35 protein-coding genes (1 of these 35 only partly in view) are annotated in these 48229 nt (G+C 73.0%); 9 read left to right on the forward strand and 26 right to left on the reverse strand.

Annotation, left to right across the window (positions count from 1 at the left end; translation table 11 throughout):
* Positions 1-2306: the 3' portion of a family 78 glycoside hydrolase catalytic domain gene (locus ACZ63E_RS31550; protein ID WP_465339785.1), read on the forward strand. It extends 1342 nt beyond the left edge of the window; 2306 of the gene's 3648 nt are visible here — the last part of the coding sequence; its start codon lies off the left edge, out of view; the stop codon is at positions 2304-2306.
* Between the two features lie 57 nt (positions 2307-2363).
* Here ACZ63E_RS31550 and ACZ63E_RS31555 read toward each other — a convergent pair whose 3' ends face one another.
* Positions 2364-2708, reverse strand: a complete 345-nt coding sequence (locus tag ACZ63E_RS31555; RefSeq protein WP_465305489.1) for a hypothetical protein — start codon at positions 2706-2708, stop codon at positions 2364-2366.
* Positions 2709-2897: 189 nt separating this feature from the next.
* Between ACZ63E_RS31555 and ACZ63E_RS31560 the strand changes: the two genes are divergently transcribed.
* Positions 2898-4157 (forward strand): cation:proton antiporter domain-containing protein, encoded by a 1260-nt coding sequence (locus ACZ63E_RS31560; protein ID WP_465339786.1) that lies wholly within the window; start codon positions 2898-2900, stop codon positions 4155-4157.
* Between the two features lie 133 nt (positions 4158-4290).
* Entirely contained in the window at positions 4291-4473 is a 183-nt protein-coding gene (locus ACZ63E_RS31565) for a CsbD family protein (protein ID WP_465339787.1), read from the forward strand.
* Positions 4474-4531: 58 nt separating this feature from the next.
* Here ACZ63E_RS31565 and ACZ63E_RS31570 read toward each other — a convergent pair whose 3' ends face one another.
* Positions 4532-4813: a hypothetical protein gene (locus ACZ63E_RS31570; protein ID WP_465339788.1), complete on the reverse strand. Its 282-nt coding sequence runs from the start codon at positions 4811-4813 to the stop codon at positions 4532-4534.
* A gap of 53 nt (positions 4814-4866) precedes the next feature.
* Between ACZ63E_RS31570 and ACZ63E_RS31575 the strand changes: the two genes are divergently transcribed.
* Complete coding sequence (locus ACZ63E_RS31575; protein WP_465339789.1) at positions 4867-5433, forward strand: isochorismatase family protein; 567 nt, start codon at positions 4867-4869, stop codon at positions 5431-5433.
* Positions 5434-5941: 508 nt separating this feature from the next.
* Here ACZ63E_RS31575 and ACZ63E_RS31580 read toward each other — a convergent pair.
* Positions 5942-6838, reverse strand: coding sequence for a serine hydrolase (locus ACZ63E_RS31580; RefSeq protein WP_465339790.1), 897 nt, complete (start codon positions 6836-6838; stop codon positions 5942-5944).
* Positions 6835-7713: a LysR family transcriptional regulator gene (locus ACZ63E_RS31585; RefSeq protein ID WP_465339791.1), complete on the reverse strand. Its 879-nt coding sequence runs from the start codon at positions 7711-7713 to the stop codon at positions 6835-6837. The genes ACZ63E_RS31580 and ACZ63E_RS31585 overlap by 4 nt, the downstream gene beginning before the upstream one ends.
* A 107-nt stretch (positions 7714-7820) precedes the next feature.
* On the opposite strand from ACZ63E_RS31585, the gene bla reads away from it, so the two are divergent.
* Positions 7821-8732, forward strand: coding sequence for a class A beta-lactamase (gene bla / locus ACZ63E_RS31590; RefSeq protein ID WP_465339792.1), 912 nt, complete (start codon positions 7821-7823; stop codon positions 8730-8732).
* On the opposite strand, the gene rimO is transcribed toward bla, so the two are convergent.
* The 17 genes from rimO to ACZ63E_RS31675 all read right to left on the reverse strand — a co-directional run bounded on the left by rimO (position 8723) and on the right by ACZ63E_RS31675 (position 40598).
* Positions 8723-10108, reverse strand: a complete 1386-nt coding sequence (gene rimO, locus ACZ63E_RS31595) for a 30S ribosomal protein S12 methylthiotransferase RimO (RefSeq protein ID WP_465339793.1) — start codon at positions 10106-10108, stop codon at positions 8723-8725. The two genes, bla and rimO, sit on opposite strands and share 10 nt — an antisense overlap.
* Positions 10109-10112: 4 nt before the next feature.
* Positions 10113-10430 carry a hypothetical protein gene (locus ACZ63E_RS31600; protein ID WP_465339794.1) on the reverse strand — a complete coding sequence of 106 codons (318 nt, stop codon included), beginning with the start codon at positions 10428-10430 and terminating at the stop codon, positions 10113-10115.
* 95 nt (positions 10431-10525) lie between these two features.
* Complete coding sequence (locus ACZ63E_RS31605; RefSeq protein WP_465339795.1) at positions 10526-11146, reverse strand: NAD(P)H-dependent oxidoreductase; 621 nt, start codon at positions 11144-11146, stop codon at positions 10526-10528.
* Positions 11143-12081: a TauD/TfdA family dioxygenase gene (locus ACZ63E_RS31610; protein WP_465339796.1), complete on the reverse strand. Its 939-nt coding sequence runs from the start codon at positions 12079-12081 to the stop codon at positions 11143-11145. Before ACZ63E_RS31610 ends, ACZ63E_RS31605 begins: the two co-directional genes overlap by 4 nt.
* A complete protein-coding gene (locus ACZ63E_RS31615) occupies positions 12078-13340 on the reverse strand; it encodes an ATP-grasp domain-containing protein (RefSeq protein WP_465339797.1) in 1263 nt (420 codons plus the stop codon). The genes ACZ63E_RS31610 and ACZ63E_RS31615 overlap by 4 nt, the downstream gene beginning before the upstream one ends.
* Positions 13337-14590, reverse strand: a complete 1254-nt coding sequence (locus ACZ63E_RS31620) for an ATP-grasp domain-containing protein (RefSeq protein ID WP_465339798.1) — start codon at positions 14588-14590, stop codon at positions 13337-13339. Before ACZ63E_RS31620 ends, ACZ63E_RS31615 begins: the two co-directional genes overlap by 4 nt.
* Complete coding sequence (locus ACZ63E_RS31625; protein ID WP_465339799.1) at positions 14587-19995, reverse strand: non-ribosomal peptide synthetase/MFS transporter; 5409 nt, start codon at positions 19993-19995, stop codon at positions 14587-14589. Before ACZ63E_RS31625 ends, ACZ63E_RS31620 begins: the two co-directional genes overlap by 4 nt.
* Entirely contained in the window at positions 19992-22976 is a 2985-nt protein-coding gene (locus ACZ63E_RS31630; RefSeq protein WP_465339800.1) for a non-ribosomal peptide synthetase, read from the reverse strand. The genes ACZ63E_RS31625 and ACZ63E_RS31630 overlap by 4 nt, the downstream gene beginning before the upstream one ends.
* A gap of 11 nt (positions 22977-22987) precedes the next feature.
* Positions 22988-28264 (reverse strand): type I polyketide synthase, encoded by a 5277-nt coding sequence (locus ACZ63E_RS31635; RefSeq protein WP_465339802.1) that lies wholly within the window; start codon positions 28262-28264, stop codon positions 22988-22990.
* Positions 28261-31713, reverse strand: coding sequence for an acyl carrier protein (locus ACZ63E_RS31640; RefSeq protein WP_465339803.1), 3453 nt, complete (start codon positions 31711-31713; stop codon positions 28261-28263). The genes ACZ63E_RS31635 and ACZ63E_RS31640 overlap by 4 nt, the downstream gene beginning before the upstream one ends.
* A gap of 66 nt (positions 31714-31779) precedes the next feature.
* Positions 31780-35217 (reverse strand): beta-ketoacyl synthase N-terminal-like domain-containing protein, encoded by a 3438-nt coding sequence (locus ACZ63E_RS31645; RefSeq protein WP_465339804.1) that lies wholly within the window; start codon positions 35215-35217, stop codon positions 31780-31782.
* Positions 35218-35621: 404 nt separating this feature from the next.
* Positions 35622-35852, reverse strand: a complete 231-nt coding sequence (locus ACZ63E_RS31650) for a hypothetical protein (RefSeq protein ID WP_465305653.1) — start codon at positions 35850-35852, stop codon at positions 35622-35624.
* Positions 35853-35956: 104 nt separating this feature from the next.
* A complete protein-coding gene (locus tag ACZ63E_RS31655) occupies positions 35957-37222 on the reverse strand; it encodes a PucR family transcriptional regulator (protein ID WP_465305527.1) in 1266 nt (421 codons plus the stop codon).
* A gap of 9 nt (positions 37223-37231) precedes the next feature.
* Positions 37232-37945, reverse strand: a complete 714-nt coding sequence (locus ACZ63E_RS31660; RefSeq protein WP_465339805.1) for an alpha/beta fold hydrolase — start codon at positions 37943-37945, stop codon at positions 37232-37234.
* A gap of 11 nt (positions 37946-37956) precedes the next feature.
* Positions 37957-39060, reverse strand: coding sequence for an FAD-dependent oxidoreductase (locus ACZ63E_RS31665; protein WP_465339807.1), 1104 nt, complete (start codon positions 39058-39060; stop codon positions 37957-37959).
* Entirely contained in the window at positions 39060-39746 is a 687-nt protein-coding gene (locus ACZ63E_RS31670) for a TetR/AcrR family transcriptional regulator (protein ID WP_465339808.1), read from the reverse strand. The genes ACZ63E_RS31665 and ACZ63E_RS31670 overlap by 1 nt, the downstream gene beginning before the upstream one ends.
* Positions 39747-39812: 66 nt before the next feature.
* Positions 39813-40598, reverse strand: a complete 786-nt coding sequence (locus ACZ63E_RS31675) for an ATP-binding protein (RefSeq protein WP_465339809.1) — start codon at positions 40596-40598, stop codon at positions 39813-39815.
* Between the two features lie 440 nt (positions 40599-41038).
* Between ACZ63E_RS31675 and ACZ63E_RS31680 the strand changes: the two genes are divergently transcribed.
* Positions 41039-41464, forward strand: a complete 426-nt coding sequence (locus tag ACZ63E_RS31680) for a DoxX family protein (protein ID WP_465305538.1) — start codon at positions 41039-41041, stop codon at positions 41462-41464.
* Here the strand turns inward: ACZ63E_RS31680 and ACZ63E_RS31685 are convergent.
* Positions 41461-41976 (reverse strand): VOC family protein, encoded by a 516-nt coding sequence (locus ACZ63E_RS31685; RefSeq protein ID WP_465339810.1) that lies wholly within the window; start codon positions 41974-41976, stop codon positions 41461-41463. The two genes, ACZ63E_RS31680 and ACZ63E_RS31685, sit on opposite strands and share 4 nt — an antisense overlap.
* A gap of 288 nt (positions 41977-42264) precedes the next feature.
* On the opposite strand from ACZ63E_RS31685, the gene ACZ63E_RS31690 reads away from it, so the two are divergent.
* Together ACZ63E_RS31690 and ACZ63E_RS31695 are read left to right on the forward strand one after the other, a co-directional pair.
* Positions 42265-43134: an alpha/beta fold hydrolase gene (locus ACZ63E_RS31690; protein ID WP_465339811.1), complete on the forward strand. Its 870-nt coding sequence runs from the start codon at positions 42265-42267 to the stop codon at positions 43132-43134.
* 4 nt (positions 43135-43138) lie between these two features.
* Complete coding sequence (locus ACZ63E_RS31695; RefSeq protein WP_465339812.1) at positions 43139-43729, forward strand: TetR/AcrR family transcriptional regulator; 591 nt, start codon at positions 43139-43141, stop codon at positions 43727-43729.
* On the opposite strand, the gene ACZ63E_RS31700 is transcribed toward ACZ63E_RS31695, so the two are convergent.
* The 3 genes from ACZ63E_RS31700 to ACZ63E_RS31710 are packed head-to-tail and all read right to left on the reverse strand — an operon-like array spanning position 43726 to position 45992.
* The gene (locus tag ACZ63E_RS31700) at positions 43726-44274 is read right to left on the reverse strand and encodes a dihydrofolate reductase family protein (RefSeq protein WP_465339813.1); all 549 of its coding nucleotides are present in this window, start codon (positions 44272-44274) and stop codon (positions 43726-43728) included. The genes ACZ63E_RS31695 and ACZ63E_RS31700 overlap by 4 nt on opposite strands.
* Before the next feature lie 51 nt (positions 44275-44325).
* On the reverse strand, positions 44326-44829 hold the full coding sequence (gene tsaA, locus ACZ63E_RS31705; protein WP_465339814.1) for a tRNA (N6-threonylcarbamoyladenosine(37)-N6)-methyltransferase TrmO: 504 nt from the start codon (positions 44827-44829) through the stop codon (positions 44326-44328).
* 41 nt (positions 44830-44870) lie between these two features.
* Entirely contained in the window at positions 44871-45992 is a 1122-nt protein-coding gene (locus tag ACZ63E_RS31710) for a S1 family peptidase (protein WP_465305550.1), read from the reverse strand.
* Between the two features lie 412 nt (positions 45993-46404).
* On the opposite strand from ACZ63E_RS31710, the gene ACZ63E_RS31715 reads away from it, so the two are divergent.
* A complete protein-coding gene (locus tag ACZ63E_RS31715; RefSeq protein ID WP_465339815.1) occupies positions 46405-47493 on the forward strand; it encodes a mandelate racemase/muconate lactonizing enzyme family protein in 1089 nt (362 codons plus the stop codon).
* Positions 47494-47559: 66 nt separating this feature from the next.
* Here ACZ63E_RS31715 and ACZ63E_RS31720 read toward each other — a convergent pair whose 3' ends face one another.
* Positions 47560-47856: a hypothetical protein gene (locus tag ACZ63E_RS31720; RefSeq protein ID WP_465339816.1), complete on the reverse strand. Its 297-nt coding sequence runs from the start codon at positions 47854-47856 to the stop codon at positions 47560-47562.
* Positions 47857-48229: the final 373 nt, after the last annotated feature.

Raw genomic sequence — 48229 nt, forward strand, 5'->3', positions numbered from 1 at the left:
AGGCCGGGCCGGACGGCTGGCAGCAGCGCGGCTTCGACGACAGCTCCTGGCCGGCCGCGCGGGCGGTCGCCGCGTACGGCACCGGGCCGTGGGGCGCCAACGTCGCCGTGAGCGCCCCCGCTCCCCTGCTGCGCAAGAGCTTCACCGTCTCGAAGCCGGTCGCGAGCGCGCGGTTGCTCACCACCGCGCTCGGGCTGCAGGAGACGCACCTCAACGGCGTCAAGGTCGGTGCCGAGGTGCTCGCCCCGGGCTGGACGGACTACGCAAAACGCGTGCAGTACCGCGTTTCCGACGTCACCGGGCAGATCCGGTACGGCGAGAACGTGCTCGGCGCGCTGGTCGGCAACGGCTGGTACTCCGGCAGTGTCGGCATCGCGGGCAGCCAGAAGTACGGCACCGAGCCGTGGTACTCGGCGCAGCTGAAGCTGACGTTCACCGACGGCACGTCCACCACGGTCGCGACCGACGGCACCTGGAAGACCGGCGACGGCGCGATCCGCGCCGACGACCTCTACCAAGGTGAGACCTACGACGCGCGGCTCGCGAACGGCTGGGACCGCCCCGGTTTCGACGACCGTGCCTGGGCGGCGCCGCGCGTCAAGACCGGCGCGAAGCCGAACCTGGTGTCCCAAGTGGACAACGGCGTCACCGTGCAGCAGGAGTTCAAGCCCGTCGCGTGGACGCAGCCCAAGCCGGGCGTGTGGGTGGCCGACCTCGGGCAGAACTTCAGCGGCTGGAACCGGCTTTCGGTGACCGGCCCGGCCGGCACGACGGTGACCATGCGGCACGCGGAGGTGCTCAACCCGGACGGCACGATCTACACGACGAACCTGCGCGCGGCGCAGGCGACCGACCGGTTCACCCTCGCGGGCACCGGAAGCGCGGAGACGTACGAGCCGCGGTTCACCGTGCACGGCTACCGGTACGTCGAGCTGACCGGCCTGCCCTCTGCGCCGACGGCGTCGACGTTGACGGGCCGGGCGATGTGGACGTCCGGCGCGCAGGCCGGCACCTTCACGACGTCCAACACGCTCGTGAACCAGCTGCAGCACAACATCCTGTGGGGTGAGCGCTCGAACATGCTGTCCGTGCCGAGCGACTGCCCGCAGCGTGACGAGCGGCTCGGCTGGACCGGCGACATCGGGATCTTCGCCGGCACCTCGACGTTCAACCTCGACGTCGCGAACTTCCTCGGCAAGTTCAGCGACGACCTGGTCGACGCGCAGCACGACGACGGGTCGTTCACCGACGTCGCGCCGGGGGTGCTGAGCGGTTCGGGCACGGCGGGCTGGGGCGACGCGGGCGTCATCGTGCCCTACACCCTGTGGCAGCGCTACGGCGACACCGCCGTGATCAACGAGCACTTCGCCGCGATGGTCAAGTGGGTCGAGTACCTGCGGTCGACGTCGGGCGCCGACCTGATCCGCGACCACCAGACGTTCGGCGACTGGCTCAACGTCAACGACAACACCGCGCAGGACCTGATCTCGACGGCCTTCTTCGCGTGGTCGTCACGGCTGGTCTCGCGGATGGCGGCGGCCACCGGGCACACCGCGGAAGCCACGAAGTACGGGACACTCGCCGACCAGGTCGGGGCGGCGTTCACGGCCCGCTTCTCCCAGGCCGACGGCACGGTGGGCGCGAACACGCAGACCGGGTACGTCCTGGCGCTGGCGTTCGGGCTGCTCCCGGCGAACCGGGTCCAGCCGGCGGCGGACAAGCTGGCGGCGCGGGTGGCGGCGGCCGGCGGGCACCTCAGCGTCGGCTTCCTCGGCGTCGAGAACCTCCTGCCGGTGCTGGCCGCGCACGGCCACGCCGACGTCGCGTACCAGGTGCTGCTGCAGCCGGAGTTCCCCGGCTGGGGCTACATGATCGGCCACGGCGCGACGACGATCTGGGAGCGCTGGGACGGCATCAAGCCGGACGGGTCCTTCAACGACCCGGGGATGAACTCGTTCAACCACTACGGCCTCGGCTCGGTCGGCGACTTCCTGTACCGCTCGGTCGGTGGCCTGGCCCCGGCTTCCCCGGGGTACGCGTCGCTGCTGGTGGCGCCGCGCCCGGGCGGCGGCTTGACGTCGGCGAAGTCGGCGTACGAAACGCCATACGGCAGCGCGGTCAGCGACTGGTCGATCTCGGCCGGGAAGCTGACGCTGCGGGTGACTGTCCCGGTGGGAGCGTCGGCGACGGTGCAGGTGCCGACGTCGCAGCCGGGCTCGGTGGTCGCGCCGCCGGAAGCGGTGCCTTCGGCGCCAGGGACGTACTTCGTGCCCGCGGGTTCGTACGTGTTCACCGCTCCGGCGTGAGGTAGAAACGCCCCAGGGCGGCCTTGGGTGCACCCAAGGCCGCTTTGGGGCGTTTTGTCAGTGGCGCAGGGCGACGTTCAGGACGTCTCCCGCGTGGTCCAGGCAGTCCACGCAGATCACCGCGTCCCGCGCGGCGCAGTCCACACGCAGCAGCGGACGCCGAAGGCCCAGGAAGGTCCGGCGCTCCCGGCGGCCGCAGAACTCGCAGACCGCCGCCAGCGGTGACGTCACCGCGGCCAGGACGTCGCCGGCCCGGGTCTGCCGGTCCGCGCCGTCGCCGGTCACCCGCAAGCCGGCCTGGACGCAGTCCAGGCAGATCGGGCCGGTCTTGCCGGGCACCCGCGGCCCGGCGGTCCGGCCGCAGAACCGGCAGGGCCGGCCGGCCCCGTTCGTCGCCGTCACCGCGGCCCTCCTCCCGGTTCGCCGCCCGCCGGTCGCGCCGGAAGGCCTCTCTCCGAGTCACGCTACTCGGCCCCGCGGCGCCCGGCCGATCGCGCTGCGGCCGCCCGGACCCCGACCTAGGCTCGGCCGGACCCGGAGCTCGCGGACCTCCCCGCCCCGGTCGCACACCGAGCGGGCAGGAGAACCACCGTGTCGTCGTTGACCGTGCTGTTCGGCGTCGCCGGGCTGCTGGCCCTCGCCGCGGCGATCGTGCCGAAGCTCGTCGCCGACCGCCCCTTCTCGGTGCCGCTGGTGATGCTGGTCGCCGGGATCGTCCTGGGCCTGCTCCCGCTGCCCGCGCCCTACGGCAACGGCTGGAGTGATCCCACCGTCCACCTGCAGGGCGTCGAGACCTTCACCCAGCTCGGCATCCTCGTCGCGCTCGCCGGCGCGGGCCTGTCCGTCGACCGCCCGTTCGGCCTCAAGCGCTGGGGCTCGACGTGGCGGCTGCTCGCGCTGACCATGCCGCTGTCGATCCTGGCGATCGCCGTCCTCGGGCACTGGTGGCTCGCGCTCACGCCCGGGGTCGCGCTGCTGCTGGCCGCGGCGCTCGCGCCGACCGACCCCGTGCTGGCCGGCGACGTCGGCGTGCCACACCCCGACGTCGAGCCGGAACTGGCCAAGGACAACGAAATCCGCTTCACGCTGACCACCGAGGCCGGCCTGAACGACGGCCTGACCATGCCGTTCGTGCTGCTCGGCCTGGCGCTCGCGGGCAGCGAGCCCGAGCTGGACGTCTCCTGGGTGCTGGTCGACCTGCTGCTGCCCCTGGTGATCGGCGTCGCGGTCGGGCTGGCCGGCGGGTGGCTGCTCGGCTGGGCGATCTTCCGGGTGACCTCGGACCGGCTGCGGCTGGCCGAATACGGCGACGGGCTGGTCCTGCTCGCTCTCGCCTTCCTCCCGTACGCGCTCGCGGAAGTGGCCCACGGCAACGGGTTCGTTGCCGTGTTCGTCGCGGCGGTCGCGGTCCGGACGCAGGAGCGCTCGCACGACTACCACGGTGTCCTGCACGCGTTCGGCCACCAGCTGGAACGGCTGTTCGTGCCGCTCGCGCTGCTGGGTCTCGGGCTGGCCATCGGCGACGGGCTGCTGCAGGGCCTGCGCGTCGTCGAGGTGGTGATCGCCGTGCTCGCGGTGCTGGTGGTCCGGCCCGTCGTCGGCTGGCTTTCGCTGCTCGGCTCGTCCGCGGGGCGGCCGGCCACGCTGGCGATCGCGTTCTTCGGCGTCCGTGGCATCGGGACGCTCTACTACCTCGCCTACGCCCTCAACCGGCTCCCGGTGCCGCAGCAGGACGTGCTGTGGCGCGTCGGCGCGCTCGCCGTGGCCGTGTCGGTGCTGGTCCACGGCGTTCTCGCGGAGCCGGCCATCCAGCGGATCGAGCGGATGGGCGGGCATCTCCCGGCCTCCTGAGCGGGTGACCGGCCTCACGACGACCACCCGGTTGTGTGATGTGTAGCCGGCGAACCCGTGGGTAACCGGAGGACAAGGCCCTTTGGGCGACTGGCCGATCCGGAAATGTCGCCGCGACGGAAGGTGCACCCCCATGAACGACAAGATCGAGAACAAGGCCGAAGAGCTCAAGGGCCGCGCGAAGGAAGCCGTCGGTGACGCCACGGGCAACGAGCAGTGGCAGGCCGAGGGCAAGGCGGACCAGGCCAAGGGCTCGCTGAAGCAGGCGGGCGAGAAGATCAAGGACGCCGTGAAGGGCGTCACGAACAAGGACTGACGCGCTTTCCCGCCGCCGTGCCCCCGAGGGGGTACGGCGGCTTTTTCGTGGCGGCGGTTCAGATCATCCGCTCGACGGCGTCGCGGGCCTCCTTGAGGTCGGCGCCGGTGTGTTCGCGGTAGACCTTGATCGCCTGGATCTTCTTGCCCTGCCGCAGCAGCTCGGTCACCTCGGCGAGTTCCGGCTCCGCCACGACGACGCCGAGCTGGGCCGTGATGGCGTCGAGCTTCCGTTCCACCCGCTCCAGGCGCCGGCTGAGCTTGCGTTCCGTGGTCGACGCCCCCAGGCCGACGACCCCGACGAGCACGGCGGCGGCGAGCAGCAGCATCCCGTAGTCCATGGGCGTGCATGCTAGTGCCGGAAATTGTCGGTGGCCGCGGTTAGGGTGAGCCCATGACCACGCTGACCGATCGTCCGAACACCGCCCTGCTGGTCGTCGACGTGCAGAACGGTGTCATGAAAGTCTCCCTGGACCGCGACGCCGTCGTGGCCAGGATCGGCTCCCTGGTGGAGAAAGCCCGCGCGGCGGGGGTCGACGTCGTGTGGGTGCAGCACACCAGCGAGGAGCTGCCGCGCGACAGCGAAACCTGGCAGTACGTGCCGGAGCTGGTGCGCCGCGAGCCGGAACCGCTGGTGCACAAGACGTACGGCGACTCGTTCGAGGACACCGAGCTCGAGGCCGTGCTGGCCGAGCGCGGAATCGGGAAGCTGGTGGTGGCGGGAGCCCAGACGGACGCCTGCATCCGCGCGACCCTGCACGGCGCGATCACGCGCGGGTATGACGCGACGTTGGTTTCGGATGCGCACACGACGGAGGATCTGTCGGCGTATGGGGCGCCGTCGCCTGCGGCAGTTATCGCGCACACGAATCTGTATTGGCAGTTTCATACTGCGCCGGGGAGGACGGCGGGGACCGTGGAGACGGATGACGTGGAGTTTGGGGTGAAGGCTCCGGCGTAGGGCGGGGTGCGGGGGGCACCGGAGGGCCCGGGGGCCCGGCAGGGTTCCGGGGGGGTCGGGCAGGGTTCCGGCAAAGTCGGGGCGAACGTGACCGGCGGGCCGCTGCGATGTCATGAATGACTCATTCACCTCGTCAGAGGTCATGAATGAGTCATTCATGACCTTCCGGGCCGCTACCGCGACCTCCGGTGTGGTGTACCTGGCCGTCCGCGCTGCGAGCTGACCGGCGAATCCGACTTTGCCGGAACCGTGGGGCCGGCCGGAGGGGGTGGGGCTGGGGCGGACGGCTCAGTTCCAGGTCGCGTCTCGGGTTGGCGGCGTGCACCGGTGGAGCGAGGTCTCGGCCCGAAGATCGCCCATCAGGCGGACTTCGAGCTGCGGCGGGGAGCTCGGCCGGCGAAGGTCCAAGCGTGCGTTTGCCTGCCGCAGTGGCCGCTTGCCCGGCACTCGTCGCGCAGCAACCAGGCCGCGGCCGGGCTGCCCGCGAAACTCGCGCCTCGCCGATCTCTCAGCTGCCGCGCAGGTGGTCGCGCAGTGCCCGCGCCACCCGGGACATCAGGACCTCCGCCTCCGGCTGGAGCACCGCCGGGACCGTCGACTCCGTCAACGCCACCACCCCGAACACTCCCCCGTCCGCGTGCTCGACCACGCCCGCTTCGTGCCGCAGGTTCAGCAGCGTGCCCGTCTTCGACGACCACTTCGCCGCGTCCGAAGCGAAGTCCGGCGTCAAACGATGGCGGATCACGTTGTTCGCCATCAGCTCCCGCACTGCTTCCGCCACCGCCGGGTCGATCTTCGACGGCGTCCAGAGCGCCTGCAGCAGGTCGAGCATCGCCCGTGCCGACGCCGCGTTCGCCCGGGTCACGTCGAGCTGCGGGAGCCGATGGCCCTGGCCCGCCGTGCCCGCTCCGATCGCCAGTGAATGCGCCAGGTCGACCTCGCCCGCGTCGAAACGCTCGGCCGGGGTGTCGACCAGGTCGCGCATCGGGTGCCGGACCGCGATGCCGCTCACCTCCCACGCCGCCAGCATTCGCGCTACCTCGGCCGGGGGTGTCAGGGCGAACAGGGCGTCCGCCGCTTCGCCGTCGCTCAGACACGTGCTCAGGTACACCAGGTCCTCGACCGCGATCTGCGCCGCATGCCGGAAGCGGGTCAGGCCGATCGGCCCGGGCGTGGTGACGCGGCCGGGGGCGACCTCCAGCCGGTGGGCGCCGTCGAGCTCGCCGCGGCGGATGCGCTCCAGGGTGGCCGCCGCCAGGGGAACCTTGACCAGCGATGCGATCGGGTACTCGCGGTCCGGGTCGATGCCCAGCTCGAGACCGGTCTTCAGGTCGCGGACCAGGAACGAGCCACGCAGGCCGCCGTCGGTCAGCTCCTCGCGCAGCTCGCGGACCAGGGCCGTCATGCGGAATCCTCCTCGGCGCCCAGGCACCGGCCGACGGCGCCCCGCAGCACGGTACGCAACCGGTCCGCGTCCGACCCCAGCGCCGCCGCCACCGTGAACCCGCGCGCCAGGTCCAGCTCGCCCACCGGCCGCCACGGCAACCCCAGCTCGGCGGCCTGCGCGGCCGAGCACAGCAGCAGGTCCGGCGAGCCGAACACCTCCGCGGCCGCCGACGTGAGCGAATCCGCCACCGCCACCTGCGACGGCTGCAGCCCGACCGCGTCACGCACCCGCAGCACCCGGTCGCGCACGTGCGGGACGTCGTCCTCCGGCTGGAGCCAGACCCGGCGCCGGGCACCGCCGGACCGTCCGGCCCGCAGGGTCTCCAGGTGCACGACCCGGCCGGACGGCGGTGCGACCCCGGCCACGCCCAGCGGCACGGCCCACTCCCCTTCCCCCGCCGGGACGGCCGTGAGCGCGGCCCGCACCTCCTTGGTGCGGACCAGCTCGGCGCGCTCGCCCGGCGGCGCGGCGCGGAACTCCAGGTGGACGTCCAGCGTGCGGGCCTCGGCCGCCAGCTCGGCGAGGTCCCGCACCCCGCAGGTGTCCGGGACGGCCACCCGCATCGGCCGCAGCCGCGCCCGCCGGGCGTCGTGCTCCAGCGTGTCGGCCAGCTGGACGAGCCGCTGGGCCGAGGGCAGCACGTCGCGCCCGAACGGCGTCAGGCGCGCCCGGCGGGTGGTGCGGTCGAAGAGCCGTTCGCCGAAGTGCCGTTCCAGGGCCGCGATGCGCCGGCTGGCGACCGGCTGCGGGATGCGCGCGAGCGCCGCGCCCGCCGTGAAGCTCCCCGTCTCGCTCACGCTCACGAACGCCCGGCAGCCGCCGATCAGGTCCACGACCTCACTCTATGCGATTTTGGCATCAAACCTCCTGTTTCCGTCTTCGACAGCATGACCGGATCCGGTGAGACTACGGGTGTCGATCAAGACCGGAAGGAAGCACTGTGCCGTTCCCCCACGTCCGGCGGGCCGCGCTCGCCGCGCTGGTCCTCGTCCCGCTCACCGCCTGCTCCGCGGAGGCTCCGGCGGCGACAGCGACGCAGACACCACCGCCACCGGCGTCGTCCACCGTCGCGACGCCCCAACCGGACTTCGCCCCGCTCGAACGCGAATTCGACGCCCGCCTCGGCGTGTACGCCGTCGACACAGGGTCCGGCCGCGAGATCACGCACCGCGCCGACGAGCGCTTCGGGTACGCCTCGACGCACAAGGCGTTCTCCTCGGCGGCCGTGCTCCAGCGCACGAGCGTCCCTGACCTCGCCAAGGTGCTCAAGTACACGCGCGCGGACCTGCAGGCGAACTCGCCGGTCACCGAGAAGCACGTCGGCACCGGCATCTCCCTGCGCGACGCGATCGACGCGGCCCTGCGCTACAGCGACAACACCGCCGCGAACCTGCTGTTCCGCGAGCTCGGCGGGCCGGCCGGGCTCGCCGCCGCGCTGCGCGGGATCGGCGACACGACCACGCACGTCGACCGGATCGAGCCCGGGCTCAACGACCTCGCCCCCGGCGACGTCCGGGACACCAGCACGCCGCGCGCGATGGCCGGCAGCCTGCGCGCGTTCACCCTGGGCACCGCGCTGCCGCCGGAGAAGCGGACCATCCTGACGGACATGATGCGCGCCAACACGACCGGCGCGGCGCTGATCCGCGCGGGCGCGCCCGCGGGCTGGGCCGTCGCCGACAAGACCGGCACCGGCGAGTACGCGACCCGCAACGACATCGGCGTCGTCTGGCCGCCCGGACACGCGCCGATCGTGCTGGTGATCATGACCGACAAGAAGACCGCCGACGCCAAGGCCGACGACCGGCTGCTCGCCGGAGCCGCGAAGCTCGTCCTCGACAGCTACCGCTGAGGCAGCGGAAGCACGCGCGCTTCGAGGTCGATGCCGAACGCGCCGGTGACCTCGGCCCGGACCAGCGAACCCGGCTCGGGCGCGGCGCCGGGGAACTTCACGTGCCCGTCGATCTCCGGCGCCTGGTGCGCCGCCCAGCCCTGGCCTGCCGTCCCGACGACCACCTCGACAACCGAGCCGACCCGCTCTTCCGCGCGGCGGCTGCTCACGTCGTCGGCGAGGACCGAGAGCTCCTCGACCCGCTCGGCAAGCACCGCGGGCGGCACTTTGTCCGGCAGGTTCACGGCTTCCGTCCCGTCTTCGTCCGAGTAGCCGAAGACGCCGATGGCGTCCAAGCGGGCCGCGGCCAGGAACAGCTTCAGTTCGCCGAACTCCGCGTCGGTCTCGCCGGGGAAGCCGGCGATGAAGTTGGAGCGCACCCCGGCGTCCGGCGTGATCTCCCGGATCCGGTCGAGCAGCTGCAGGAACCGTTCCCGGTCGCCGAACCGGCGCATCCGGCGCAGCACCGGGCCGCTCGCGTGCTGGAACGACAGGTCGAAGTAGGGCACGACCCCGGGGGTCCCGGCGATCGCTTCGACGAGGCTCGGGCGCAGCTCCGCCGGCTGCAGGTAGCTCAGCCGGACGCGGTCGACGAACCCGGCGAGCTTCGGCAGCAGCTTCTCCAGCGCCTGCAGGTCGCCGAGGTCCTTGCCGTACGACGTCGAGTTCTCGCTCACCAGCACCAGTTCCCGCACGCCGTGGCCGGCCAGCCATTCGGCTTCGGCGAGGATTTCGGCGGGGGTGCGGGAGACGAAGGCGCCGCGGAAGCTCGGGATGGCGCAGAACGTGCAACGCCGGTCGCAACCCGACGCCAGCTTGAGCGACGCGATCGGGCCGCCGCCGAGCCGGTGGCGCAGCACCGGCGGTCCGCTCGCCGGGCCGGTCCGCTCGGTCGTGTGCCCCGGGACGTGGGCGACCACGGCGGCGGGCCGCTCGACCGGGGTGATCGGCAGCAGCGTCCGCCGGTCGCGCGGGGTGTGCGCGGCTCGGGTCCGCCCCTGCAGGACGTCGCCGATGCGCTCGCCGATCTCCGGGTAGTCGTCGAACGACAGCACGGCGTCGGCTTCCGGCAGCGCGTCGGCGAGCTCACGGCCGTAACGCTCGGCCATGCAGCCGACCGCGACGACCTTCGCGCCCGTGCCGGAGGCGGCGAGGACGGCGTCGATGGACTCCTTCTTCGCCGCTTCGATGAAGCCGCAGGTGTTCACCACGACGACGTCGGCCGCGGCGCCGGGTTCGGCGAGCTGCCACCCCGAGTCGTCCAGGCGCGCGGCCAGCTCGTCCGAGTCGACCTCGTTGCGCGCGCAGCCCAAGGTGACCAGGGAGACGGTGCGCACGCCGTCAGTAGGCGACGACGTCGCCGTGGCCCGGCGGCTCGTCGCCGATGGCCGACACGACGACGGAGTCGCCCTTGGGCCCGTCCCCGATCGCCTTGGTCTGGACCAGCACGGGCGAGTCGACCGCGGGCGTGACGACGCCCAGCGGCAGGTAGGCGGTGATCACGAACCCGCTCGCCAGCAGCACCCGGGCCACCCGGCGCCGCCGGTCCCCGGTTTCCCGGACGCTGACGCAGGTGCCCCACTGCTGCCCGGCCGGTGCTTCCGGCGCGGTGCCCTGACGGCCACGGCGTTCTTCGGCCATCCGCTCGAGATCACTCACGGTTCCCCCTCGACGAGTCCGGTGGCGGGTCGGCCCGAGAATCGCACGCCGCGCGAAACCCGCTCAAGGACTTCACCGGAACTGGCCGGAACCGGTCAGTGACCACCGAACAGGCGCGTCACCGCCGTTTCGACGTCGTCGAGCCACCCGGCGCGCTCCGGCTTCCCGGCGTCGGCCACCACCCGCAGCACGAGCCGCGTCACCTCCGGCTCGCCGAGGTAGGGCGCCAGGCAGCGCCGCCAGATCGCGTCGAGCGGGTCGCCGAACAGGGTCCGCTCGCGCTCCTCGGTCGTGTCGGAGGTGTTGACGACCAGCAGCCGCCGCAAGCTCAGCAACGACTCGGGCGCGCCGCCCGCGTCGTCGAGCCGGTAGGCGACGCCGGGGACGAGGATCCGGTCGAGCCAGCCGCTCAGGATGGCCGGCGGTTTGCCCCACCAGTTCGGGTGGACCGCGACGAGCCCGCCCGCGTCCCGCAGTTCCTCGCGGTGCCGCCGGACCAGCGGGTCCGGTTCGGCGGCGAGGAAGTCTTCCGCGCCGGTGCCGCTGGTGTAGGCCTCTTCCGCGGTCAGCACCGGGTCGAAGCCTTCGGCGTACAGGTCGTGGAACCGCACGGGCACGCCTGCGCGGGTGAGCGTGTCGACGATCCGCTCGGCGAGCGCGTGGTTGAAGCTCCCCGGCCTGGGGTGGGCGAGCAGGACCACCACGGGAGCCGTCATCCGGTCATCGCCACGAGGATGCGCCGCTTGCCGGTGAACGGCTCGCGCCCGTGGGCCATCAGCATGTTGTTGATCACCATGATGTCCCCAGCCTGCCACGGGAACGCGTAGCTCACCTCGTCGTAGACCTCACGGATCTTCTCGAGGTCCGAGACCGGGATCGGGCTGCCGTCGGCGAAGTAGGCGTTGCGCGGCAGATCCGCTTCCGGGTACAGCTCCAGCAGCGCCTCGCTGACCTCCTCGCCGAGGCTCGAGACGTGGAAGAGGTTGGCCTGATTGAACCACACGGGCTCGCCGGTGTGCGGTTCGGTGGTGAACGACGGCCGGACGTGCCGGGTGCGCAGCCCGTCTTCGGTCCACTCGAAGGTCTGGCCGTTGCGGGCGCAGTAGTCCTCGACGACCGCGCGGCCCTCGGTCTGGAAAGCCTCCTGCCAGGTCAGGCCGAGCCCTTCGCGGAACGCGCGGGTGTAGGTGACGCCGCCCGCGAACCGCTCACGCAAGTCCTCCGGCAGCAGCCGGTACATCGCCCGGCTGTCCGCGATCGGCGTGGCCCCACCGGTCTCCGCCGCGGTGTCACACAGGAAGAACAGCCGCGCGGGCCAGCTCGCCGAGTAGGAGTTCTCGTTGTGCATCGGGATCGACTCGGCCGGCGGGTACTCCGTCGAGGTGTAGATGTTGCCGGCCACCGCCGAGCGCGGGGTCGACCGTTCGGTGTAGGTGAGCAGCGCCCCGCCGATCGTCTCGGTGACCTGGTTGAACAGGTCGAGGTCGGTGGGCAGCCCGCGCAGCAGGAGCGCGCCGTGGTCACGCAGGTGCGCTTGCAGCCGCGGCAGGTGCGCCTCGACCGACCCGAGGCCGGTAGCGTGGTGGACGGCGATCCGGGTGTGGGCATTGCCTTCCAGCTGCTCCAGCGGCGCCGTGAGATCGGCGGTCATGACTCCTCCAGTTCGAATCGGACCAGCTTGGTGGCCTCGGTGTGCAGCGCGGCCAGGTCGTCGGCGTCGGCGAAGCCCGCGACGAGGACGTTGACCGCGTAGATCTCCTGGTCGTCGGTGAGCACCTGGCCGGGCGAGACGATGGTGACGACTTCGAGAACCTCGGGCAGGTCGGCGACCTGGTCGGTGCCCTCGACGCGCACCAGGCGCCCGGCGCCCTCGGCGTAGACGACCAGGTAGCCGACGGGAACGGGCAGTCCGGCGCCGCGCGCGGGCGGCGGGGTGCCGAGCGCGAGCGAGACGGCTTCGGCGGTGACGTCGATGCCGGTGGCGAGCTTCAGCAGCGCGGGCTGCGCTCCCCCGGCGCACCGCCCGGCGTTCACTTCGACGACCACCGGGCCGCGGGTCGCGTCGTCGATCACCTCGACGTGCGCGACCGTGTTGTCCAGCCCCAGCGCGAGCACCGCGCCGGTCGCGGCGCGCTCGATCGGCACCGCCCGCTCGGGCCCCAGCCCGAACGGCGGGCAGACCATGGCGAGCTCGAACTTCCGGTCGTCGACCAGCGGTTTGCCCACCACGGTGACGGGCTCGGCGACGCCATGGCGGACCAGGACGTCCACGGCGTACTCCGGGCCGTCGAGGAACCCCTCGACCAGGAACACGCGCAGCGGGTCGAGTGCTCCGGGCAGCAACCGGTGGTAACGCGCGTCCTCGGACTGCGGCAGCCGGGTCGCCAGGAGTTCGTACGCCGCGGCCAGCTCGTCCACTGTGGACACCGTGCGGACGAGTGTGCTCGCGGCGCCGTTGACCGGCTTGACGATCGCCGGCAGCCCAACCTGGGCGGCGATCTTCGCCGCGTCGGCCGGGTCGGTGAACAACGCGCACCGGGGGCCCGGCAGTCCGGCGTCGGCGAGCGCCTTACGGACGGCGAACTTGTTGTGCGCCAGGGTGAACACGGCCGCCGGGCAGCGCGCGACCCCGAGCAGCTCGGCGACCCGGGCGGTGCTCGCGATGATCCCTTCGGCGGCGGTGAGCACCGCGGCGGGTTCCCGGCCGCGGAGAGCGTCGGCGACCGCTCCGGCGTCCCGGACGTCGTCGACCACAACGAACCCGTCCACGAGCGCGGCCAGCTCCGCCCGCTCGGCGTCGTCGAGGGGCTCGGTGACCAGTTCGGCCCGGAAGCCCTCCCGGCGCACGGCCGCGACGACGTCACCGATCCAGTGCCCGCGTGTCTCGCGGACGACGAAGGCGGTCTTCACGAGACCTCCAGGCGGACGAGCTTGCTCGCCTCCGCGTGCAGCGCGGCGAGGTCGTCGTGGTCGGTGAACCCGGCGACGACGAGGTTCACCGCGTACGTCTCCTGGTCGTCGGTGAGCACCTGACCCGGCGACACCGTGGTGACCACGTCGACCACCTCCGGCAGCGCGGCGAGCTCGTCGAGCCCGCCGATGCCGGTCAGCGTGCCCGAGCCGGACGCGTAGAGGATCAGCATTCCCAGCGGGATCGGCAGCTTCGCCGGTTCCCGCGCGGGCGGGGGCGCGCCGAGGGCCAGCGCCGTGAGCTCGGCGAAGACGTCGACGCCGGTGCGCAGCTTCGCCAGCAGCGGCATGATCGAGCCCGCCGGGCGCCCGGCGTTGACCTCGACGATCGTCGGGCCGCGCTCGGCGTCGTCGATCACCTCGACGTGGGCGACGGTGTTGTCCAGCCCCAGCGCGAGGACCGCGGCGGACGCGGCTTCGGTGATCAGCGCGGCGCGCTCGCCGGTGAGTCCCGCCGGCGGGCAGGACAGCACCAGCTCGAACTTGCGCTCGTCGATCAACGGCTTGTCGAGCAGCTCCACCGGCTCGGCGACGCCGTCCCGGACCAGCACGTCGACCGCGTACTCCGGGCCGTTCAAGAACCCTTCGACGAGGAAGGTCTTCGACGGGTCGAGCGACCCCAGCGGACGGTGGTAGCGCGGGTCCGGGGACTCGGGCAGCCGCGCGGCCAGCACCTCGTAGGCGGCCGCCAGCTCGTCCACAGTGGACACTGTCCGGACGAGGTTGCTCCCGGCGCCGTTCACCGGCTTGACGATCGCCGGGAGGCCGACCCGCTCCGCCACGTCCGCGGCCTCGGCGGCCGAGGAGATCACCGCGAACGCGGGCCCGGTCCCGCCGAGGGCCTCCCGGACGGCGAACTTGTTCGCGCACAGGGCGAACACCGAAGCCGGGCATCTGGCCACCCCGAGCAGCTCGGCGACCCGGGCGGTGCTCACGATCGCCCCGTCGGACCCGGTCAGCACAGCCACCGGGGCGCCGACGGCCGCGCGGATCGTCGCGGCGACGGCCTCGGGGTCGTAGACGTCGTCGATCGCCACGACGTCGTCGACGACCGCGGCCAGCGACGCGCGTTCGGCCGCGTCCACCGGCGGCGCGAGCAGCACCGCGCGGTGACCGGCCGCGTGCACCGCGGCGGCGACTTCGCCGACCCAGTGCCCGCGCGCCTCCCTGATCAGCACCACGACACTCACGCGGCCTCCTTCCCGGCGACGGCGAGCTTGCGCTCCCGCTCCTGCGCGCCGACCAGGTCGTCCGGCAGCGAGTCGGGCACCTCGGTGTCGAAGCGGCGCAGCAGCTTCACCGCGAACCCGCCGACGTTGACGAGCAGCAGGACCAGGGCGTAGACGACGTAGGCGAGCCCGACGCCGCGGCCTTCGCCGGTCCCGAGCACCGCGCCGACCGAGCCTTCGAGGGCGCCGCCGGGCGCGAGCAGCGGGGAGAACCAGCCGACGGCCAGGGGCGCCAGGACCGCGAACCCGATCGGCAGGGTCGACCAGGTGATCGTCTGGTTGATCGCGAACACCCGGCCGTGGAACCGCTGGGGCACCTTGACCTGCACGAGCGTCGCATAGATGCCCTGCGACACGGCCATCGCCGCGGCCAGCAGGAACACGCCCGCCGCGACCACGACGAGCGACGGCCGCAGGCCCATCACCAGGCTGCCGACGGCGATGCCGACGTTCCCGACGAGCACCCCGACCATCCGCCGGTGCCGCGGGCCGCCCCACAACGCCATGCCGACCCCGCCGGCCACCGCGCCGAGCGCCTCGGCCAGCGCCACCTGCGCGACGTCGGTGACCGTGCCGAACGAGAGCACCAGCGGCGAGACGAGCACCAGCGCGGGCGCGAGGAAGACGTTGGCCAGCGCGAAGTACAGCAGCATCGTGCGGAAGCCGCGGTGGTTCCACGAGTACTTCAGCCCGCCCGCGATCGCCGTCAGCAACGGCTCGCGCGGGCGCCAGCCGAGCAGGTCGGGGAACCGGACGAACAGCAGGCTGACGATGGCGAAGACGTAGCTCGCCATGTCGAGGACCAGGATGCCCGACAGCTGGATCGCGGCCAGCAGCCCGGCCGCGATCACCGGCATGAGCAGCTGCGCGAAGCCGTTGGACAGCTGGGCGAGGCCCATCGCGTGGCCGAGGTACTGCTTCGGGACGAGCTGCGCGACCGACGACTGGTAGGCGATCCGCTGCAGCGACCCCGCGACCGAGCCGAGCGGGATCAGCACGTACAGGAACCACAGCTGCAGGTTGCCCGCCGTCAGCAGCAACGCCAGCGCGAGCTGGATGACGCCGGCGATCGCGCTGGCCGCGATCATGATCTTCCGGCGGTCGCCGCGGTCGACGAGCGCGCCCGCCACCGGCAGGATCAGCACCCCGCACAGCAGGGCCAGGGCCCACAGCAGGCCGAGGTCGGTGACCGAGCCGGTCTTCGTGTAGAGCCAGATCGGCACGGCGAACGACGTCAGCGCCGAGCCGGTCGAGGAGACCAGCTGCCCGACCGTGACGGTGACGAACCGCGCCATGCTCGGTTTCACCGTGGGCTTCTCGTCCACTGTGGACGTGTGCGTGTCGTGGACCGCCCAGCCCGCGTCCTCGCCCTTCGCCGAGACGTGCAGCTCGCCGGGATCTTCGAGGGCGGGGTGGACGCGGGTGAGGATCTCGGCCAGCTCGTCGGCGCGGTAGCGGAGGAAGAAGTGCCCGGCCTGGTCCAGCACCACCAGCGCGGTGTGGTCGGTGAGGAACTCCCACTCGCGGTAGCGCTCGGCGTAGTAGTCGGTGACCGGGTCCTCCGAGCCGACCACCGAGATGATCGGCGCGCGCAGCTTGGCGACACGGGCGTCGAGCAGGCCGCTGAAGTACTCCTCGGCGGCACGGCTGTCGGCGCGCATGTTGCTGATGATCCGGTCGGCCTGCGCCGGGTCGAGGTCGTCGGTGTCGACGCCCATGCCCTTGAGCCAGTTCGCGTAGTAGCGGTTGCTGCGCAGCTTCTCCAGCCGCGTGCGCAGCGTGCCGACCGCCCCCTTGATCCGCGCGAACGGGAAGATCGCGCCGATGTGGACGACTTCCAGCCGGCGTCCGCGCTCTTCGAGCCGGCGCGCGACCCCGACGGCCAGCGCGTTGCCGACCCCGCAGTGACCGTAGATGGCCAAAGGGCCGTCGATCCGCTCGAGGACCTCGTCCGCGAGCCGCTCGACCAGCTCGTCGAACGGGACGGCTTCCTCGCTCAGGCCGACGTCGTGGCCGGGGATGGCCACCGAGAACAGCGAGTATCCGCCGGGCAGCGCGTCCGCGAGAGGCTGGTAGACGATCGCGCTGCCGCCGCCGTACGGGAAGCAGACGTAGGTCAGCGCCGGCTTCGCGACCGGTTTGGTCAGCTCGTAGAGCAGGTGCCCGGAGTCGTCGCGGTCCCCTGCCAGGAACGTCGCCAGCTCGCGGATCGTGCGATGCTGGAACAGGTCCATCACACCTGCCTGGTGCCCGGCCTTCGCGATCCGCGCGACGACCTGGGTGGCGAGCATCGAGTGGCCGCCGAGGTCGAAGAAGTCGTCGTCGACGCCCAGTTCGTCCACCTTGAGGACGTCCCGCCAGATGCCCGCGAGGAGGATCTCCACCGGCGTCGAAGGTGCGACGAGCTCCGTGCTCGTGTCCCGGCTCGCGACCGGCGCGGGCAGCGCCTTGCGGTCGAGCTTGCCGTTCGGGGTCAGCGGCAGCTCACCGAGACTCACGAATGACGGCGGCACCATGTAGTCCGGCAGAGTCTGCTTCAACGCCGTCCGCAGGACCCCGGCGTCCGCGTCGCCGACGACGTACCCGACCAGCCGCTTGTCCCCCGGCGTGTCCTCGCGGACGAGCACCACGGCGTCGCGGACGCCGTCCTGCTCGCGCAACGCCGTTTCGATCTCGCCCAGCTCGATGCGCAGGCCGCGGAGCTTGACCTGGTGGTCGATGCGGCCGAGGAAGGCCAGGGTGCCGTCCGGCCGCCAGTGGGCGAGGTCGCCCGTGCGGTACATCCGTCCACTGTGGAATGGGTCCGGGACGAACTTCTCGGCCGTCAGCTCGGGCCGGTGGTGGTAACCCAGCGCCAGGCCGGCGCCCGCGATGTGCAGTTCGCCCGGCACACCGACCGGACACGGCCGGCCGCGCCGGTCGAGGACGTAGATCCGGGTGTTGCGGATCGGCGCCCCGATCGGCACGGACGCGACTTCGGCCAGCGCTTCCGGTGTGCAGTGCCAGGCGGTGACGTCGATCGCGGCTTCGGTGGGGCCGTAGAGGTTGTGGAGCTCGCAGTGCGGCAGCCGTGCGGTGAACTCCCGGGCCGTGCCGAGCGGCAGCTCCTCACCGCTGCACACGACCCGCCGCAGCGCCGGCACCCGGTCGACGCCGGGTTCGGCCAGGAACAGGCTCAGCATCGACGGCACGAAGTGCGCGGTGGTGATGCCTTCGGTGACCAGCAGCTCCCGCAGGTACGCCGCGTCCTTGTGGCCGCCCGGCTCGGCGAGCACCAGCCGCGCGCCGGTGCTGAGCGGCCAGAAGAACTCCCACACGGAGACGTCGAAGCTCGCCGGGGTCTTCTGCAGCACCGAGTCCGACGCGTCAAGGTCGTACGCGTCCTGCATCCAGTCCAGGCGGTTGACGATGCCGCGGTGCCCGTTCGGCACTCCCTTCGGCCGCCCGGTCGAGCCCGAGGTGTAGATGACGTACGCGGGATCGTCCGCGCCCGCCAGGGGCTCCGGGGGTGTGACCGGGCCGGTCAAGCCGTCGAGCACCACGACGGTCGCTTCCCCAGGCGGAAGGGTGTCGCGGAGGGCGGCCTGGGTCAGGACCACCGGCGCGGCCGCGTCGTCGAGCATGAACGCGAGCCGGTCCGCCGGGTACTCGGGGTCGAGCGGCACGTACGCGCCACCCGCCTTCAGCACCCCGAGCAAGCCGGTGACCAGCTCGAAGGAGCGGTTCGCGAAGACACCCACCAAGGTGCCCGGCCCGACACCCAGCTCACGCAGGTGGTGCGCCAGCCCGTTGGCCCGCTCGTCCAGGTCCCGGTAGGACAGCGACTCGCCGCGGAACGTCAGCGCGGGCGCGTCCGGCGTGCGGGCGACCTGGGCTTCGACGAGCGCGTGCAGCGTGCCCGGCGGGATGTCACCCGCCGTGGTGTTCCACTGGTTCAGCACCAGGTCACGGTGCGCGTCGCCGAGCAGGTCCAGTTCGGACACCGGGCGGGCCGGGTCGCAGACGATCGACCGCAGCAGCGTGACCAACCGGTCGGCCATCCCGGCGACGGTCTCCGCGCCGAAGAGCGCGGTGTTGTGGACGAACTTGCCGATCAGCCCCGACTCGATCTCGATGGCGTGGAACTCGAAGTCGAACCGGGTCGAGGGCAGGTCCATCGGCAGCCAGCGGAAGTCCACTTCGGACTCCCCCGCCGCGTCCATCCGGCCCATCTCGTAGTTCTGCAGCGCGACCATGGCCTGGAACACCGGCGAGCGGCTGACGTCCCGCGGCACGCCCAAGGTGTTGACCAGCCGTTCGAACGGGAAGTCGGCGTGGTCGAACGCGTCGAGCACGTGCCGCCGGGTCCGCGCCAGCAGCTCGGTGAACGCCGGGTCGCCGTCGAGCCGGGCGCGCAGCGGCAGCATGTTGATGAACATGCCGACCACGCCTTCCAGCTCGGGCAGCCCGCGCCCGGCCGACGACGACCCGACGGCGAAGTCCTCCTGCCCGGAGTACCGGGACAGCAGCACCTGGTAGGCGGCGAGCAGGGTCATAAAGAGCGTGACGCCGTGTTCGCGGCTCAGCTCGCCGAGCGCGCGGGCGAGGTCCCGCTCGACGAAGAACTCGTGGATCGCGCCGTCGAACGTCTGGGTCGCCGGCCGCGGCCGGTCGGTGGGCAGCTCCAGGGGCTCGACTCCGCGCAGGGTCTCCTGCCAGTGGTCCAGCTGGCGGTCCAGCTCGGCGCCGGTCAGCGTCCGGCGCTGCCAGTGCGCGAAGTCGCCGTAGCCGATGGTCAGCTCGGGCAGCCCGGCCGCGGTGCCGTGGTAGTGCGCGGCGAGGTCGCGCAGCAGCAGGTCGACCGACCAGCCGTCGCCGACGATGTGGTGCGTGCAGACAGCGAGGACGTGCTCGGTGCCGGAGATCCGGGCCAGGGTGGCCCGCAGCAGCGGCCCGGCGGCCAGGTCGAACGGCTCGGCCGCGGCGGCGTCCACCGCGGCCCGGGCCTCCTCTTCCCCTGCCACGTCCACAATGGACAGCGGAACCGAGACAGTCGGTTCCAGGTGGACGGACGGTTGACCGTCCTCGCCCGCCGGGAACCGCGTCCGCAGCGCCTCGTGCCGCGCCGGGAGGGCGTCCAGCGCGGCTTGCAGCCGGTCGACGTCCAGCTCGCCGGTGAGGCGGATCGGCACCGGGATGTTGTAGGACGTTGTCCCGGGCGCGAACTGTTCCATGAACCAGACGCGTTCCTGTTGGTAGGACAGCGGGACGGGGTCGCCGTCCGGGCGCCGGGTGATGGTCGCGGCCGGTTCGGCCCGCCGGCGCAGCCGCCGTTCCAGCAGGGCGCGGCGCGCGGCCGCGCTGCTGGTCTCGTCGATCGTCGTCACGCCTGCCCGCCTTCGGCCAGCTGGGCCCGGACCTCTTCGTCGCTGAGCTGGTCGAGGTCCTCGGCCAGCCGCCGTTCGACCTCGGCCGCGAGCCCGGCCACGGTGGTGAACGAGAAGAGGCCGCGCACCGGGAGGTCGACCCCGACCTGCTTGCGGATGCGGGCCATCGCGCGGATCGCCAGCAGCGAGTTGCCGCCGTGGGCGAAGAAGTCGTCGTGCACACCCAGCTTCTCGACCCCGAGGAGCTCACCGAGCACCTCGGCGACCAGCTCTTCGGCCGCGGTGCCCGGCGCGACGTACTCCGTCTCGCCGCCCAGCCCCGGATCGGGCAGCGCGGCCCGGTCGAGCTTCCCGCTCGCCGCCACCGGCAGGGCGTCCAGGGTGACGAAGACCGTGGGCACCAGGTAGTCCGGCAACGTCGTCCGCAGCGCTTCGCCCGCGCCGTCGGCGTTCCCGACGACGTACCCGGCCAGGGTGCCCTCGCGAACCGCCACCGCGGCGTCGCGGATGTCCGGCAGGTCGCGCAACGCGGCTTCGACCTCGCCCGGCTCGATCCGGTAGCCGCGCAGCTTCACCTGCTCGTCGGTGCGGCCGAGGTACTCGAGCGTCCCGTCACGACCCCAGCGGGCGAGGTCACCGGTGCGGTACAGCCGGCCGAACGGGCCTTCGGGGAAGCGTTCGGCGGTCAACTCGGGCAGGCCGAGGTACCCGTCGGCGAGCTGCGGCCCGCCCAGGTGCAGCTGGCCCGCGACACCGGGCGGGACCGGCCGGAGCCGGTCGTCGAGGACGTAGACGCGAGTGCCGGGCACCGGGCGGCCGATCGGCACCGGCCCGTCGACCGGCCCGGACAGCCGGTGGGTGACACAGCCGACGGTCGCCTCGGTCGGGCCGTACTCGTTGGTGACCGTGATCCCGGAGAACGGCCGCACGGCCTCACCGAAGAGCGCTTCACCGCCGAGCACCAGGTCACCGGTCGGATAGGACTCTTCGGGAAGTACAGCCAGATGAGTCGGCGTCGCCTTGACGAAGTCGGGGCGACCACTGTCCACAATGGAACCACCAGCGACGAGCGGGCCCAGCAGGGTCGTCACGGTCAGGTCGAACGACGCCGACGTGTGCAGCAACGCACGTCCCGCCAGGCTCGGATACGCCTCGCACGCCCAGCCCAGGTAGGTAGCGAGCGCGCGGTGTCCGATCTGGACACCCTTCGGCCGTCCGGTCGAGCCGGACGTGTAGATCACGTAGGCGATGTCGTCCGGCCCGGCCTGGGGCGGGTTCTCCGAAGAGGACTCGGCCCACACCGCCGGATCACCCAGGTCCAGAGTGTCCGCGTCGAGCGTGACACCGCTGGTGAGCACCACGCGGGCGCCCGCATCCGCCAGGATCAGCGCCTGCCGCTTGCCCGGGTTCGCCGGGTCGAGCGGGACGTAGGTCGCGCCGCTCTTCAACGCCCCCACGATGCCCACGACCAGGTCGGCCGAGTTCGGCGCGCACACCCCGACCACCCCGCCGCGGCCGAGCCGGTGCGCGACGCGGTTGGCCCGGGTGTTCAGCTCGGCGTAGCTGAGCCGCACCCCGCCCAGGTCGACCGCGACGGCGTCCGGGGTCCGCGTCACCTGTTCTTCGAACCGCGCGACGACCAGCGGAGCGTCCTCGGTGGACGTGCCACTCCACTCTTCGAGGACCTGGACCCGTTCGGCGTCCGACAGCAGCGGCAGGTCCGCCACGGCCACCGCGGGGTTGTCGACGGCGGCGGCCAGCAGCCGGAGGAACCGGTCCACCATGGACTCCGCGGTGGCCCGGTCGAACAGGTCGGTCCGGTAGAGCAGCCGCCCGCCGGTCGTGGTCAGGTCGATCGCGACGTCGTCCTTGGCCGTCGAGTACCGGACCGGCTCGATCCCCGAGTCGGGGATGAAGTTGAACCCGAGCTGGTAGAGCGCCTGCACACCCCCGTCCCGCTCCGGGCGCACCTCCTCGGCGACCAGCTGGAACGGCACCCGGCCGTGCTCGATCGCGTCCAGCACCGCGGTGCGGACCCGGCCGACCAGGTCGGCGAACGCCGGCTCACCCGCGCAGTCCACCCGGATGGCGAGCTGGTTGACGAACATCCCGATCAGCGGCGCCAGCTCCGGCAGGTCGCGCCCGGCGACCGGCACCCCGACCACCACGTCGTCCGAACCGGACAGTCGTGCCAGCAGTGCGACGTACCCGGCGAGCAGCACCATGAACGGCGACGCCGAGAGCCCGCGGCCGACCTCGCCGACCCGGGCCGGCAACCCATCGGGCAGGGTGAAGTCGACCTGGTCACCGGCAAAACCGAACTCGGCGGGCCGCGGCCGGTCGGTCGGCAGGCTGTGCACCGGCGGGAGCCCGGCCAGCCGCTCGCGCCAGTAGTCCAGCTGGGACCGCAGGAGGGGCAGCTGACCGCGCTGCCAGGCCGAGTAGTCGGCGTACTGGATGGCGAGCTCGGGCAGGTTCGGCAGCCGTCCCTCGACGGCGGCGTTGCAGGCCTCGTTCAGCTCGCCGGCCAGGACCAGCACCGAGCCGGCGTCGAACGCCGCGTGGTGCACCACAAATGTGAGGACCCAGCCGGCGTCGGCGAGCCGGCACAGCTGGGCCCGCCACGGCGGCGCGCCGTCGAGCGGGATCGGACGCCGGGCGATCTCCTCGGCGAGCTCCGCGGCCCGCCGGCCCGCGTCCGGGAGCGTCCGCAGGTCGTGCACCTCCGGCTCGATCGGCACGGCGGCGTGCACGATCTGGACCAGCTCGCCACCGTCCATCCGGAACGCCGTGCGCAGTGCCTCGTGGCGCCCGACGACCACGCCGATCGCGGCCCGCCACTGCCCTTCGGTGAGCGGCAGGTCCTGCCGCACCTGGCAGGGCAGGTTGTACACCGGGGACGCCGGGTCGAGCTGGTTCGACAGCCAGATCCGCTCCTGCCCGAACGAGGCGGGGAACGTCCATTCCTTCTTCTCGGTCATGGTCTCCTGCTTCAGCGCTCGAGCTTGGGGATGGCGGCCGGGGCCGGTTCGGCGGCGGGTGCCGCGCCGGCGCGCAGCTCCTCGATCCGCTCGACCAGGGCGGCCACCGTGGAGGATTCGAACAGCGTCTTCATCGCCAGCCGGGCGCCGGTGGTCTTGCGGACCTGCGCGATCAGCTGGATGGCGACGAGCGAGTTGCCGCCGAGGGCGAAGAAGTCGTCGTGGATGCCGATGCGTTCGACGCCGAGGACTTCCGCCCACTGCCGGGCGATCTCCGCTTCGAGGTCCGTGCGCGGGGCGACGTAGTCGTCTTCGGACAGCGGCACGACCGGCTCGGCGACGTCGGTCTCTTCCAGCGACTCCGCGGTCACCCGGCGGGCGAACAGCTCCCGCACCGGGCGGGTGCTGATCACGACCTGGCCGCCGAGCCCGGGCGTCAGCGCCCGCAAGAACGCTTCGGCGCCGTCAACCGGACGGATCCCGGCCGAGTCCACAGTGGACTTCGCCGCGGGCGCCGTGAGCCCGCCGCCGACCGCGACTTCGTCCACCTGGCGCAGCACGAAGTCCTCGATCTCGACCAGCACCCGGCCGTCGTCGCCGCACAGGGTCAGGTCCGCGGCGATCACCTGGTCACCGCCGCCGTCGCGGTAGCGCAGGTGGCTGTGGAAGCTCGCCGGGAGCGCGTGGTGCACCACCACCCGGCCGTAGCTCATCGGCAGGTAGGTGCCGCTCCCCCGGCCGCGGCCGAACGCCGTCGCGACGTCGAGCAACGCCGGGTGCAGCCCCCAGCCGGTGTCGAAGACCCGCGCGACGAGGGATGCCAGTTCTTCGTGCGCGCCGACGTGGTGGGTGCGCAGTGCGGCCCAGCGAGGGCCGAAGGTGACCATGCTGGTCCGGCCGGTGCCGAAGGCGTTGCCGTCGTCGAGCACGCTCGTCCGGGCGCGCACCGCGTCGAGGTCCACAGTGGACATCGGCGCGGCCGGAACCCAGCCCGCGGAGCCGCGGACGTGCACCTTGGTCACCCCGGCCGCGCGGCTGGTCACCGCGAAGCCGTCGCCGTCGAAGTTCACCCGGTACTCCGCGACCGTGCCCTCGGGCACCGAGAACGGCTCCAGGAAAGCGACGTCACGCAGTTCGACGACGTGGTCGTCGGCCGGTTTCGGCAGCGTCGCCTCGACCGCGGCACGCACGGTCTCCAGGTGTCCCGTGCCCGGCACGACCGGGACCCCGGCGATCCGGTGCTCGTCGAGCAGCCAGTGCCCGGCCGCCGACACCAGCCCGTGGCAGCTGTCGCCCGTGCGGGTGGTCAGCACCGGGTGGGTGACCGGGCCGTCCGCCCGGGTGCGGCTGGAGCGGATCGCCGTCGGCGCGGCGACTTCCGCGGCCATGCCGACCTCGTCCCAGCCGCCCCAGTCGTGCGCGACGACCCGGGCCCGCCAGCCGTGGTCACCGCGGGCGTAGGCGTCGAGGAAGTTGTTGGCCGCGCAGTAGTCGACCTGCCCGAAGTCGCCGGACACCGCGGTGACCGAGGAGCACAACGCGAGGAAGTCCATCGGCCGGTCGGCGAACACCTCGGCCAGCGCCAGGGTGCCCGCGATCTTCGGGGCGAGCACCGCCTCGGCGGCCGCCCGCTCCTTGACCTCCGCGACCCCGCCGCCGGGCAGCCCGGCCGCGTGCACGATGCCGTCGAGCCCGCCGAACTCGCGCTCGGCCAGCTCGCGGACCTCCCGCAGCCGTGCCGGGTCGGTGACGTCGGCGGCGAGCACGTGCACCACCGCGCCGGCGGCCTCCATCCGCCGGATCGCGAGCATCGCGCGCCCGGCCCGGTCGGCGCCGCCGGACGTCGCCAGGTGGGCGTCCCACTCCTCCCGCGGCGGGAGACCACCGCGGGTCAGCAGGATCAGCTTCGCCCGGACGCGCAGGGCGAAGTCCTCGGCCAGGGTGACGCCGATGCCGCCGGTCCCGCCGGTGATGAGGTACCGGCCGCCGTCCCGCAGCACCGGCGTCGCCACTTCGGGGACGGTGAGCTGCGTGTGCTCGAGGACCCAGCGGCGGCCGGCGCTCAGCGCCACCTCGGCCGGGGCGTCCGCCGGGGCGAACAGCTCGGTGACGACCTCGGCGGACACGGCGCTCGTGTCGATCCGCCGCACCACCGTGCCGGGGACCTCCAGCGGCAGCACCCGCGCGATGCCCGCGAGCGTCGTGTGCTCGGGCCGGGTCAGGCCGGTGCCGGTGACGTCGGCGGTCCCGCTGCTCAGGAGGTCGATCCGCACCGGCTCACCCCAGGCCTGGACCAGGGTGAGGACGCTGAAGAACCCGCGGTCCTGGGCGGCCATGCCGGTCTCGGCGCCGCCGAGCGTCCACGCGTGCACGATCCGCTCCGGCCGGACGCCGAGCGCGGTGACCAGGGCGTCGTAGTCTTCACGGACCCCGGGCCGGACGGTGAAGCCGGTTCCGGTGACGGTGAACTCCGCGCCCGGCCGGACCTCGGTGACCACAACCCCGGCGTCCCGCAGCAGGCCGGGCAGCACCTCGTCGTCGACAAACGCGAGGCACGACCCGAACGGCTCGCGCCGCAGCTCCGGACCGGCCTGGCGCCACGACGGCACGGCGAACCACTCGTCAAGGGGCGAGGGCCCGCTCGGCCGCACCGGCTCGACCACCGCGTCCGCCGGGTCGGGGTCGACCCAGAACCGCTTGCGCGCGTAGGGATACCCCGGCAGCGGCACCCGCGAGCCGGGCGCCAGGGAGTCCACCGCGACACCATGTGTCCACAAGAGACCGGCCGCCGCGTACAGCGTTTCGACGTCACCCTCCCGCTCGGTGCGCCCCGGCAGGCTCGGCTGCGGCGCGGGCAGGCCCTTCGGCACCTGGCCGCGGGCCAGCCCGGCCAGCTGGTGGCCCGGGCCGCACTCGACGAGCGCCCACCGCTCGCCGCCGGCGAACAGCGTCCGCACGCAGTCGCCGAACCGGACCGCCTGCCGCAGGTGCGCGGCCCAGTACCCCGGGTCGGTGGCCTGGGCGTCGGTGATCCAGTCGCCGGTCAGGTTCGACAGGAACGGCAGGGTGGGCGCCGACCGCGGCACCGCGGCGACGGCTTCGGTGAACTCGGCCAGGATCGGGTCCATCATCGGCGAGTGGAACGCGTGCGACGTCACCAGCTCGCGGCACTGGACGTCACTCGCCTTGAGCAGCGCGGCGAAGTCCGCCACGGCGTCCGGCGACCCGGCGACCACGCAGGTGCCCGGGCCGTTGACCCCGGCGATCGCGAGCCCCTCGGGCAGCCGCTTCGTGACGGCCTCTTCGTCGAGCTGGACCGCGAGCATCGCCCCGGCGGGCATCGCCTGCATCAGCTCACCGCGCCGGACGACCAGCCGCAGCGCGTCGGCCAGGCCGAACACCCCGGCCACGGTCGCGGCGACGTACTCCCCGACGGAGTGCCCGATCATCGCGCCCGGCCGCACCCCCCAGCTCTGCCACAGCTTCGCCAGCGCGTACTCGAGGACAAAAAGTGCGGGCTGGGTGAACCGCGTCTCTCGCAGCGCGGCGTCCCCGCCGCGGTCGAAGATCAGCTCCCTCAGGCCCGGCACCCCGGCGAGCTCGCAGCACTCGTCGACGGCCGCGGTGAACACCGGCTCGGAGCGGTACAGCTCGGCGCCCATCCCCGCGTACTGCGAACCCTGCCCGGAGAACAGGAACGCCACCTTGAGCTCGTCGGCTTGCGCCGTGCCCAGACGGCGTGCATCGCGCAGGCCGTCGACCGCGTCTTCCGGGTCCCGGACGACCACGGCCGCGCGGTGCGGGTACTCGGTGCGGCCGGCCGCGAGGGTGTGCGCGACGTCGGCCAGGTCGAGGTCGACGTCCCCGGCCAGCCGGTCGGCGAGCCGCTCGACCGCGGCGGACAACGCTTCCCCGGTCTTGGCGGAGACACGCAGCAGGTGCGCCGGGTGCGGGCGGCGGGTGCGCTGCGGCGCCGGGGCCTCCTCCAGCACGACGTGCGCGTTGGTCCCGCCGACCCCGAACGAGCTGACGCCGGCCCGCCGCGGATTCTGGGCCGCCTCCCACTTCGTCACGGTCCGCGCGGGGTAGAACGGGCTGCGGGGGAAGTCGATGCCCGGGTTGGGCTCGGCGTAGTTGATGGTCGGCGGGATGAGCCCGTGTTCCATCATCAGCACGGTCTTGATCAGCGCGACGACGCCGGCGGCCTGGGACAGGTGGCCGATGTTCGACTTCACCGAGCCGAGGGCGCACCAGCCGGTGTCCGGCACGCCGTGGCCGTACACAGTGGACAGTGCGGTGACCTCGATCGGGTCGCCCAGCGCGGTCCCGGTGCCGTGCGCCTCGACGTAGCCGATGGTGCGCGGGTCGACCCCGGCCATGCCGACCGCCTGCGCGATCGCCTCGGTCTGCCCGGCGACGCTCGGCGCCGAGAAGCCGACCTTCGTGGCGCCGTCGTTGTTGATCGCGTTGCCCAGCACCACGCCCCGGATGTGGTCGCCGTCCTCGAGCGCCTGCGCCAGCCGCTTGACCAGCACCACGCCGACGCCGCTGCTCCACACCGTGCCGTTGGCGCCGGCGTCGAACGCGCGCACGTGCCCGTCCGGCGAGGTGAAGCCCTCGACGCCCATGTACCCGATGCCGTGCGGCATCTCCAGGTTCACGCCGCCGGCCAGCGCCATGTCGCACTCTCCGTTGCGCACGGCTTCGCACGCCAGGTGCACCGCGACCAGCGACGTCGAGCACGCCGTGTGCAGCGCCAGGCTCGGGCCGCGCAGGTTCAGCTTGTAGGACACCGACGTCGTCAGGTAGCTCGGCTGGTTGCCGGTCGACATCCCGATGCCGCCGTGCTGCGACGCCATCACACGCTTGTTGCGCAGCAGGTTCTCGATCAGGTAGCCGGTCCGCCCGGTGCCGCCGTAGACCCCGATCGCGCCGCGGTAGCGCGCCGGGTCGTACCCGCCGTCGGTCAGCGCCGAGTGGCAGGCTTCGAGGAACACGCGGTGCTGCGGATCGGTGATCTCGGCCTCGCGGCTGGTCATGCCGAACAGCTCGGCGTCGAACTCGTCGAAGCCGTCGACCACCGTGGTCGCGTTGACCCAGCTCGGATCGTCCAAAGTGGCCGGGTCGGCGCCGCGGGCCAGCAGCTCCTCGCGGCCGGCCGGCCTGATGGACTCGACACCGTCGACGAGGTTGCGCCAGAACTGCCGGAGGTCACCGGCGCCCGGCACACGGGCGGCCATCCCGACGATGGCGATCGGCTCGGCGCCGGGTTCGGGGTCGTGGGTCACTGGGCTGGCTCCTGTTCCTGGCCGGTCGTGCCGGCACTGCGGCGGGGTCTTCTGGACGGCGTGCGTCCCCGGCGGGCGGCGACACGCTCGGCGGCGCGGGCCAGTTCGGGGCTGGTTCCGGGCCGGGCGTGCAGGTAGGCCGCCAGGGCGCGGACGGTGGGGTGGCTGAACAGCTCGACGACCGGGATGCGGCGGCCGAGCCGGTCGGTGAGCAGCGCGTGCACCTTCATCAGGGCGAGCGAATGGCCGCCGACGTCGAAGAAGTTGTCGGTGACACCCACACGTTCGACGCCGAGCACCTCTCGCCAGGCCTGCGCGATCACCGCCTCGGCGGCGGCGAGCACGGCGACGTCGGTGACCTCCGGAGCGGGCGCCGGCCGCGCGCGGGTCATCGCGTCCGGCGCGGCGGTGCGCACCGAGGGCCGCGGGGTCGCGGGCAGGCAGGTCCCGACCGGCCGGTCCGGCGTGGCGGCCAGCCCGGCGAGCAGGTCCGCGTAGTCCGCGGCGAGCGCGGTCATCCGGGCGGCGTCGAACAGGTCGGGGTTGTAGAGCAGCTCGACGCCGTCGCCGAGGACGTAGACGGTCAGGTCGAACGGCGAGCCCGGCTTCTCGACGGGCAGCCAGCCGGCCCGCACCCCGGGCAGGTCCAGGCGCGGCTCGGTGAAGTTCAGGATGTTCACCATCACCTGCACCAGCGGGGCTTGCGCGGGGTCGCGACCGACGCCCAGTGCCGCCACCAGCCGGTCGAGCGACGCCGCCGGGTGCGCGGTCGCGGCCAGCAGCTCGGCCCCGCCGCGCCGGGCGTGCGTGGCGAAGTCCGCGTTGTCGTCCGCCCGCAACCGCACCGGCAGGATGTCCACGAAGAACCCGGCGAGGTGCTGGGTCTCGGGCAGCTGCCGGTCGGCGACGACGGTGGCGACCAGGTGGTCGGCCCCGCCGGTGAGCCGGTGCAGCAGCTGCCCGAACGCCGCCAGCAGCACCCCGGCCCGGGTGGTCCCGGTGCGCGCGGCGAGGTCCCGGACGGCGTCGGCGGCTCCGTCCGGGAACGCCTGGTGCACACTCGCGCCACGGTAGGTCTGCACGGCGGGACGCGGCCGGTCCCGCGGAAGGTCCACCGTGGACGGCGCACCGGCCAGGTGCTCGGTCCACCAGGCGAGGTCCACGGCTTCCCGGCGGCCGTCCCGGTCCGCGCGCCACGCCGCGTAGTCCGCATAGGACGCCGGGAGTGGCGGCAGTTCCTCGCCGCGGTAGGCGGCCGCGAGATCGGCGCAGAGCAGCTCCTGCGACCAGCCGTCGAACACGGCGTGGTGCAACGTGAAGCCGAGGACGTGGGCGTCCGGGCCGAGCTGGTAGAGCCGGACCCGCCACGGCGGCTCGCGGTCGAGGTGAAGCGGTGTCGCCGCGTCGACGGCCAGCCGGTCGGCGAGGAACGGCTCGGTGAGGCTGGTCATCGGCACGGGAACGTCGTCGACCGGCAGGCAGTCGGCCCGCGGGACACCGTCGACCGGGTGGATCCGCCAGCGCAGCACGTCGTGCCGTTCGGCGACCGCCCGCAATGCGGCCCGCAGCGCGCCGACGTCCAGCGGGCCGGACAGCCGGAACGCCATGGTGATGTTGTACGGCGCGGCATCGGGGGCGAGCTGGTCGAGGAACCACAGCCGACGCTGCGGCGGGGACAGCGCGGGCGCGTGCCCGGTGATCAGGCCCGCTCCGGTGAGCGGGGCGGCCGCGGCCACCCGCCGTTCGAGCCCGCCGAGGGTCCGCCCGGCGAAGACGTCCTCGACGGAGACGTCGGCGGCCAGCTCCGAACGCAGGGCCGCGACCAGGCGCATCGCGGCGATCGAGTCGCCGCCGGCCAGGAGGAAGTCGGGTCCGGCGGCCGCGCCGAGCACCTCCCGCCACACCCGGGCCACGGGAGACGCGGGCGCGGGCGCGACCTCGACCGGGGTGTCCGCGAGGGCGCGCAGCGCGGGCCGGTCGACCTTGCCGGTGACGGTGTTGACCGGCAGCGTGGCGAACCGCCGGATCACCGCCGGGCGCATCGCCTCGGTGAGCCGGTCCCCGGCGTGCGCGCGGATGTCCTCATCGGACGGTGCCGACGCCGGGGCGAGGAACGCCACCAGCCGGGTGCCGCCGGGGCCGGGCACGGCTTCGACCGCGACGGCGTCGACCCCCGGGTGCGTGGCGAGCGCCGCTTCGACCTCGCCCAGCTCGATCCGCTGCCCGCGCACCTTGACCTGCCGGTCGGCCCGCCCGGCGAACTCGAGCCGGCCGTCCGGCCGCAGCCGGGCCAGGTCGCCGGTGCGGTAGGCCCGCTCCCCCGGCTCGTGCGGGTCGTCGACGAACTTCCGCGCGGTCAGCTCCGGGCTGCCGAGGTAGCCGGCGGCCACGCCGGGGCCGCCGATGAGCAGCTCGCCGATCTCACCCGGCGGCACCGGCCGCAGGTGGTCGTCGACAACGTGCACGCGGTGGTTCGGCGTCGGGGTGCCGAGCGGCAGCGGGTCGGCCGGCAGCCCGGTCACCTCGTCGGTGACCACCACGACCGTCGTCTCGGTCGGGCCGTAGACGGTGAAGAACCGGCGGCCGGGCAGCCAGCGGGCGGCCAGCTCGGCGGGCACCGGCTCACCGCCGCAGGCCACGACCCGCCAGCCGGGCACGTCCGCCGGGTCCAGCAGCGACAGCAACGTCGGTGTGATGAACCCCCAGTCGACATCGTGCTCGACGACGAAACGGCGCAGCCGTTCCGGGTCGGCCCGGTCGGCCGAACCGGCCAGCTGCACGGACCCGCCGACGGCCAGCGGCACGAAGACGTCCATCGTGAAGGCGTCGAACCCGAGCGAAGAAATGCCGAGCACCCGCGTGCCCGGGCCGACCCCGAGCCGGTCCGCAAACCCGGTGACGAACGCGACGACGTTGCGGTGGCTGGTCAGCACGCCCTTCGGCCGGCCGGTCGAACCGGACGTGTAGAGCACGTGCGCGGTGTTCTCCTGGCCGGCCGGGCAGCTGCCGGGCGCCGCGGGCGGCGGGACGTCGAGCGCCTCGATCCCTGCCACCGCACCGAATTCGGCGACGGCGGCGTCCCCGATCACGAGCGAGACCCCGGCGTCGGCGGTGATCGTGGTCAGCCGCGCCCGCGGCCCGCCCGGGTCGAGCGGGACGTAACAGCCGCCGGCCAGCAGCACCCCGAGCACGGTGGGCACCAGCGCGGGCCGCCGGTGCGCGCACACCCCGACCCGGGTCTCCGGGCCGGCGCCACGCTCGCGCAGGGCCGCCGCCACCCCCCAGGCCGCGGCGACGAGCTCAGCGTAGGTGAGCCGGCTTTCGCCCTGCCGGACGGCGAGCGCGTCCGGCGTCCGCGCGGCCTGCGCCAGGACCAGGCCGGCGACCGTGGTGTCCGGACAGGACAGTGACGGGCCGTGGATGCCCGCGAAGGGCAGCGTGTCGGTCACGGTGAACTCCCCAGTTCGGTGTGCGGCCCGGGACAGCGGTGGCGGCCGGGCGGTGAAGCGTGCGGATCACGGGTGGTCACCCGGGACCGGCGGGTCGATCCAGAACCTGCCGCGGTGGAACGGGTGCCCGGGCAGCGGCACCCGGCCCGGCTCCGCGCCGTCGTGGCGGGCGGCCCAGTCGACGGTGTCGCCGCCGAGCCAGCGGGCGGCGAGCTCCCGGGCCGCGCCGGGCGGTCCGGCCAGGTTGTCGTCGCCCGTCAGGAGGGTGTCGAGCGCGACGACCGCTTCCGTCGCGGTCGTCGCGACCACGGCGGCGCGGCAGGCGAACTCCCGCCGGCCGACCGCGAGCGTGTAGGCGACGTCGGCGAGTTCGGGCGGGTCGGCGGCGAGCCGCTCCCGCAGCGCGGAAAGCGTCTCGCGCAAGGCTTCGCCGTCCCGCGCGGACACCGGCAGAACGTACGGGCCGTCGGCGGTGACCCGCGGCCCGGCGGCCGGCGCCTCCTCGACGACCACATGGACGTTCGTGCCGCCCAGGCCGAACGCGCTGACCCCGGCGACCCGGCGCGGCGCGTCCGGCCAGTCGATCGCCTTGACCGGCACGTAACAGGGCCCGCCGGCCAGGTCGGCCTCCGGGTGCGGCGCGGTGAAGTGCAGGCTGGGCGGGATCACGCCGTGGCGCACGGAAAGCACGGTCTTGAGCAGGCCCGCCACCCCGGCGGCCGCGTCGAGGTGCCCGATGTTCGTCTTGACCGAACCGAGCGCGCACGTGCCGGGCGGGACATCCCGGTACACCCGGTTCAGCGCGGCGACCTCGATGGCGTCCCCCAGCGGGGTGCCGCTGCCGTGCGCCTCGATCAGCCGGACGTCGGCCGGGTCGACCTCGGCGACGGCCAGCGCCTCGGCGACGGCGGCCGCCTGGCCCGCCGGCCCCGGCACGGCGTACCCGGCGCGCTCGGCGCCGTCGTTGGTCATCGCCCAGCCGGGCAGCACGGCGTGGATGTGGTCCCGGTCGGCGAGCGCGTCGGACAGCCGCCGCAGCACGACGACCCCGGCGCCGGAGCCGAACCCGGCGCCGTCGGCCGCGACGTCGAACGAGCGGCACCGGCCGTCCGGCGACGCCAGCCCGCCCGCGCGGTACCGCGGCCACGTGATGCTGACGCCGCCCGCGAGTGCGAGGTCGCACCGGTATTCGGCGAGGCTCTGCGCGGCGAGCCCGACCGCGGCGAGCGAGCTGGAGCAGGCACTTTGGACGGCCACCGCGGGCCCGGTCAGCCCGAGCCGGTAGGCGACCTGGCCGGGCAGGTGGTCGGTGAGCTGCCGGCCGAGGAGCCGGCCCTCCCAGTCGTCGGGGTCGACGTCGCCGGTCACGGCCGGGTTGCCGAACAGGTGGAAGAGGAAGTACCGGTTCACCCCGGCGGAGGTGAACACCCCGACCGGTCCGTGTTCCCGCGCCGGGTCGCGGCCCGCGTCCTCCAGCGCCCGCCAAGCCGTCTCGAGGAACAGGCGGTGCTGCGGGTCGGTCCGGGCGGCTTCTTCTTCGGTGAAGCCGAAAAAGACCGCGTCGAAGTCTTCGATGCCGTCGAGGCGGCCGCCGGCGCGGACGTGCGCGGGATCCGCACGCAGGCCGGGACCGATGCCGAGCGCGGCGAGCTCGTCGTCGGTGTAGTCGTGGATCGAGTCGACGCCGGCGCAGAGGTTCCACCAGAACGCGGCCGCGTCCGGCGCGCCGGGAAAGCGGCAGGCCAGCCCGACCACGGCGATCAGGTCGCTGCCCGGCTCGTCCTCGTCGCCGGTCCCGGCGACGGCTCGCTGCGCGTCCGAAGTGGACTGTTCCAGGTAGCCGGCCTGTGCCGCGATCGTCGGGTGTTCCAGCAGGCCGAGCAGCGGGACGTCCACATCGAACTCCGCCGCCAGCCGCTGCTGGACCCGGCCCAGCAGCAGGGAATGCCCGCCGACGTCGAAGAACGCGTCGTCGGTGCCGATGCGGTCGTGCCCCAGCACCGCGCACCAGATCGTGTGCACCCGGCGCTCGGCCGGTGTCATCGGCTCGGCCGGGACCGGCGCGGGCGGGCGCGGATCCGGAAGCGCTTCCTCGTCGAGCTTCCCGGTGACGGTGAGCGGGAACGCCGGGACGGTGGTCACGGCGTTCGGCACCGCGTGGGCCGGCAGGGCTTCGGCCAGCGTGGTGCGCAACGCTCGCCCGTCCGGGCGACCGTCCGGCCCGGGGACGACGTAGGCGAGCAGTTCGCCGTCGCGGACGATCGCCCGCGCTTCGGCCACACCGGGCAGCTCACCCAGCCGGGCCTCGATCTCGGTCAGCTCGACCCGGAACCCGCGCACCTTCACCTGGCGGTCCAGCCGGCCGAGGCAGACGAGCGTGCCGTCCGGCCGCACCTGCCCGAGGTCTCCGGTGCGGTAGCTGCGGACGCCGTCGGCCGTGGTCCCGAAGGCCGGGCTCGGCTGGCCGAAGTAGCCGTCGACCAGGTACCGGCCGCTGACCTCGAGCTCACCGCCGTCGAGCACGGTCAGGGTGTACCCGGGCAGGGCGGCGCCGATCGGCAGCGGGCCGGTCGCGTCCGGGCCGACGTCGGCCGCGGTCAGCCGGTGCTGCGCGGCGAAGGTCACCTCGGTCGCGCCGTAACCGTTGACGTACACACAATCGGCCGCGAACCGGCCGCGGCGGACGTCGGCGTAGGTGGCCTGCTCACCACCCAGGAGGACGGTCCGCACCGAGGGCAGGTCACCGTCGAAGGCGTCCAGGAGGTGGCGGTAGACCGTCGGGGTCGAGTGGTAGACGGTGACCTCGTGCCGCGCGAGCTCACGCGCCGCGTGGGCCACGCCGTGCGCGCGGACGTCGACCGGCACGACGGTGGCGCCGGTCAGCAGCGCCGGGTACAGGTCGGGGATCGCCGCGTCGAAGCCGAAGGAGGCCAGCAGGCTGAGCCGGTCGGCGGCGGTGACGGCGAGGGTCGTGATCTGGTTGTCCACGACGTGCAGCAGATTGCGGTGGGTCTGGGCGACCGCCTTGGGCGGGCCGGTGGACCCGGAGGTGAACAGCACGTAGGCCGGCGCGTCGGGGTCCGGGTCGGGCACCGGCAGCGGCGCGGTGTCCGATCCGGACCGGACGACCCGCGCGGACCCGTTGCGGCACAAGGCTTCCGCGAGGTCGGCGTGCTCGGGATCGGCGAGCACGGCCGACACGCGCGCCGCCGTGACCTGGTGGGCGAGCCGGTCCCGCGGGAACGTCGGGTCCAGCGGGACGTAGGCGCACCCGGCGGACAGGGTCCCCAGGATCGCGGCGATCGTGGCGGTGCCGTGCCCGGTGAGCAGGCCGACGAACTCCCCCGGCCGGACCCCGGCGTCGAGTAGCCGGGCGGCGTGCCCGCCGGCCAGTCCGGCCAGCCGGGTGTAGCTCACCGCCGAGTCGTGCTCGAGCACCGCGATCCGCTCGGGCGAATGCCGGACGATTCCTGCAAAACGTCTGATGCAGCCGGCTCGCGTCATCGCTCGGCGTCGGCTCCCGAAGGCGAATGGGCGCGCGGAAACCACGGCGGTGAAGTCGGCTTCATCTCACTCCCCAGTGCGATTCATGACGAAGAATCACGCCAGGTTAAGGGTCACGAAGCCGAAGTGGGATACGTAATCCGCAGAGTTGCACCGAATGGCCCATCGATCCCGGGCCGGAGGTAGCAGTTTCCCACGTGATCCACACTCCCAACGCCCGCTGTCCCCCTCGGACGGCCACTGTGGACATTCGGGTGACTACCCCACGTAACGGGCACTCGAGATGACTCGGTCGGATATTCACCGACCACGGATCAGCGTTTTGTTTCGGCGGGACCATTCGCAAAATCGATTCAGCGCGCGCCGAATCCGCGCCATCCGGCGTGGAAGGCTTGGGGTCCGCGCTAACCGGCGTTGGCCAACAGGCCCGGTCCCGACGGCGAGCTCTCCAGCAGGCACGCGTGACACGGCATCCCGCGCACCCCGTCCAGGACCTCGGCCTCGCCCGGGTGGATCGCCTCGCCGCACAGGGCCGTCAGGTGCTCCGGCACCGGGCCCGACGGGACGGGGATCAGGTGACAGACTCGTCTGCTCTCGCCGACGACGCCTCGGCGTAGCCGCACCAGCGCGAGCATTCCACCGTTTTCACCCATAGCCGAAAGATAGGCCGAACGGCCGAGCCCGGCTTCGTGCTCCCGACCCAACGATCTTGGGCCGGGGTGGTCCGGGATACCAAACGTCAGGCCGCGGCCAGCACCGCCGCGCCCAGCCGGCGGCACAGGTTCAGCGCCAGCTCGACGTCCAGGCGGCCCTCCGCAAGCCCGCGCGGCAGCAGCTCCTGCGCCTTGCGGACGCGGTACTGCACGGAGTTCTTGTGCATCGTCAGCTCGGCCGCGGCCGCGGTGTAGCTGCCGCCGGTCGCCAGGAAGACGCGCAGGGTCTCGCGCAGCCGGGCGCAGTTCTCGTCGTCGGCGCCCAGCGGCCCGAGGGTGCTCGCGACCCACAGCCGGGCCGCGTTCAGGTCGCTCGTCATCAGGGCCACCGTGCCGACGTCCCGGAAGGTCAGCACGCGGTCGCAGTGCTCGCCGGCCGCGAGTGCCAGCGCGTGCACCCGGCGGGCCTGCTGGTGGGTGTCGCGGAAGCCGTCGACACCGGTGCCGGGGTCACCGACGGTCACGCGCACCCCGGGTTCGGCCTGCTCGAGCGCCGCGTCGAGGTGTTCACGGCGGACCGACGCGCCCGCGGCGAGCGGGAGCCACACCCACGCGCCGGCTTCGTCGCGGGGCACGAACAGCGGCCGGCCCTGCCCCTGGACGCGGTCGAGCACCGCGCCCGCCACCGACTCCAGCACCGACAGCGCGTCACCGGCGTGGCCCTCCGCCGCGTGCCAGACGATCATCCCCACGTGCGTGCCGCGCAGGCGGTAGCCGATCAGCGCCTCCGCCGCGTCGACGTCGACCGGCCCGCCGCCGTCCCCGAGCAGGTCCTGCACCTTCGCCGCCCGCGCGGCGCTCCGGTTGAGCAGCCACCGGTCGCGTTCGTCCTGGTAGACGCTCACGAGCTGGCGCACCACCCGCGTGATGAACTCGTAGGCGACCTTCAGCAGCCGGCGCATCATGGCCCCGAGCAGGGCCGCGTCGTCGACCAGCCGGGTGCACTCCTGGAACCCGAAGTCGAGCATCGCGGCCTGCCCGAGGTCGTACGCGCGGATCAGGTCGAACACCGGCGTGCCGCGCTGGGCCAGCCGCCGCGCGTACTCCATGGCGGCGGCCGGCGGCTCGACGGTCGCGGGGTCGATGCCGTGCCGGAAGATCTGCAGCGCGGTCTCGATGTTCTGGTAGACGCTCGCCGACAGCAGGCTCACCATGCGCTCGTCGTCGTTGACCAGCTGCGGCAGGTCGTTCGCGTAGAGCTGCACCAGCTCACCGGTCAGCTCGGCCGCCCGGTCCGCCAGTGTGGCGGCGATCTGCCGGATCCGCTCCGAGACGAGTTCTTCGTCCACCATGGAGCCACCCTAAGGGGTGATCGATTCACCGCGGCCGAGAAACTCGTCGATCAAGCCGAACGTTTCGGCCGGAGCCTGCAGGTGGGGCATGTGCCCGGCGCCCTCGACGACCTCGAACCGCGCGGCGGGGAACGCGGCCGCGTACTCCTTGCCGAACGCCGGCGGGACGACGACGTCGTCCGCGCCCCAGACCAGCAGCGCCGGAATCCGGACCCGGGCCAGCCGCCGCCGCAGCTTCGGGTCGGCGACCGCGGGGCCGGCGTAGGCCCGCAGCGCGGCCATGTCGTCGGCCGACGGGCCGGGCGCGCCGGGCGGCGGCGCCGGCATCCGCACCGGCTGCTCCTCGATCTCCGGGCCGATGCCGTCGAGCACGACCAGCGCGCCGAGGCGCCGCCCGCGGTCGCGAACGGCCATTTCGGACGCGACCCAGCCGCCGAAGGAGCTGCCGACCACGACGACGTCGGAGAGGTCTTCGTCGTCGAGGAGGTCGAGGTAGGTGACGGCGAGGTCGTCGACCCCGGTGAACCAGTCCGGACGCGGGGTGCCCGCCCAGCCCGGGTGGGTCGGGGCGAGCACGCGGGTGTCCGGTGCGAAGTGCTCGACGATCGGTTCGACGCCCCGCGGGCCGGCGCCGCCGTGCAGCGCCAGCACGGTCCGGGTGCCGCTTCCGGTGTCGACGAGGGAGATGTCCAGTCCGGGGTGGGGAGACAAGGTGCGAGTCATCGTGGTGCCTTTCAGTGGTGGGTGGCGTGGGCCAGCATCTGGTCGACCATCGCGGCGGGCGCGTCCGGCCGGAAGCAGGCTTCGAGGTTGTCCGCCGAGTCGCGGGCCGCTTCTTCCGCCCGCGGGAACAGCGCGTTTTCGTAGGCCGAGAGAGCGCTTTCGACGTTGTCGTGCCCGGCCAGCGCGAGGGCCAGCTCGGTGGCGTCGAGCATCGCGAGGTTCGCGCCTTCGCCGGCGAACGGCGACATCACGTGCGCGGCGTCGCCGAGCAGCGTCACGCCCGGCACCCGGTCCCAGCGGTGGCCGACCGGCAGGGCGTGGATCGGGCGCGGGACCAGGCCGTCGTCACTGTCCACGATGAGCGCCCGCAGTCCGGCCTCGAAGTCGGCGAAGAGCTCGAGCAGCCGGGCGCGGTCGGCCAGGCCGGTCACCGCGGCGGGGTCCTCGGTCTTCACGGCGGCGTACACGCGGATCCGGCCGCCGCCGTTGCGCTGGGCGATCAGGCCCTTCCCGCCGGCCAGCGCGAACATCGAGCCCGAGCCGACGAGCGCCGCCGCGGCCGGGTGCCGGGTGTCCACATCGGACAGATGAGCCTCGACGAAGGAGAGCCCGGAGTAGACCGGCGCCGCGTCGGACAGCAGCGGCCGGACCTTCGACCACGCGCCGTCCGCGCCGACGACCAGGCCGGACTCGACGACTTCGCCGGTGTCCAGGGTGATCGAGCCGGGCGCCACCGCGGTCACCTTGGTGCCCCAGCGGACGACGCCGGGTGGCAGCGACTCGACGAGGATCCGTTTGAGCTCCCCGCGGTCCACCTCCGGCCGGGTGCCCCCGCTCTCTTCGGCGGTCTCCTCGAACCGGACGACACCGTGCCGGTCGAGGATCCGCAGCGCCTCGCCCTCTTCCCGGGCGACCGCGCGGAACTCTTCGGTCAGGCCGGCTTCGGCCAGCGCGCGCAGGCCGAACTCTTCGTGCAGGTCGAGCGTGCCACCCTGGTCGCGGGCGGTCGGGGACGCGTCGAGCTCGTAGACGGTCGCCGTGATCCCGCGGGTGTGCAGGACGCGGGCGAGGGTGAGACCACCCAGGCCGCCGCCGACGATGGTGACGGAAGACATCAGGACTCCTCGGGTTCGGGACGCGGCGTGGCGAAGGCGCCGTTGAGCAGCGCGTCGAACGCCCACCGCGAGCGGGCGGGGCCGGGGCCGGACACCAGGTCGGCGGCCAGCGCGGCGATGTGCGGATGGGTCGCCGGGGACGCGGTGGTCAGCGAGCCGACCATGTCCTCGTGCTCGCGGTCGGCGCCCGGCTTCTCCCGGCGGCCGCCGTTCTCGGCGGCGGTCGCGGTGGCCGTCAGCAGCAGGACGTCGACCGCCCAGGCGGCCTGCCCCGGCGCCATGCCGCCTTCGTCGAGCAGGGCGAGCACCGCTTCGACGAGGGTCAGGTAGTGCGGCCCGCTGAGCCGGGTGACGAGTGCGACGCGGGCCAGGCTCGGATGCGCGAACAGCACCGACCGGTAGGAGTCCAGCACGGCCCACAGCCGTTCGCGCCAGTCCCCCGCGCCGCCGAGGTCGACCTCGGCGAGCAGCTCGTCGAGCACCGCGGCGTGCAGTTCTTCGGTGTCCTTGACGTAGACGTAGAGCGACGCGGCCCCGGTGTCGAGCTCCTTGGCGAGCCGGCGCATGGTCACGCGCTCGACGCCTTCGGCCCGCATCAGGGCGACGGCGGTCGTCACGATGCCTTCGCGTGTCAACGCCGGTTTCGCCGGGCGCTCCCGGCGGTTGTAGGTGCTTTCCGGAGCCATGTCTCCACTGTAACGAGCATGTTCGTCACGAGCACGTTCGGAACGAACATGTTCGTATGAGTCAGGTCACAGGCCGGGTTCCTTCTCTGGTGGCTCAGGGTCCGATCGAGTGCGGCCGGCGGCGTTCCGGCAGGGCCAGGACCGCCCAGACGACCTTGCCGCCCGTCCAGCGGGTGCTGCTCCCCCACGCCCGGGCGGTCTGGGCGACGATCCGCAGCCCCAGCCCGGGCTCCAGGATGTCCAGCCGCTCGACCAGGACGGCCGGGCGCGGTCGTCGTCACTGACGGCGATGATCAGCAGGTCCTGGCGGAGCTCGAGCCGCAGCCGCGGTTCGGACGACGTGTGCCGGGACGCGTTGTCGGCGAGCTCGGCCGCGATGAGCGTCCCGTCGTATTCGACGGCGGGCACGCCCCATTCGCGAGCCTGGTCGCACACGAAGGCCCGGGCCTGCGCGATGCCGGGTTCGCCGCGGGCCAGCGTCCGCTCGGCCCGCCGGCGGATCCGGTCCGGCAGCGCCGCTTCGGCGGCTTCGACGTCCGCGTGCACAGGCACGAACCGGCCCACGCCGTAGTTGGCGAACGCGCGCAGGTGCCCGGCCTGCCGGGTGACCAGCACCATGGGGATGCCCGGCCACTCCTCGAGCCGCCGGGCGACGAACGGGAACACGGCGGGCGGACGGCCGCCCAGCTCCAGCCCGTCGATGTCGGCGACGAGCCCGGGCGGGGCGTCGGCGCCGATCTTCAGGAGACCGTCGCGCAGGAAGGGGTACCCGGTGAGGTCGAGCTTCCCGGTGATCGTCACCAGCGCGCTCGAGGCCCGGGTCCGCAGCCGAAGCTCGATGCCGTCAGCCACGAAGACCGGCTGGGTGGCGCCGTTGTTGCACGCGGCCCACGCTAGCCGTCCGGGACGCGGGCGTACAGGCCGGTGGCACACCCGTTCCCGGTCCACGGGCGGCCGATACCGCCGAACGCTTACCGGTCGCGCACCCGGGCGAAAAGAATCGGAAACATCGCCGAAACCCGGACCAGTTCCCTAACTGGTCTGGACCACAATTTCCAGGATCACCCGTCCGGCGGTTTCTCGTTGCCCCGCAATGGAGAGTTCCCACTGGGCGGGCATCGGCGGAACACTTGCTTCACCTCGGGCAATTACTGGGGAATTTCCCGAAACGACTTTCGAAGGGGTGTGGTGACGCCGGGCGGGCGGTATATCTGAAACGACCCGATCCGCAGTGGCCGGCCGGACTCCCCCGGCCGGTTCGACGCCGCCCGCCCCCCGTCACCGGAGGCACCATGCACCGCCTGGACCCCGCCCGTGAACACGTCATCGGGCTCTACCGCATCGTCATCGGCTTCCTGTTCGCCTGCCACGGCTTGAAAACGCTCTTCGGCCTGTTCGGCGCGAAGGCGGCCGCCGCGGTCGGCGTGTGGCCCGGCTGGTGGGCCGCGGTCATCCAGCTCGTCTGCGGCGCCCTGGTCTGCGTCGGCCTCGGCACCCGGTACGCCGCCGTGCTCGGCTCCGGCTCGATGGCCTTTGCCTACTTCACCGCCCACCTGCCGGACGGGCTGCTGCCGATCCAGAACGGCGGCGAAGCGGCGACCCTCTTCTGCTGGGCCCTGCTGGTCGTCGCGTTTGTCGGCCCCGGCCGCTTCGCGCTCAGCAATCTTCCCGCCCTGCAACGGAGTTCGCAGCGGACAGGAACCCGCGTCACCGCTTAAGGACGGGAGATCCCGACGCCACTGCGCGCGTCGGGCCCGTACTTCGCCAGCTCCCCCGCGAGGTCGAGCCGGCCGATGCCGCCGCCCTTGGCGCGGTCCTCCTCGGTCAGCAGCTCGCGGGGGATGATCCAGACGACCTCGAACTCGAGCCCGCTGGGATCCTTGGCGTACAACGACTTCGTGGTGCCGTGGTCGGACGAGCCGACGAGCGCGCCGGCCGCTTCGAGCCGGCCGGCGATCCGCTCGAGGTCGCCGAGGGTGTCGACCTCCCACGCGAGGTGGTAGAGCCCCACCGACGTCCGCCCGGCGCCCGAGTCCGCGGCCTCCGAGCCGAGTTCGAAGAGGCCGAGGTCGTGGTCGTTGGTCGAGCCGGGCGCGCGCAGGAAGGCCGCGCCGCGGTGCGCGTCACCACCGTCGATGTAGTCGAAGCCCAGCAGGTCGCGGTAGAACGCGACACTCTCGGCCAGGTTCCGGACGTACAGCACGGCGTGGTTCAGGCGGAAGATCGACATCGGCTCCAGTGCCCAATCGATTGAAGTTTCAACTTCCAGGCTAGGCGCGGGACCCGAGCCGGTCAACCCACTCTCAGTGGGTCCGCCGACCGTCCGGGCGACAAACCTTCGACACCGCATCGAGGCCTGGTCCGGCGGCCCGCCGGTTCGTAGGGTGGGGAAGCCGCAGGACGTCGTGTCAGCCGTCCCGCGGGCGGTGGCCCCCGGATCCGACCTTTCCCCGAAGCCAAGTCCGGGGTGCCATCGCACTCATTTACATACATACGGCATGTATGTAACCTGACGGGCATGACGCCACGCAGCGAATCCCTCGGTCCGGAACACCGCGTCCGGCTGCCCGCCGGCGAGGTGCGGTACTTCGAGCGGGGCGCCGGCGCCCCGGTCGTGTTCGTCCACGGCGTGCTGACGAACGCCGAGCTGTGGCGGAAGGTCGTGCCCGACGTCGCCGCGGCCGGGTTCCGGTGCCTGGCGCCCGACCTGCCGCTCGGGGCGCACGACCTCCCGATGCGCGCGGACGCCGACCTCTCCGTGCCCGGCAACGCCGACCTGATCGCGGACTTCCTCGACGCGCTCGACCTGCGTGACGTCACGCTCGTCGCGAACGACACCGGCGGCGCGCTGACGCAGGTGCTGCTCAGCCGCCGGCCGGAGCGGGTCGGGCGGGTCGTGCTCACGCCGTCCGACTGCTTCGAGTACTTCTTCCCGCCGATCTTCAAAGCGCTGCCGCCGATCGCCCGGATCCCCGGCTCGATGGCGGTCCTCGGCCAGCTGCTGCGGATCCGCGCGCTCCACCCGCTGCCGCTGCTGTTCGGCTGGGTGGTGAAGCGGCCGCTGCCCGACGCCGTCGCGCAGGCTTATCTGTCCCCGTTGCGGAAGTCGGCCGGCGTGCGCCGCGACCTGCGCAAGCTCCTGCGGGACGTGCACCCGCGCCACACCCTTGCCGCCGCCGAAGCCCTGCGCACGTTCGACCGGCCGGTGCTGCTGGCCTGGGCGGCCGAGGACAAGCTGTTCCCGATCCGGCTGGCCCACCGGCTCGCCGCGCTGCTGCCGGACGCGAAGCTCGTCGAAGTCGCCGACGCCTACACGTTCCTGTCCGAGGACCAGCCCACCGTGCTGGCCCGCCACGTCGTCGAGTTCGCGGGTGTCATGGCAGATTAGGCGGGTGCGACGTACCCAGCAGGACCGTTCCTCCGGCACCAAGGCCGCCCTGGTCGCCGCCGCGCGCGAGCTGTTCGCCGCCCGCGGTTACCAGGCCGTCCCGGCCGACGAGATCACCCGCAAGGCCGGGGTCACCCGCGGCGCGCTGTACCACCACTACGCCGACAAGCAGGGCTTGTTCCGCGCCGTCGTCGAGGAGCTGGAACGCGAGCTGACCGAAGAGGTCGAGGTCGCGTTCGCCCAAGGACCGGACCCGCTGACCGGGATGACCCTCGGCCTGGGTGTGTTCCTCGACGCCTGCCTGCGTGACGAGGTCCAGCGCATCTCGCTGACCGACGCGCCCGCCGTGCTGGGCTGGGACGTGTGGCGCGAAATCGAGGCGGAGTACGGCCTCGGCCTCATCACCGGTGTCCTGGAGCAGGCCAAGGCGGACGGGCTGATCGTCGAGACGCCCGTCCGGACCCTGGCCCAGCTCGTGCTCAGCGCGGTGATGGAGGCGGCCAGGATGATCGCGTCGGCCGACGACCCCGCACGCACGCGCGCCGAGGTCCAGCAGGTGCTGGCCGGCTGGTTCGCGAGCCTGCTGCGGGCCTAGCGCGTCCGGTACGTGCTGAGCACTGCCGGGCCCACCTGGGTGCTCGACACCAGCCGCAGGTCGGCGGACGCCGAGCCGTCGAACAGCCGCCGTCCCGACCCTGCCACGCTCGGGAAGACGAGCAGGCGGTACTCGTCGACCAGGCCGCGGCGGGCCAGCAGCTGCGCGATCCCGACCGACCCGATGACGATCAGGTCGCGCTCCCCGCGCGTCACCTCGTCGACGAGTTCTCCTTGCAGCAGTGAGGAGTTCTGCCAGGCGCCGACGTCGGTCAGCGTGCGGGAGGCCACCAGCTTCGGGATCGAGTTCATCCGCTGCGAGAACTCGTCCGTGCGCTCCGGCCAGAGCTTCGAGAACAGCTCCCACGTGGTCCGGCCGAGCAGCAGCGTCCCGGTTTCGAGCAGCGGGCCCAGCCGGAACTTGTCCCCGGCGACGGCCTCGCGGCCGTGCCGGAACGCCCAGCCGCCGGTGGCCGTGCCGCCGAAGCCGTCGGGGTCCTCCACAACGCCGTCCACGGTAACGAACTCGACGACGGTCACGCTCATGACAACTCCCGGTGGTCGTGGCGCGCCCTCCTGGCGCGGCCTCACCGGTACCTACTCGGGTCGGCTCCCGGATTCATCGCTCAGCTGCGCGGGAGTGGTGCCGTCGGCGACGTCGACCGTGTCGAACCAGCCGCACGCGGGCTCGCCGGGCGGCCGGTCGAACCGCGTGACGTACGGCTTGACGTCGAGGATCGGGGTGCCGTCGAGCAGGTCGACCCCGGCGAACCGGATCGTGGCGCCGCGGACGTCGAGGATCCGGACCAGGCTGAGCCCGATCGGGTTCGGCCGCCGCGGGCCGCGGGTGGCGAAGATGCCCATCCGGCGGCCTTCGCGGCGGAGCAGGAACGGGACCTGGGTCAGCGCGCCGGCCGGGCGGTCGGGCCGGTCCAGCAGGCTGACCAGCCAGGCGTAGTCGAACCCGGCCAGGCCGGCCAGGCCTTCGGCGAACCGCTCGTCGAGCTCGACCGTGCCTTCCTCGGCACGGTTGGCGCCCGCCTGGACGGGGGTGTGCTCGAGGTCCGTGCGGGCGGTGCGCACGACACCGATCGGGATCATCGGCCCAGCTTAGGATCCCCGACCGGTGCCGTGCGCGGCCGTCACGCCGTGACGAGCGAGAGGCCGTAGGTCTGCAGGATCTCGTTCACCGGCTGGAACCACGTCTCGCCGCCGGAGCTGCAGTTGCCCCAGCCACCGGAGGTCACGCCCTGGGCCTGGTCACCGGTGATGAAGGAGCCGCCGGAGTCGCCGGGTTCGGCGCAGACGTTGGTCCGGGTCACCTGGTAGACCGCGCCCTGGGAGTAGTTGACGGTCTCGTTCAGCCCTTCCACGACGCCGCAGTGCCAGTGCGTCGTGGAGCCCGAGCGGCACACCGACGTGCCGGCCGGCGCGACCCAGGAGCCGCGCACGAGCGCGTCGCTGACCGTGCCCCAGCCGAGCACGACCGGGGCGGTCCACCAGCCGTTGCCGATGCGGATGAACGAGTAGTCGTTGCCGGGGAAAGAAGAACCGGCGAAGGTGCCCATCGCCGAGCCGTCCCAGCCGACGACCGAGCTGCCGGCGCCGCCGCAGTGGCCGGCGCTGACGAACCCGCCCTGCACGGAGAACCCGATCGAGCAGCGTGTGTTGCCGTTGATGTAGTACGGGTCGCCACCGACGGTGCCGGCCGAGAACGGCTCGGCCGCCGGCGCGGTCGCCACGGTGACCGGGCCCGCCGCGCGGGCTTTCGTGAGGAATGCGTCGACGTCGGCGCCGTGCGCGCCCGGGCGCAGCGTCACGACGACGCTGCCGGCGCGCGGGTCGGCGCGCCAGCCGCTGACGGCCGCGGGCGCGGGTGACGCCTTCGCGGAAGCGTCGATGGCGGCCTTGGCCGCGTCCAGCTTCGCCGCACTGGTCCGGGCGGTGGTGGGTTCGGCGCCGGCCTGCCGGACGGCGGCGGCCGCGGCCGGGTCGGTCACGCCCACCACGAGCTTGCCGAGGGCGGGGTCGAACCACGCGCCGCCGAACGCCGCGCCGGCCGCGCGCTGGGCGGCCGGCAGCACCCGTGAGGCGGTCGCCTCCTGGCCGAGCCGGGCTTCGGCCTGGGCGGTGGTCAGGCCGAAATCCCGCTGCATGGCGGCGATCAGCCCGGGCGAGGCGACCGCGGGGCTGAGGGACGCCGAGGCGAGCGACACCGTGAGGACGGCGGCGCCACCGAGGGCGAGGGCGATTCTTCGACGCATGGGAACTCCTCCAAGGCCGGGGGAAAGAAACACACCGTTCGCCGAGTGTGCGGCGGGGCGGGTGGATGGTCCAGATTTGTCCGGTCTTCTGTCCGCTATTCGCGGAGGCGAACAACTGTCCATTGCGGACTCAAGACGTGCATGCGTTGCACCACAACGGGTTCCGCGCACAGCGAAGAGCCACGACCGAGTCCCGCTCGGGCGCGCCGGAGGTGCCGATCCTTCCTTACAACGTTGTAAAAAGGTCTGGACCAAGTAGAGCACACGGTCGTCGGCCACGGCCCGAACCGGAGTCTGCGGGGCAGCAGACGTGCATGACCGTCCCCTCCCCCGCGAGCACGGGGCGTTGACAGCCGCCGACCCGCTGGGCCAAGATCCTATTTCCTATAGGATTCTGCGAGCAGGGGGAACGGTGGCTGTCGTCACGCGGGCCGAGGTCTTTCTCGTCGACGTCGAGGTCGAGCAGGCGCGGACCGACGCCGTGCAGGCGTTCGTGTCCCAGGAGACCGTGTTCGTGGAGCTGACCACGGCCGACGGCGGCAGCGGGCTCGGCTACTCCTACACGATCGGCACCGGCGGCAGCTCCGTCGTCGCCCTGCTGCGCGACCACCTGCTCCCCCGGCTCGTCGGCCGGGACTCCCGGCTGGTCGAGGCGATCTGGCGGGACCTGTTCGCCGCCACCCGCGCGACGACCGTCGGCGCGATCACCTCACTCGCGCTGGCCGCCGTCGACACCGCGCTGTGGGACCTCAAGTGCCGCCGCGCCGGCGAACCGCTGTGGCGCGTCGCCGGCGGGTTCCGGCCGCGGGTTCCGTTGTACGACACCGAAGGCGGCTGGCTGCACCTGAGCACCGAGGAGCTCGTCGCGGGCGCGAAGGCCGCCGCGGCCACCGGGTGGGGCGGGGTGAAGGTGAAGATCGGCAAGCCCGACGCGAGCGAGGACCTCGAGCGGCTCACCGCGGTCCGGGAGGCCGTCGGGCCGCGGTTCGACCTGATGGTGGACGCGAACCAGTCGATGACGGCCGCCGAGGCCGTCCGCCGGGCCGCCGCGTTCGCCCCGCTCGACCTGTTCTGGCTGGAGGAGCCGCTTCCCGCCGACGACGTGGCCGGGCACGCCCGGCTCGCCGCGTCGACCCTGGTCCCGATCGCCGTGGGTGAGTCGCTGTACTCGATCGGGCAGTTCCACGACTACCTGCACCGCGGGGCCGCGGCGATCGTGCAGCCCGACGTCGCCCGGATCGGCGGCATCACGCCGTGGCTTAAGGTCGCCCACCTCGCCGAAGCGGCCAACGTCGACGTCTGCCCGCACTTCCTGATGGAACTGCACGTGAGCCTCGCCGCGGCGATCCCGAACGGGCGCTACGTCGAGCACATCCCACAGCTGCGGGCCATCACCCGGACCGAAATGGCGGTCGAAAACGGGCACGCGGTGCCCCCGGAAACACCCGGGCTCGGAATCGACTGGGACCGCGACGCGATGGACGACCGCCGCACGGTTTGACCCCCTGCGCGGACGCAGGCAGCGCCCGGCCACCCCTTTCCGAGTGGCCGGACGGTGCCGCGGAAATCAGATCTCGTCGACGTGGTAAGTGACCACCCGGGCCGGGACCAGCAGCGCGCCGGTGCATTCCGCGACCGCCGGACCGAATCCGTAGGGCACGAAATCGCCGGCCACGAACCAGAAGGCGTTGCCGTTGGCGCACTGCGCGATCACCCGGTAGCCGTACCCCTCACCGGGGAAACAACTGACCGAAACGCCCTGTCCGAACAGGATCCCGTAGCGCTCGCCAAAGCAGCCGGGTGGCGCGAAATCGCCGCCGGCCGCCGCCGCGGGCACGACCGAAAGTCCCAGCAGCGAAAACACAGCGAGCCCGAGAACCGCCAATTTCCTTCGCATGACCACTCCTCAGCGCGGAGAAACCCGACACAAAGGAGCATAGGAGCGCCGAAGAATTACCGGCAATTCATCGGGCCAGTGAACAACCACGCAGCGGAAAGTCACCACGCTGCTCCATCCGGGCTAGCCCGCGACCCTGGACGGATGGCGAAGGGTGAAGCGGTTCCCCGGAGGCTCACGCAAACCCCGGTAACGGGGCAGCGCGGGGCGGCCTACTCCGGTCGCACCTCGCCTCGACCGCGACTGCGGCGGGGGGGGGGGGGGGGGGGGGGGGGGGGGGGGGGGGGGGGGGGGGGGGGGGGGGGGGGGGGGGGGGGGGGGGGGGGGGGGGGGGGGGGGG

This window comes from Amycolatopsis sp. NPDC104819, assembly GCF_055583145.1.

Bases quoted from the DNA above. Each gene is read 5' to 3' on its own strand.
- ACZ63E_RS31565 (WP_465339787.1), top strand. From the start codon at position 4,291: ATGAACGACAAGATCGAGAACAAGGCCGAAGAGCTCAAGGGCCGCGCG.
- ACZ63E_RS31570 (WP_465339788.1), bottom strand. From the start codon at position 4,813: ATGGACTACGGGATGCTGCTGCTCGCCGCCGCCGTGCTCGTCGGGGTC.
- ACZ63E_RS31575 (WP_465339789.1), top strand. From the start codon at position 4,867: ATGACCACGCTGACCGATCGTCCGAACACCGCCCTGCTGGTCGTCGAC.
- ACZ63E_RS31580 (WP_465339790.1), bottom strand. From the start codon at position 6,838: ATGACGGCCCTGGTCCGCGAGCTGCGCGAGGAGCTGACCGACGGCGGC.
- ACZ63E_RS31605 (WP_465339795.1), bottom strand. From the start codon at position 11,146: ATGACGGCTCCCGTGGTGGTCCTGCTCGCCCACCCCAGGCCGGGGAGC.
- ACZ63E_RS31610 (WP_465339796.1), bottom strand. From the start codon at position 12,081: ATGACCGCCGATCTCACGGCGCCGCTGGAGCAGCTGGAAGGCAATGCC.
- ACZ63E_RS31630 (WP_465339800.1), bottom strand. From the start codon at position 22,976: ATGACCGAGAAGAAGGAATGGACGTTCCCCGCCTCGTTCGGGCAGGAG.
- ACZ63E_RS31645 (WP_465339804.1), bottom strand. From the start codon at position 35,217: ATGACGCGAGCCGGCTGCATCAGACGTTTTGCAGGAATCGTCCGGCAT.
- ACZ63E_RS31650 (WP_465305653.1), bottom strand. From the start codon at position 35,852: ATGCTCGCGCTGGTGCGGCTACGCCGAGGCGTCGTCGGCGAGAGCAGA.
- ACZ63E_RS31655 (WP_465305527.1), bottom strand. From the start codon at position 37,222: ATGGTGGACGAAGAACTCGTCTCGGAGCGGATCCGGCAGATCGCCGCC.
- ACZ63E_RS31660 (WP_465339805.1), bottom strand. From the start codon at position 37,945: ATGACTCGCACCTTGTCTCCCCACCCCGGACTGGACATCTCCCTCGTC.
- ACZ63E_RS31665 (WP_465339807.1), bottom strand. From the start codon at position 39,060: ATGTCTTCCGTCACCATCGTCGGCGGCGGCCTGGGTGGTCTCACCCTC.
- ACZ63E_RS31670 (WP_465339808.1), bottom strand. From the start codon at position 39,746: ATGGCTCCGGAAAGCACCTACAACCGCCGGGAGCGCCCGGCGAAACCG.
- ACZ63E_RS31680 (WP_465305538.1), top strand. From the start codon at position 41,039: ATGCACCGCCTGGACCCCGCCCGTGAACACGTCATCGGGCTCTACCGC.
- ACZ63E_RS31685 (WP_465339810.1), bottom strand. From the start codon at position 41,976: ATGTCGATCTTCCGCCTGAACCACGCCGTGCTGTACGTCCGGAACCTG.
- ACZ63E_RS31690 (WP_465339811.1), top strand. From the start codon at position 42,265: ATGACGCCACGCAGCGAATCCCTCGGTCCGGAACACCGCGTCCGGCTG.
- ACZ63E_RS31700 (WP_465339813.1), bottom strand. From the start codon at position 44,274: ATGAGCGTGACCGTCGTCGAGTTCGTTACCGTGGACGGCGTTGTGGAG.
- tsaA (WP_465339814.1), bottom strand. From the start codon at position 44,829: ATGATCCCGATCGGTGTCGTGCGCACCGCCCGCACGGACCTCGAGCAC.
- ACZ63E_RS31710 (WP_465305550.1), bottom strand. From the start codon at position 45,992: ATGCGTCGAAGAATCGCCCTCGCCCTCGGTGGCGCCGCCGTCCTCACG.